Origin of the sequence: Bradyrhizobium sp. DOA9 (genome assembly GCF_000617845.2) — a bacterium.
GTDB lineage: Bacteria > Pseudomonadota > Alphaproteobacteria > Rhizobiales > Xanthobacteraceae > Bradyrhizobium.
In genome coordinates this window covers 1,708,538-1,763,357 of sequence record NZ_DF820425.1, presented here as the reverse complement: position 1 = coordinate 1,763,357, position 54,820 = coordinate 1,708,538, and the positions used below count along the sequence as shown (strand labels likewise).

Annotated in this window: 54 protein-coding genes and 1 riboswitch (1 of these 55 only partly in view); of the genes, 22 read left to right on the top strand and 32 right to left on the bottom strand. The window is 65.3% G+C overall.

All coding sequences use genetic code 11. The features are described 5' to 3' along the window. From BDOA9_RS08100 to BDOA9_RS08085, 4 genes are all read left to right on the top strand, one after another. Positions 1 to 58: the 3' end of a helix-turn-helix domain-containing protein gene (locus BDOA9_RS08100; protein WP_025033441.1), read on the top strand. Its footprint begins 782 nt before the window's first position; only the last 58 of its 840 coding nucleotides appear in the window; its start codon lies off the left edge, out of view; its stop codon occupies positions 56 to 58. Positions 59 to 115: 57 nt separating this feature from the next. After that, entirely contained in the window at positions 116 to 475 is a 360-nt protein-coding gene (locus BDOA9_RS08095) for a VOC family protein (protein WP_025033440.1), read from the top strand. 168 nt (positions 476 to 643) lie between these two features. Next, a complete protein-coding gene (locus BDOA9_RS08090) occupies positions 644 to 1,045 on the top strand; it encodes an SRPBCC family protein (protein WP_025033439.1) in 402 nt (133 codons plus the stop codon). Between the two features lie 114 nt (positions 1,046 to 1,159). Beyond that, the gene (locus tag BDOA9_RS08085; RefSeq protein WP_025033438.1) at positions 1,160 to 1,639 is read left to right on the top strand and encodes a hypothetical protein; all 480 of its coding nucleotides are present in this window, start codon (positions 1,160 to 1,162) and stop codon (positions 1,637 to 1,639) included. Here BDOA9_RS08085 and BDOA9_RS08080 read toward each other — a convergent pair. The 3 genes from BDOA9_RS08080 to BDOA9_RS08070 all read right to left on the bottom strand — a co-directional run bounded on the left by BDOA9_RS08080 (position 1,636) and on the right by BDOA9_RS08070 (position 5,709). Continuing rightward, positions 1,636 to 3,078, bottom strand: a complete 1,443-nt coding sequence (locus tag BDOA9_RS08080) for an MATE family efflux transporter (protein ID WP_025033437.1) — start codon at positions 3,076 to 3,078, stop codon at positions 1,636 to 1,638. The genes BDOA9_RS08085 and BDOA9_RS08080 overlap by 4 nt on opposite strands. 167 nt (positions 3,079 to 3,245) lie before the next feature. Next, the gene (locus BDOA9_RS08075) at positions 3,246 to 4,298 is read right to left on the bottom strand and encodes a hypothetical protein (RefSeq protein ID WP_025033436.1); all 1,053 of its coding nucleotides are present in this window, start codon (positions 4,296 to 4,298) and stop codon (positions 3,246 to 3,248) included. A 274-nt stretch (positions 4,299 to 4,572) separates the two neighbouring features. After that, entirely contained in the window at positions 4,573 to 5,709 is a 1,137-nt protein-coding gene (locus BDOA9_RS08070; protein WP_152033177.1) for a 2'-deoxycytidine 5'-triphosphate deaminase, read from the bottom strand. Positions 5,710 to 5,789: 80 nt separating this feature from the next. Further along, positions 5,790 to 5,869: riboswitch (SAM riboswitch) on the top strand. A gap of 74 nt (positions 5,870 to 5,943) precedes the next feature. Between BDOA9_RS08070 and BDOA9_RS08065 the strand changes: the two genes are divergently transcribed. Then, complete coding sequence (locus tag BDOA9_RS08065; RefSeq protein ID WP_025033434.1) at positions 5,944 to 7,131, top strand: O-succinylhomoserine sulfhydrylase; 1,188 nt, start codon at positions 5,944 to 5,946, stop codon at positions 7,129 to 7,131. Between the two features lie 118 nt (positions 7,132 to 7,249). Here the strand turns inward: BDOA9_RS08065 and BDOA9_RS08060 are convergent, their stop codons facing one another. The 3 genes from BDOA9_RS08060 to BDOA9_RS08050 are packed head-to-tail and all read right to left on the bottom strand — an operon-like array spanning position 7,250 to position 10,278. Continuing rightward, positions 7,250 to 8,239, bottom strand: a complete 990-nt coding sequence (locus tag BDOA9_RS08060) for an SGNH/GDSL hydrolase family protein (protein WP_025033433.1) — start codon at positions 8,237 to 8,239, stop codon at positions 7,250 to 7,252. A gap of 12 nt (positions 8,240 to 8,251) precedes the next feature. Beyond that, entirely contained in the window at positions 8,252 to 9,022 is a 771-nt protein-coding gene (locus tag BDOA9_RS08055) for an SGNH/GDSL hydrolase family protein (RefSeq protein WP_025033432.1), read from the bottom strand. Then, positions 9,022 to 10,278 (bottom strand): OpgC domain-containing protein, encoded by a 1,257-nt coding sequence (locus BDOA9_RS08050; protein ID WP_025033431.1) that lies wholly within the window; start codon positions 10,276 to 10,278, stop codon positions 9,022 to 9,024. Before BDOA9_RS08050 ends, BDOA9_RS08055 begins: the two co-directional genes overlap by 1 nt. 195 nt (positions 10,279 to 10,473) lie before the next feature. On the opposite strand from BDOA9_RS08050, the gene apaG reads away from it, so the two are divergent. Continuing rightward, positions 10,474 to 10,866, top strand: coding sequence for a Co2+/Mg2+ efflux protein ApaG (gene apaG / locus BDOA9_RS08045; protein ID WP_025033430.1), 393 nt, complete (start codon positions 10,474 to 10,476; stop codon positions 10,864 to 10,866). A gap of 163 nt (positions 10,867 to 11,029) precedes the next feature. On the opposite strand, the gene BDOA9_RS08040 is transcribed toward apaG, so the two are convergent. The 3 genes from BDOA9_RS08040 to BDOA9_RS08030 form a co-directional block, all read right to left on the bottom strand. Continuing rightward, the gene (locus BDOA9_RS08040; RefSeq protein ID WP_025033429.1) at positions 11,030 to 12,037 is read right to left on the bottom strand and encodes an Hsp33 family molecular chaperone; all 1,008 of its coding nucleotides are present in this window, start codon (positions 12,035 to 12,037) and stop codon (positions 11,030 to 11,032) included. Between the two features lie 167 nt (positions 12,038 to 12,204). Further along, on the bottom strand, positions 12,205 to 13,140 hold the full coding sequence (gene argF, locus BDOA9_RS08035; protein WP_025033428.1) for an ornithine carbamoyltransferase: 936 nt from the start codon (positions 13,138 to 13,140) through the stop codon (positions 12,205 to 12,207). Continuing rightward, entirely contained in the window at positions 13,140 to 14,348 is a 1,209-nt protein-coding gene (locus BDOA9_RS08030) for an aspartate aminotransferase family protein (protein ID WP_025033427.1), read from the bottom strand. Before BDOA9_RS08030 ends, argF begins: the two co-directional genes overlap by 1 nt. 458 nt (positions 14,349 to 14,806) lie before the next feature. Between BDOA9_RS08030 and BDOA9_RS08025 the strand changes: the two genes are divergently transcribed. Next, entirely contained in the window at positions 14,807 to 15,319 is a 513-nt protein-coding gene (locus tag BDOA9_RS08025; protein ID WP_025033426.1) for a GcrA family cell cycle regulator, read from the top strand. A 253-nt stretch (positions 15,320 to 15,572) separates the two neighbouring features. On the opposite strand, the gene phoB is transcribed toward BDOA9_RS08025, so the two are convergent. From phoB to BDOA9_RS07975, 10 genes are all read right to left on the bottom strand, one after another. Next, positions 15,573 to 16,280 carry a phosphate regulon transcriptional regulator PhoB gene (phoB, locus tag BDOA9_RS08020; protein WP_008143479.1) on the bottom strand — a complete coding sequence of 236 codons (708 nt, stop codon included), beginning with the start codon at positions 16,278 to 16,280 and terminating at the stop codon, positions 15,573 to 15,575. 14 nt (positions 16,281 to 16,294) lie between these two features. Continuing rightward, positions 16,295 to 17,011 carry a phosphate signaling complex protein PhoU gene (gene phoU / locus BDOA9_RS08015; protein WP_025033425.1) on the bottom strand — a complete coding sequence of 239 codons (717 nt, stop codon included), beginning with the start codon at positions 17,009 to 17,011 and terminating at the stop codon, positions 16,295 to 16,297. A gap of 11 nt (positions 17,012 to 17,022) precedes the next feature. Next, positions 17,023 to 17,844 (bottom strand): phosphate ABC transporter ATP-binding protein PstB, encoded by an 822-nt coding sequence (pstB, locus tag BDOA9_RS08010; RefSeq protein ID WP_025033424.1) that lies wholly within the window; start codon positions 17,842 to 17,844, stop codon positions 17,023 to 17,025. Next, positions 17,841 to 18,686 carry a phosphate ABC transporter permease PstA gene (gene pstA, locus BDOA9_RS08005; protein ID WP_025033423.1) on the bottom strand — a complete coding sequence of 282 codons (846 nt, stop codon included), beginning with the start codon at positions 18,684 to 18,686 and terminating at the stop codon, positions 17,841 to 17,843. The genes pstB and pstA overlap by 4 nt, the downstream gene beginning before the upstream one ends. 4 nt (positions 18,687 to 18,690) lie before the next feature. Next, positions 18,691 to 19,680 (bottom strand): phosphate ABC transporter permease subunit PstC, encoded by a 990-nt coding sequence (gene pstC / locus BDOA9_RS08000; protein ID WP_025033422.1) that lies wholly within the window; start codon positions 19,678 to 19,680, stop codon positions 18,691 to 18,693. 138 nt (positions 19,681 to 19,818) lie between these two features. Further along, complete coding sequence (pstS, locus tag BDOA9_RS07995) at positions 19,819 to 20,832, bottom strand: phosphate ABC transporter substrate-binding protein PstS (RefSeq protein WP_025033421.1); 1,014 nt, start codon at positions 20,830 to 20,832, stop codon at positions 19,819 to 19,821. 150 nt (positions 20,833 to 20,982) lie between these two features. Continuing rightward, the gene (locus BDOA9_RS07990; protein ID WP_025033420.1) at positions 20,983 to 22,275 is read right to left on the bottom strand and encodes an ATP-binding protein; all 1,293 of its coding nucleotides are present in this window, start codon (positions 22,273 to 22,275) and stop codon (positions 20,983 to 20,985) included. 46 nt (positions 22,276 to 22,321) lie between these two features. Next, entirely contained in the window at positions 22,322 to 23,377 is a 1,056-nt protein-coding gene (locus BDOA9_RS07985; RefSeq protein ID WP_025033419.1) for a lysylphosphatidylglycerol synthase domain-containing protein, read from the bottom strand. A 439-nt stretch (positions 23,378 to 23,816) separates the two neighbouring features. Further along, positions 23,817 to 24,119, bottom strand: a complete 303-nt coding sequence (locus tag BDOA9_RS07980; RefSeq protein WP_025033418.1) for a hypothetical protein — start codon at positions 24,117 to 24,119, stop codon at positions 23,817 to 23,819. 2 nt (positions 24,120 to 24,121) lie between these two features. Further along, positions 24,122 to 25,513, bottom strand: a complete 1,392-nt coding sequence (locus BDOA9_RS07975) for an OmpA family protein (protein ID WP_025033417.1) — start codon at positions 25,511 to 25,513, stop codon at positions 24,122 to 24,124. Positions 25,514 to 25,677: 164 nt separating this feature from the next. Between BDOA9_RS07975 and BDOA9_RS07970 the strand changes: the two genes are divergently transcribed. Beyond that, positions 25,678 to 26,736, top strand: coding sequence for a polysaccharide deacetylase family protein (locus tag BDOA9_RS07970; RefSeq protein ID WP_025033416.1), 1,059 nt, complete (start codon positions 25,678 to 25,680; stop codon positions 26,734 to 26,736). Between the two features lie 90 nt (positions 26,737 to 26,826). After that, positions 26,827 to 27,639, top strand: coding sequence for an SDR family oxidoreductase (locus tag BDOA9_RS07965; protein ID WP_025033415.1), 813 nt, complete (start codon positions 26,827 to 26,829; stop codon positions 27,637 to 27,639). 904 nt (positions 27,640 to 28,543) lie between these two features. On the opposite strand, the gene BDOA9_RS07955 is transcribed toward BDOA9_RS07965, so the two are convergent. The 5 genes from BDOA9_RS07955 to BDOA9_RS07935 form a co-directional block, all read right to left on the bottom strand. Next, on the bottom strand, positions 28,544 to 29,581 hold the full coding sequence (locus tag BDOA9_RS07955; protein WP_025033413.1) for an alpha/beta hydrolase: 1,038 nt from the start codon (positions 29,579 to 29,581) through the stop codon (positions 28,544 to 28,546). A gap of 116 nt (positions 29,582 to 29,697) precedes the next feature. Continuing rightward, complete coding sequence (gene boxB, locus BDOA9_RS07950) at positions 29,698 to 31,149, bottom strand: benzoyl-CoA 2,3-epoxidase subunit BoxB (RefSeq protein ID WP_025033412.1); 1,452 nt, start codon at positions 31,147 to 31,149, stop codon at positions 29,698 to 29,700. A 97-nt stretch (positions 31,150 to 31,246) separates the two neighbouring features. Continuing rightward, positions 31,247 to 32,935 carry a 2,3-epoxybenzoyl-CoA dihydrolase gene (gene boxC, locus BDOA9_RS07945; RefSeq protein ID WP_025033411.1) on the bottom strand — a complete coding sequence of 563 codons (1,689 nt, stop codon included), beginning with the start codon at positions 32,933 to 32,935 and terminating at the stop codon, positions 31,247 to 31,249. Positions 32,936 to 33,059: 124 nt separating this feature from the next. Beyond that, positions 33,060 to 33,872, bottom strand: coding sequence for an alpha/beta fold hydrolase (locus BDOA9_RS07940; RefSeq protein ID WP_025033410.1), 813 nt, complete (start codon positions 33,870 to 33,872; stop codon positions 33,060 to 33,062). A gap of 114 nt (positions 33,873 to 33,986) precedes the next feature. After that, the gene (locus tag BDOA9_RS07935) at positions 33,987 to 35,528 is read right to left on the bottom strand and encodes a benzoate-CoA ligase family protein (protein WP_025033409.1); all 1,542 of its coding nucleotides are present in this window, start codon (positions 35,526 to 35,528) and stop codon (positions 33,987 to 33,989) included. 121 nt (positions 35,529 to 35,649) lie between these two features. Here BDOA9_RS07935 and BDOA9_RS07930 point away from each other — a divergent pair, with 121 nt between their 5' ends. Then, entirely contained in the window at positions 35,650 to 36,558 is a 909-nt protein-coding gene (locus BDOA9_RS07930; RefSeq protein WP_025033408.1) for a helix-turn-helix transcriptional regulator, read from the top strand. 3 nt (positions 36,559 to 36,561) lie between these two features. Then, complete coding sequence (locus BDOA9_RS07925; protein WP_025033407.1) at positions 36,562 to 36,954, top strand: group II truncated hemoglobin; 393 nt, start codon at positions 36,562 to 36,564, stop codon at positions 36,952 to 36,954. A 6-nt stretch (positions 36,955 to 36,960) separates the two neighbouring features. On the opposite strand, the gene BDOA9_RS07920 is transcribed toward BDOA9_RS07925, so the two are convergent. Further along, positions 36,961 to 37,746, bottom strand: coding sequence for an IclR family transcriptional regulator domain-containing protein (locus BDOA9_RS07920; protein WP_025033406.1), 786 nt, complete (start codon positions 37,744 to 37,746; stop codon positions 36,961 to 36,963). Between the two features lie 115 nt (positions 37,747 to 37,861). Between BDOA9_RS07920 and BDOA9_RS07915 the strand changes: the two genes are divergently transcribed. The 3 genes from BDOA9_RS07915 to BDOA9_RS07905 all read left to right on the top strand — a co-directional run bounded on the left by BDOA9_RS07915 (position 37,862) and on the right by BDOA9_RS07905 (position 41,738). After that, positions 37,862 to 39,220, top strand: coding sequence for an aromatic ring-hydroxylating dioxygenase subunit alpha (locus BDOA9_RS07915; RefSeq protein ID WP_025033405.1), 1,359 nt, complete (start codon positions 37,862 to 37,864; stop codon positions 39,218 to 39,220). 154 nt (positions 39,221 to 39,374) lie between these two features. Then, positions 39,375 to 40,811: a glutamine synthetase family protein gene (locus tag BDOA9_RS07910; RefSeq protein WP_025033404.1), complete on the top strand. Its 1,437-nt coding sequence runs from the start codon at positions 39,375 to 39,377 to the stop codon at positions 40,809 to 40,811. Between the two features lie 582 nt (positions 40,812 to 41,393). Then, a complete protein-coding gene (locus BDOA9_RS07905) occupies positions 41,394 to 41,738 on the top strand; it encodes a hypothetical protein (RefSeq protein ID WP_025033403.1) in 345 nt (114 codons plus the stop codon). Positions 41,739 to 41,781: 43 nt separating this feature from the next. On the opposite strand, the gene BDOA9_RS07900 is transcribed toward BDOA9_RS07905, so the two are convergent. From BDOA9_RS07900 to BDOA9_RS07870, 7 genes are all read right to left on the bottom strand, one after another. Continuing rightward, positions 41,782 to 42,495, bottom strand: coding sequence for an ABC transporter ATP-binding protein (locus BDOA9_RS07900; protein ID WP_025033402.1), 714 nt, complete (start codon positions 42,493 to 42,495; stop codon positions 41,782 to 41,784). After that, the gene (locus BDOA9_RS07895; protein WP_025033401.1) at positions 42,488 to 43,255 is read right to left on the bottom strand and encodes an ABC transporter ATP-binding protein; all 768 of its coding nucleotides are present in this window, start codon (positions 43,253 to 43,255) and stop codon (positions 42,488 to 42,490) included. The genes BDOA9_RS07900 and BDOA9_RS07895 overlap by 8 nt, the downstream gene beginning before the upstream one ends. Next, positions 43,248 to 44,192, bottom strand: coding sequence for a branched-chain amino acid ABC transporter permease (locus BDOA9_RS07890; RefSeq protein ID WP_025033400.1), 945 nt, complete (start codon positions 44,190 to 44,192; stop codon positions 43,248 to 43,250). Before BDOA9_RS07890 ends, BDOA9_RS07895 begins: the two co-directional genes overlap by 8 nt. A 13-nt stretch (positions 44,193 to 44,205) precedes the next feature. Then, positions 44,206 to 45,123, bottom strand: a complete 918-nt coding sequence (locus BDOA9_RS07885; RefSeq protein ID WP_025033399.1) for a branched-chain amino acid ABC transporter permease — start codon at positions 45,121 to 45,123, stop codon at positions 44,206 to 44,208. Positions 45,124 to 45,685: 562 nt separating this feature from the next. Then, positions 45,686 to 45,904, bottom strand: a complete 219-nt coding sequence (locus BDOA9_RS07880) for a hypothetical protein (RefSeq protein ID WP_025033398.1) — start codon at positions 45,902 to 45,904, stop codon at positions 45,686 to 45,688. A gap of 1 nt (position 45,905) precedes the next feature. Continuing rightward, on the bottom strand, positions 45,906 to 46,565 hold the full coding sequence (locus BDOA9_RS07875) for an acyl-homoserine-lactone synthase (RefSeq protein WP_025033397.1): 660 nt from the start codon (positions 46,563 to 46,565) through the stop codon (positions 45,906 to 45,908). Positions 46,566 to 46,651: 86 nt separating this feature from the next. After that, complete coding sequence (locus BDOA9_RS07870) at positions 46,652 to 47,389, bottom strand: helix-turn-helix transcriptional regulator (RefSeq protein WP_025033396.1); 738 nt, start codon at positions 47,387 to 47,389, stop codon at positions 46,652 to 46,654. A 167-nt stretch (positions 47,390 to 47,556) separates the two neighbouring features. Here BDOA9_RS07870 and BDOA9_RS37735 point away from each other — a divergent pair, with 167 nt between their 5' ends. The 8 genes from BDOA9_RS37735 to BDOA9_RS07830 all read left to right on the top strand — a co-directional run. Next, a complete protein-coding gene (locus BDOA9_RS37735; protein ID WP_042335817.1) occupies positions 47,557 to 47,733 on the top strand; it encodes a hypothetical protein in 177 nt (58 codons plus the stop codon). A 402-nt stretch (positions 47,734 to 48,135) separates the two neighbouring features. After that, positions 48,136 to 49,074: a LysR family transcriptional regulator gene (locus BDOA9_RS07860; RefSeq protein WP_025033395.1), complete on the top strand. Its 939-nt coding sequence runs from the start codon at positions 48,136 to 48,138 to the stop codon at positions 49,072 to 49,074. A 132-nt stretch (positions 49,075 to 49,206) separates the two neighbouring features. Continuing rightward, entirely contained in the window at positions 49,207 to 50,082 is an 876-nt protein-coding gene (locus tag BDOA9_RS07855) for a shikimate dehydrogenase (RefSeq protein ID WP_025033394.1), read from the top strand. A 54-nt stretch (positions 50,083 to 50,136) separates the two neighbouring features. Next, positions 50,137 to 51,267 (top strand): ABC transporter substrate-binding protein, encoded by a 1,131-nt coding sequence (locus BDOA9_RS07850; RefSeq protein ID WP_025033393.1) that lies wholly within the window; start codon positions 50,137 to 50,139, stop codon positions 51,265 to 51,267. A gap of 281 nt (positions 51,268 to 51,548) precedes the next feature. Continuing rightward, the gene (locus tag BDOA9_RS07845) at positions 51,549 to 52,424 is read left to right on the top strand and encodes a branched-chain amino acid ABC transporter permease (RefSeq protein WP_025033392.1); all 876 of its coding nucleotides are present in this window, start codon (positions 51,549 to 51,551) and stop codon (positions 52,422 to 52,424) included. Next, positions 52,421 to 53,419 (top strand): branched-chain amino acid ABC transporter permease, encoded by a 999-nt coding sequence (locus tag BDOA9_RS07840; protein WP_025033391.1) that lies wholly within the window; start codon positions 52,421 to 52,423, stop codon positions 53,417 to 53,419. The genes BDOA9_RS07845 and BDOA9_RS07840 overlap by 4 nt, the downstream gene beginning before the upstream one ends. Further along, positions 53,416 to 54,159: an ABC transporter ATP-binding protein gene (locus BDOA9_RS07835; RefSeq protein ID WP_025033390.1), complete on the top strand. Its 744-nt coding sequence runs from the start codon at positions 53,416 to 53,418 to the stop codon at positions 54,157 to 54,159. The genes BDOA9_RS07840 and BDOA9_RS07835 overlap by 4 nt, the downstream gene beginning before the upstream one ends. Positions 54,160 to 54,169: 10 nt before the next feature. Further along, a partial coding sequence (locus tag BDOA9_RS07830) for a branched-chain amino acid ABC transporter ATP-binding protein (protein WP_025033389.1) occupies positions 54,170 to 54,820 on the top strand: 651 nt, incomplete at its 3' end.

Here is a 54,820-nt window from a genome sequence, read left to right as displayed (position 1 = left end):
CCGCCAGGCGTCGAAGGGGGAGCGCAAGATTCTCCAAGAGCAGCTTGCCCTCAACTGACTAGTTTCGTCTCCGGCGCGTGCCACTCGCGGCACGCATTTCGCAATGGAGACGAACATGTACGACCACATTGGACTACGCGTTGCCGACCTCGACGCCGCCACGCGCTTCTACAGCGCGGTGCTGGCGCCACTCGGCTTTGTCCTGTGCTCGAGTGGCGACGGTTATGCCGGCTTCGGGCCGAAGGGCGAGCCGGCGCTGTGGCTGCACCTGAACAAGGGCCGCAAGGCCGACGGCGTCCACATCGCCTTCCGCGCCAAAGACCATGACGCGGTCAAGGCGTTTCACAGCGAAGGCCTCAAGTGCGGCGGCCGCGACAATGGCGGCGCCGGCCCGCGCAGGGATTACAGCCCGACCTATTACGCGGCGTTCCTGATCGACCCTGACGGCAACAATGTCGAGGCGGTTTGTAGCTGAGCTCTCTCCTTCGTCATTGCGAGGAGCTCGCGACAAAATTGCGTAGCAATTTTGCGCCGATGCGACGAAGCAATCCAGACTGTCTCTGCAGAGGGATTTCTGGATTGCTTCGCTGCGCTCGCAATGACGGAATCGGTGGCACCACTTATCGCAATCAAGGACACCTTCATGGCCTCCATCCACAACGACATCCCCCTCCCCGCCTCCGCGCATGACGTCTGGGACGCGGTGCGTGATTTCGGCGCGCTGCATCGGCGGCTGGTGCCGGGCTTCGTCACGGCGTGCACGCTCGACGGCGATGCGCGCATCGTCACCTTCGCCAACGGCTCGGCGGCGCGCGAGGTGCTGGTCGATTGCGACGATGCGCGGCGGCGCCTCGTCTATGCCATCAACAATGAACGGTTGAAGCATTACAGCGCCTCCGTGCAGGTCATCGCCGAGGGCGAGACGAGCTGCCGCCTCGTCTGGATCATCGACATGCTGCCGAACGAGCTCGCGCCTTACGTTCAGGGGCAAACCAGGGAGGCGGTGGCCGCCATGCACAAGGCGTTTCCGCCGGCGGCGGCCTGATCATTCACTGTGAGCTTTCTCACAGAAGCCTGTCCTCGCCGGCCGTAACCATGCCCCTCGTGCGTCCGGTCGGCTCCGCTCTCCCGGCGGCGCCACGCACGCGAGGAGCATGCCATGAGAGGTGCGGACAAGGTGATCTGCCAGGCAGCCGCGGTGCTGCTGCTGTTTTCGATCTCGAGCGTGCCGGCAAAGGCACAATTCCTCGGCGGCGGAGGAGCCGGCGGCGAGGACATGATGACCCAGATGGCGCCGATGCTGGAGATGATGAAGGCGAAGATGGGCAAGCGCCGCTTCGCCATGCTGATGCAGACAATGGGCCCGATGATGAGCCGCATGATGGAGAACGGCGGCGGGCTCGGCGGCATGATGGGCGGCGGCAGCAATTTCGGCGGCGGATTCGGAGCACCGAGCTACGGCGGCTACGCGCCGATGGGTGGCGGCACCATGCCGGTCGGGATCGGCAGCATGGGCGGCGGCGACATCATGGGCATGCTCGGCGGCAGCGGCGGCAGCGACATGATGGCGATGATCCCGCAATTGATGCGGCTCGCCAATACCGGCGGTAGCGGCCATCGCCGCCACAAGCGCCGCTAGTTGCCAGCCGAAAGCGCCGGCCTGACCGCAGGCTTCGTCTCGCGCGGTCCCCAGCGGGTCAGCACGACGCTCGAGCACGACAAGAGGCCGAGCACGACCATCGAGCTCGCGGCCAGCCAGAAGAAGCTCTGCGCGCTGGCGCCGTGCGTCGAAAGCCACCAGCCGACACCGGCGATGTAGATCAGCCGCGCCGTCTGCGCCAGCACCGGGCCGATCACCTTGGCCGCGCCTTGCGAGGAGAAATACATCGTCGTCGCAAGGCCGAAGAAGGCGTAGAACGGCCCGACCGTCGAGAGATATTGATGGCTCGCCGCGCGCACTTCCACGCTGTCGGTGAACATGTTGACCCAGAGATCGGGGAAGATCGCGACGAGACACGCCGGTGCGCCGACCGCCACGAAAGCGGCAACGCTAGCGGTCCAGGCGATGCGCCGGGCCCGCGCGATGCGGCCGGCGCCGATCGCCATCCCGACCATCGGCACGCAGGCAATGCCGAACGAGAACGCGATCGAGGTCAGCAAAAATTCCAGCCGCGCGCCGACGCCATACCCGGCGAGGATCGCGGTGCCGAACTGCGCCAGCATGTGGGTGAAGATCGAGATCGTCAGCACCGATTGCAGCGGCGAGAAGCAGGCGATGGCGCCGACCTTCAGGATGTCGAAGAACATCGCCCATTGAATACGCAGGCCGCGCAGCTTCAGCGTGATCCGCGCGCGGCCGGAGAACAAGTACCAGCTCATGATGCCGATGTTCATGACGTAGGCGATCAGCGCGCCGGCAGCGACGCCGCGCATGCCGAGCTGCGGCACCGGCCCGAGCCCGAGGCCGAGCGTGCCGCCGAGCACGATCTGCCAAGCCGCGGAATTGAGGATCAGGAACGACGGCAACTTCATGTTGCCGGTGCCGCGCAAGATCCCCGCCATGGTGTTGAGCAGCCAGGGCAGCACGGCGCCGCCGAAGAACACCTGCGTGTAGGCGATCGCATGCGTCAGCACGTCGCCGCGGCCGCCGAGCATTTCGAGCAGTTTTGGCCCGAAGATCAGCATGCCCAGCATGAAGACGAGGCCGAAGCTGATGCCGATCAGCATCGCGTGCACGGCAAGGATGCCGGCACGCTCGCGGTTCCCGGCGCCGAGCGCACGCGCGATGGCCGAGGCCACCGCGCCGCCCATGGCGCCGCCGGACATCGTCATGGTCAGAATGATCGTCGGAAACACCAGCGCCATCGCCGCCAGCGCCTCGACGCCGAGCCGGCCGACATAGGAGGTCTCGGCGATGACGACGCAGATGCCGGCCGACAGACCGATCACGTTCGGCCAGGCGAGCGAGAGCAGCGTGCGCAGGATCGGCCCATCGGTCAGCGCGCTTCTGATCGGCGGCGGAGGCGGCGGCAGCGGGCGCTCTTGCTCATCGACCGGGATTTCGGCGATGTCGGACATGTCCTCTCCCGGGGGCGCAGGCGCCATTGCGGCGCGGCAATCATTTGGTGTGCCGATAGCTTCGTTCGCGCGAATGGCGCGGCTGAGGCGTGTTAGCACGGCGCGCGACGCTTCCGCCTGCGCCTGATGCAGGCGTGCCCTGCGGCAGCGCATTTCAAGCGGTGGAATTACCCGATCGTCCACACCAGCGGCGGGCGCCCGCCTGGAGCGGTGCGCATCTGCACGCCGATGTGCCGGCCGCAGCCTGCAGCGAGGCCTTCGAACAATCCCTCCAGCACCTTGGCGCACGCGCGAGAATAGTCGGCGACGTCGTCCATCAGCCTCCAGCTTTGCTGGCGGATCTCGAACGTGCCTTCGGATTGCGTCATCGCGGCCGCATCATCCTGCGCGGCGAGCAGCGCATTCAGGAACGATGCGAATTCTCGCGCGCCGCCGCGATTCATCGCCAGCGCGGCCGCGACCTCGTCGAAATATTGCATGCCGATCAGCCTGCCGGTGAGGTGCAGCAGATAGCCCGCATCCTCCGGGCCGAACAGCTGCACCATCACGGGCGCGGCGGTGCGGACATATTCCATCGCGTAATTGCGATAGGCCTTTTCCAGCCGCGGTCTCGGCCAGCTCGCGACTGGCAATGCCGGCGCCGTCTTTGCATCGAACAGCGGCGCTTCCAGGTGCCGCGCGAACACGAGGCGCTGGTCGAGTTCGAGCGGATGGTCGTAGAGATAATAATAGCCTTCGAGCCCGTCCTGGCCGTCGACGCTCTGCTTGGTGCAGACGAAGCCGAGCCTGAGATCGCCGAGGGCAACGCCGTTGTTGGCGTGCCAGCCGCGCAGCATCGCGCGCGAGACCTCGCCCGGCACGCCGCAGATCGCGGTGCCCCTCCAGATCCAGCGCGGCGGCGGATAGCGGATCCAGGCCTTGGTGTCGCTCTCGTACATGTATTCGACGTGCACGCCGCCGATCCAGTTGGAGAGATAGTGATATTGCGCGGCGGCGACCGCCGGCGGCAGATGATCGATCTCAAGCTTTTTGAGCCCCGGCAGGAAACGCTCCTGCTGCTGGCGACGAAACACGCGGAAGACGAATTCTGCGGCATCCGCCGTGCCACGGCGCGTAACGACGCTGAGGATGAGGCCGGTGAAGTAGGCATGGTAGAGATCGGCGATCGCGCGCCAGCGCTGCCATTGAACTTCCTGCGCGAGGTCTGGTGCGGCCGTCATGTTCGCTCCCGGCTTGTTGTTTTGCGGGAGTGTGTCATCGCGGACCGGGTGACGCAACCGGACGCGATCTCGGTGTCATCGTCCGCCTTGTGCGCAGTTGCGCACTGGGGCGGGCGATCCAGTACTCCGGGGAAGTTTGTGATTGAGCCGAAAAGGCCGCGGCGTACTGGATTCCCCGCCTGCCGCCTACGCTAGAGCTTCGGCGCCCCAGGACCTCAACCCCGGCGAAGCCTTGGCGTAGCCCGGTCGCGGGGAATGACAGCGGAGTGTGTAGCTACACCCGGAAATGCTTGCTCAGCTTCAACCCCTGCGCCTGGTAGTTCGAGCCGATGCGCTGGCCGTACATCGCGTCGGGACGGGCCAGCATCTTCTCGTAGACGAGGCGGCCGACGATCTGGCCGTGCTCGAGGATGAACGGCACCTCGCGCGAGCGCACCTCCAGCACGGCGCGCGATCCCAGCCCGCCCGCGCCGGCATAGCCGAAGCCGGGATCGAAGAAGCCGGCATAGTGCACGCGGAATTCGCCGACCAGGGGATCGAACGGCACCATCTCCGCGGCGTAGTCGGGCGGCACCTGCACCGCTTCCTTGGAGGCGAGGATATAGAACTCGCCGGGGTCGAGGATCAGGCTGCCGTCGGCCCGCGCCGAGATCGGCTCCCAGAAATCCTCCACCGCGTAGCCGGCGCGGCGATCGACATCGACGACGCCGGTGTGGCGCTTGGCGCGGTAGCCGACGAAGCCGTTCGCCCTCTCGCCGGAGAGATCGACCGAGACGGCAACGCCGCCGGACAGATCCGCATCGTCGATGTCGACGAGACGCTCGCTGGCGTGCAGCGCATCGAGCTCGTCGGCATTGAGGATGGCATCGCCGGTGCGGAAGCGGACCTGGCTGAGACGCGAGCCCTCGCGCACCAGCACCGGAAACGTCTTCGGGCTGATCTCGGCATAGAGCGGGCCGTGATAGCCGGCGCCGATCATGTCGAAGCGGCGGGTGCCGTCGGCGATGACGCGGGTGAAGACGTCGAGCCGGCCGGTCGAGCTCTTCGGATTGGCGGCCGCGACGATCTCCGGCGGTAGCGCCAGGCTCTCCAGCAGCGGCACGATGTAGACGCAGTTGGTCTCCAGCACCGCGCCGTCGGCGAGGCTGAACTCGTGCAGCTTCAACTCGTCGATGCGCTCGGCGACGGTGGCGCCGGGACCGGGGAGGAAGCTGGCACGGACGCGATAGGCGATGTCGCCGAGGCGCAGATCGAGGCTCGCCGGCTGGATCTGGCTCTCGACGAAGTCGTAGGCGGGCAGGATGAGACCTTCTTCCGCCATCGCCGCGATCATGCGGTCGGGCAGGATACCATTGGCGTCGGCGGCGACCGGGAACGTCAACCGGGGGTCCTCATAAGGGGTCGAATGCATCCGGCCATGCCGGAAATACAGGTCTTTTACGGCTATCCGATGGACGCCTTGACGGAAAGGGCATTGCGGAATATGAGCATCACTTATCCCGTGGTGATTTGAGCCGGCCGGCTTGCAGCCACGTTAAATAAGTCGCTAAACAGGCCGGGGACCTCTGTGATCCCGGCCCGTGGAGATATCCAGGCCGGTTTTTTTGTGACCGTTTTCGCCGACGGTCATGTCGGAGAGGGTCCTATGTCGAAGTCGTCCGCTGCCTACCGCCCCGAAACCCGCCTGGTCCATTCCGGCACCCTGCGCTCGCAATATGGCGAGACGTCGGAGGCGCTGTTCCTGACGCAAGGCTATGTCTACGCCAGCGCGGAGGAGTGCGAGGCGCGGTTCAAGGGCGAGGACCCCGGCTTCATCTATTCGCGCTATTCCAACCCGACCATTGCGATGTTCGAGCGCCGCATGATCGAGCTCGAAGGCGCCGAGGCCGCGCGCTCGGCGGCGACCGGCATGGCGGCGGTGACGACCGCGATCCTGGCGCCGCTCAAGGCCGGCGATCACGTCGTGGCCTCGCGCGCGCTGTTCGGCTCGTGCCTCTACGTCGTGCAGGACCTGTTGCCGCGCTACGGCATCGAGACCACGCTGGTCGACGGGCTCGATCTCGACCAGTGGCAGCGCGCGCTCCGCCCCAACACCAAGACATTCTTCCTGGAGAGCCCGACCAACCCGACGCTGGATGTGCTCGACATTCCCTCGATCGCCGAGATCGCGCACAAGGGCGGCGCGCGGCTCGTCGTCGACAACGTGTTTGCGACGCCGATCTGGCAGAGCCCGCTCGCGCTCGGGGCCGACGTCGTCGTCTACTCCGCGACCAAGCACATCGACGGCCAGGGCCGTTGTCTCGGCGGCATCATCCTGTCCTCGGAAGCCTTCATCGCCGAGCACATCCACAATTTCATGCGCCAGACCGGCCCGTCGATCTCGCCGTTCAATGCCTGGGTCCTGCTCAAGGGCCTGGAGACGCTGGGCGTGCGGGTGCGCGCGCAGACCGACAATGCCGCGCGCATCGCCGAGGTGCTGGCGAGCCATCCCAAGATTTCGCGACTGGTCTATCCCGGCCGCGCCGATCATCCGCAGGCGGCGCTGGTGAAGAAGCAGATGCGCGGCGGCTCGACGCTGGTCGGCTTCGAGGTCAAGGGCGGCAAGGCGGCGGCGTTCCGCGTGCTCAACGAATTGAAGCTTGCCAAGATCTCCAACAATCTCGGCGACGCCAAGAGCCTCGTCACCCATCCGGCGACCACGACGCATCAGCGCCTCAAGCCGGAAGACCGCGCCGCGCTCGGCATCAGCGAGGGCTTCATCCGCTTCTCGGCGGGGCTGGAGCACGCGGACGACCTGATCGAGGATCTCACCGCGGCGCTGGAGAAGGCGTAGCGGAAGCGAGGTCTCGTAGGGTGGGCAAAGCGAAGCGTGCCCACGTCTTCTTCCTTCGTGTCACTGAGCGATGGTGGGCACGGCGCTTTGCGCCTTTGCCCACCCTACGGCAGCGTGCTCACATCGGCCGATACGTTCTCACATCGGCGGGCACGTTCACCCCGAGCTTAATCTGCCCCACCGAGCGGATGATGTCGTCGCCGAGCAGCTGGGCGAAGCAGGCATAGCCCCAATCGTTCATGTGCAGGCCGTCGGCGATGACGAAGCTCTCGACCGGGATCGACTGGTTCTCGTGCCAGTCGCGCATCACTTCGAAGCGCGGGAAAATGCCGACGTGACGAAGCTCGGCGACGTTGCCGAGCAGCTTGATCATCTTGCCGGCGCTCTCCTTGCGCTGGTTGACGGCCGGCGAATATTGCGGATCGACCAGCACGATGTCGGTGCCGCCGGCGGCCTGGATGCGGCTGATGCCGTCCTCGACCAGCTTGGCGGTGTCAGCGGGATCGAGGTTGCGCAGCACGGCGTTGGTGCCGACCTGCCAGATCACGAGATCCGGATGCACGTCGATGACCTGCGTCTGCAGGCGCCTCATCATTTCGGGGGCATCCTCGCCGCCGACGCCGGCATTGACGACGGTAATGTCGGCGGTCGGGTAGTGCCGGCGCAGCTGTGCGGCGAGACGATTGGGGTAATTGAACTCCGGCGAGCTCGCGCCGAACCCCTGGGTCGACGACGAGCCGAACGCAACGATGACGACGGGCTGGCCGGCGGCGAGCTTGCCTGCGACATGGGGCAGCGAGCCCATCGCCTTCGAGCCGCCCTTCGGCGGCAGGCAGGGAACGCGGCTGAAGATGTCGGCGGCGGACTTCGCGACCTCCTTCACCTTGTCGATGGCGCGCGAGGTGACGCCACGCTGCTCGGGCGACCTCGCGGCGACGGTGGTCTGGGACGGCGCGGCGGGCGCGGGATCAGGCGACTGGGCGGGTGCGGGGGTCGCCGGCGGTGCGGCCGGCGCCTGCGCATGCGCGGCCGGCGTCAGCAACAACAGTGCTGCTGCTGCAGGCACGGCCAGCCATGACGTCAGGCAAAAAGGGCGGAGAGAACTCATTAACGCTAGACCTCAATTTTGCTGCTGGGCCGGCTCCAGATGAGCAGCGTCGATCACGAACTGTGCCAACGCCCGGCCAAGGCAATCATGGACCTGCTTCGCCAGCTCAGGCCCGCGGGACGGGCTGAACAGGTCGAACTGGCCCTGCTCGTTCCACTGCCGCATGATCGCGAAACGATCGAACAGCGGGATGTCGTGCTCCTGCGCCACGACGCGCATATTATCGAGAAAAGGCTGCGCCGAGATCATGGTCTCGGTGCGCGGGCTGTATTGCAAATTCATCAAGACGACGTCTGCCCCTGCCTTTTGCAGCGCAACAACCCCGTCGGTCACCGCGCCACGAAATTCGTCGGGATCGATGGATCGGATAGCATCCACGGTCCCGGTCTGCCAGATGACCAAGGTAGGCGTTTTTGCTTCCATCAGTTTAACGAAGGTGGACGCGGTCTCCTCTGCCGTTTTCTTGCTCTGTATTTCTACGGAGACGTGCACGACTTCGGACGGCGGCAGCTTCTCCTTGAGGATCGCCTCCATGCGCGCCGGATAGGAGCTGCCCTCCGACGACGGAATCGTGGTCGAGCGGCTGCCGATGACCAGGATCTCGAGCGGCTTGCCGGCCTTGATCGCCTCGGCGACCTTGGGCAGCTGGCTTTCGCTGGTCAGCAGATAGGGCGGCAATTCGCAGGCCGCGGGCACAGGGGACGCGGCATCGCCCGCGCGCGCCGTGGGCGCGGCGAGGTTACCGCATAGCAGGACCAGGCTCAGGAGAACCTTCGCCTTCATCAGCCCCCTCCCGCCAGATCGGCGTTGCCGACGGCGTTTTTGGTTTTCGCACCGCTCTTGTCAGCCACACGCTTGTACCACGAAATGACCCAGGCAACCCCCCACATGATCAGGATTCCGGAGAGGCTAATCAACGCATGCATGACCGGCCCGCCGGAGATTTCGGCGAGGACGAAATGGCCGGCGAAGGCCAGGAAGACGCCGAGGCAGAAGATCTCGAGCGAGTGCTGACCACATAGAATCAATGGTCGCAGCCAACGCGATTTCAAGCCCGGCCAGTCCCGGGGCAGGAAGCGCACAGTCAGCGCGGCCAGCGCCAGGAAGTGCGTGAAGCGCAGCACGTCGAGATCGGTCTTGTCGATCGGATACATCCACTGCTCGATCCGCTTCGGCATGAACTGGGAGAGCTGCGGCACGTACCAGGTCAACGTCACGTAGAACGCCGCGACGAGATAGGCGATGGAGATCCACATCGTCACCCGCGAAGCCAGGATGCGCGACATGCGACGCGCACCTCCGAGCGCACACCAGGCACCGAACACGAACAGCAATTGCCAGGCGAACGGATTGAAGGCCCAGAAGCCGTTCGGATAGGCCGAGAGATAGAGATCGTACTCCCAGGTCACCGCGTAGAGCACGACCGAGAGGCCGAGCGTGACGTCGGGCCGCCATTTCATCGACCACAGGATCAGCGGCAGGGCCAGCATCAGCACGATGTAGAGCGGCAGCACGTCCATGTTGACGGGACGGAAGCGCAGCAGCAGCGCCTGCACGATGACGACGTCGGGCTGCTTGAGGAAGTCCATGATGCCCATCTCTTCGGTGTAGAGCGGGTTCTCGAACCTGGTCGCCACATAGGAGATCTCGGCGAGGAAGATCGTGAACAGGAAGACGTGGGCGACGTAGATCTGCCAGACCCGGCGCAGGATGCGCGCGGTGGCGATGAGAACGCCGCTCTCCAGCATCGCCCGGCCATAGACGAAGGCCGCCGTGTAGCCGGAGATGAAGATGAAGATCTCGGTGGCGTCGCTGAGGCCGTAATTGCGGATCGTGAACCAGGTGAGAAGGCTGGGCGGCAGATGGTCGATGAAGATCAGCCACAGCGCGAGTCCGCGGAACAGATCGAGCCGGAGCTCGCGCTCGCCGATGGCGGGCAGCGTGATGGCCGGCGCTGCGGCGCGCAGCTTGGTCCCTGCGGGCTTTGCGCCCGCGGTTCCTGCGATGGTCGATCCCGTCACTTGGTCGGCAATGGTCATCGGGCCTGGAAACCGTTCCGCAAATCGCGACGTTGGAGCAGTGTAATGGTCCGGCTGTCGTCTCGCAAAGCGGCCGGATCACATATGGTTGTCTCCCTCGGCGGTGTGCTTTTCCTCCAATTCTGGCGGGACGATGTCGCCAAAGCCGCCCCCGGGGGTTTGGTTCCCGGGACGGATTTCGGTATGATGGCAGCCATGTACCGCGCCGTGACCCGCCAGATCGAAGTGACCGTCGAGCCGAACTTTGTGCCGGAGCAGTCGTCGGCCGACCGCTCGCGCTACTTCTGGTCCTACACCATCGTCATCACCAATTCGGGCGAGGAGACCGTGCAGCTCAAGACGCGGCACTGGATCATCACAGATGCCTCCGGCCGCCAGCAGGAGGTGAAGGGCGAGGGCGTGGTCGGCGAGCAGCCGATCCTCGCCCCCGGCGAACGCTTCGAATACACCTCCGGCGTGCCGCTCTCGACCGCCTCCGGCTTCATGACCGGCCGCTACCAGATGGTCAGCGAAACCGGCGAGCGCTTCGAGATCGACGTGCCGACGTTTTCGCTGGACAGCCCGGATAGCAAGCGGGTGTTGAATTAAGAGGCGGTGCCGTAGGGTGGGCAAAGGCGCAAAGCGCCGTGCCCACGATCTCTTGCGAATTCAGAGACGGATGGTGGGCACGCTCCGCTTTGCCCACCCTACGATAGCTGCGTCCGGGCGCGAGAGCGGCGTGTGGTGTAAGCACGCTCAATGAAGGACAGGCTTACGCGTCCTCCGCGCCGGCCTCGTGCGGCGTGAACTGGTACACCGACGAGCAGAACTCGCAGGTGACGACGACCTGGTCGTCCTTGACCATGGCGGCGCGGTCGTCGGGCGAGAAGCTCTTGAGCATCGCGGCGACCGCATCGCGCGAGCAGGAGCACCGCGCCTCGAGCGCCTGAGGATTGAACACGCGCACGCCGCGCTCGTGGAAGAGGCGGTAGAGCAGCCGCTCGCCGGAGAGCTCGGGATCGATCAGCTCGACGTCTTCGACAGTCTCGATCAGCGAGCGCGCCTCGACCCAGGCATCGTCTTCAGCGACATTGTGCACCTCGGTGCCGTCGGGCGCATCGCCGGGATGCAAGTCCGCCTGCCGCGCGCGCTCCGGCGCCTTGGGCAGAAACTGCATCAGCATGCCGCCGGCGCGCCAGCGATGCTTGCCGCCGTCGCTCGAGCGCCATTCCTCGCCGACCGCGAGGCGCACGCGGGTCGGGATCTGCTCGGACCGCAGGAAATATTCGTGGGCGGCGTCTTCCAGGCTGCCGCCGTCGAGCGCGACAAGGCCCTGGTAGCGGCTCATGTCGGGGCCCTGGTCGATGGTCATGGCGAGATGGCCGCGGCCGAGCAGCGTGCCGGAATCCTTCGCCGTGCCCAGGCGCGAGGCGTCAAAGCGCGCATAGGCGCGCAGGCGATCCGGAGCCTTGTAGTCGACCACCAGGAACGACACCGGACCATCGGTCTGGGCCTGCAGAATGAAGCGGCCCTCGAACTTCAGCGCCGAGCCGAGCAGCGTCGTCAGCACGATGGCCTCGCCGAGCAGCTTGCCGACCGGTGCGGGGTAATCGTGCTTGGTGAGGATGTCATCGAGCGCAGGCCCAAGCCGCACCAGGCGCCCGCGCACGTCGAGCGCGTCGACCTCGTAAGGCAGCACGGCGTCGTCGATCGGAACCGATGATGGCGCGCGAACCGGGCCTTCAGGCCCGGTATTCATGTCAGGAGACTGGGAAACCATGGCGCTTTATCTGGGGTCGGAGGGCGGAAATGGAAGGGGAACGCCCGCATTCCGTCGTCATAACGAGGGGCTCGCGTAGCCCGTATGGAGCGCAGCGTAATCCGGGAAGGTCGTCCCGCGCGTCGAGAACCCGGATTTCGCTGCGCTCCATCCAGGCTACAAGAAGGCTACTTCACCGCGTCGAAGCACCAGGCCAGAATTCCCTTCTGCGCATGCAGGCGGTTTTCGGCTTCGTCGAACACGACCGATTGCGGGCCGTCGATCACCTCGTCGGTGACCTCCTCGCCGCGATGGGCCGGCAGGCAATGCATGAACAAGGCGTCCGCCTTGGCCAGCGACATCAGCTTGGCATTGACCTGGTAGGGCTTGAGCACGTTGTGGCGGTGCTCGCCCTCCTTGTCGCCCATCGACACCCAGGTGTCGGTGACGACGCAATCGGCGCCGCGCACGGCGGTCTCGGGATCGGTGCCGAGGACGATCGGCGCGCCCGTCGCCTTGATCCAGTCGCGCATGGCCTTTTTCGGTGCGAGCTCCGGCGGCGTCGCGACATTGAGCTGGAACTTGAAGCGCTCGGCGGCATGGGCCCAGGACGCCAGCACGTTGTTGTCGTCGCCGGTCCAGGCCACCGTCTTGCCCTCGATCGGGCCGCGATGCTCCTCATAGGTCATGAGGTCGGCCATCACCTGGCAGGGATGCGAACGCCGCGTCAGGCCGTTGATGACGGGCACGGTGGCGTTGGCAGCAAGCTCCAGCAGCGCATCGTGGTTGAGGATGCGGATCATGATGGCATCGACATAGCGCGACAGCACGCGCGCGGTGTCGGCGATGGTCTCGCCGCGCCCGAGCTGCATCTCGGCGCCGGTGAGCATGATCGCCTCGCCGCCGAGCTGGCGCATGCCGACGTCGAACGAGACGCGGGTGCGGGTCGAGGGACGCTCGAAGATCATCGCCAGCGTCTTGCCTTCGAGCGGCCTGACCGGCTGCTGCGCCTTCTGCTTCGCCTTCATGGCGGAAGAGGCGGCGAGCATGCTCTTGAGCTCCGAGAGCGGCAGCTCGTTGATGTCCAGGAAGTGCTTGGGAGGTTTGTTGGGCGTCGTGCTCATCAGCTTGCCGCCCGCTTGGTCTGGCTGGACGAGATCGCAGCGCAGGCGCGCTCGAGCCTGATGACGCTGTCCTCGATCTCTGCTTCGGTGACGATCAGGGGCGGCAGGAAGCGCACGACATTGTCGCCGGCCCCGACAGTGAGCAGCTTTTCGGCGCGCAGCGCCGCGACGAGATCGCCCGAGGGCACCACGGCCTTGATACCGATCAGGAGGCCCTCGCCGCGCACCTCGCTGACGACATCGGGATGACGATCGATCACGGAGGCGAGCTTCTGCTTGAGCAGCAGCGACATCTTCTGCACATGGTCGAAGAAGCCGGGCTTGAGCATGACGTCGAGCACGGCGTTGGCCGCCGCGATCGCCAGCGGATTGCCGCCGAAGGTCGAGCCGTGCGAGCCGGGCCCCATGCCGGCGGCCGCGTCGGCCGTCGCCAGCACCGCGCCGATCGGGAAGCCGCCGCCGAGCGCCTTGGCGAGCGACATCACGTCCGGCGTGACGCCGGTGCGCTTGTAGGCAAAGAGCTCGCCGGTGCGGCCCATGCCGGTCTGCACCTCGTCGAAGGCGAGCAACAGGCCGCGCTCGTTGCAGAGCTCGCGCAGCGCCCTCAGGAAGGCGTGAGGTGCAGCACGAACGCCACCCTCGCCCTGGATCGGCTCGATGAGAATGCCGGCGGTGTGCGGTCCGATCGCCTTCTTCACGGCATCGAGGTCGCCATGCGGCACCTGATCGAAGCCGTCCATCGGCGGGCCGAAGCCCTCGAGATATTTCGCAGACCCGGTGGCGGCGAGCGTCGCCAGCGTGCGGCCGTGGAAGGCACCCTCGAACGTGATCATGCGGTAACGTTCCGGATGTCCCTTCGAGAAATGATGGTGGCGCACCAGCTTGATCACGCCTTCCAGCGCCTCGGCGCCGGAATTGCAGAAGAACACGAAGTCCGCAAAGCTCTCGTTGCAGAGGCGGCTTGCGAGCTTCTCGCCATCAGGGCTCTGGAACAGGTTCGACATGTGCCAGAGCTTGGTCGCCTGCTCCTGCAACGCCGTGACCAGCGCGGGATGGACATGGCCAAGCGCATTCACCGCCACGCCCGAGGTGAAATCGAGATAGCGATCGCCGTTGGTCGCGATCAGCCAGCAGCCTTCGCCGCGCTCGAAACCGAGGTCGGCCCTGGCGAAAACGGGGAGCAAATGCGGCGCTGGGCTGTTAGTCATGACGTCACTTGAATGTTGCGGACGGTGTGAGGCACGCATTGGGCAACGCACCATCGACCGGCCCCGGAAAACGAAACGTGCCGCCTTTTAAGGGCGGCACGTGGCACTATCTTATGCCTGGCAAGACGGGTGTCAATGCCGCCCGGAAAGCCTCGCGAAACGCTGAATCCGTAGTCTTGCGGTGCCGATTTCGCGGGTTTTTCACCACGGAACATGTGGAAGCGAGTCGGCGGACTCTTGCGCGGGAGTCACGCCATATTGTAGCGTTTGGACTGTCAGATACGACATCTCGTGCAGCAGTTCTGATCCCAAAGTCCTCATGTACCGGCGTAAACGTTCGGGCGTCTTGAGCGCGCCCGGCGAGCCTTAAGGGATTCTGGCGGCACGGGTTTTTCAAGGCTTAAGCATTCGCTGCGAAGCCGCCAGGATGGCAGACGCGCAGCGAGGGAAAGGGTGCAATGACGGTTTTGACCTGGTCCGATGATCGCGTCGAGCAGCTGAAGAAGCTCTGGGAGGCCGGACTTTCGGCCAGCCAGATCGCGGCGGAGCTCGGCAATGTGACCCGCAATGCCGTGATCGGCAAGGTGCACCGGCTCGGCCTGTCCGGCCGCGCCAAGAGCCCTTCATCGGCAGCGCCGCGGCCGCGCAAGGCCCGGCCCGCGCAGCACATGATGCGGGTGACCCGCCCCGTTGCGCGCGGCAACACGGCACTGGCGCAAGCCTTCGAGGTCGAGGTGGAAGCCGAGCCGGTTACCTATGACAACGTGGTGCCGATGAGCCAGCGGCTGTCGCTGCTGGAATTGAACGAGGCGACCTGCCATTGGCCGGTCGGCGATCCCTCGAGCCCGGATTTCTTCTTCTGCGGCGGCAAGGCGCTCTCCGGCCTGCCCTACTGCGCCCAGCATTCGCGCGTGGCCTATCAGCCCGCAGCGGACCGCCGCCGCGCACCGGCGAAGCCGAGCACGCGGTGAGTTTGTCGATCTAATTGTTGCAGACGTTTCACGACGGCCGCTCCAATCACTCGGTGTCGTCCCCGCCTAGTGCGCGATTGCGCACGGGGGGCGGGGATCCATAGCCACAGCGCGCAGCTGTCGCGCGAGATGGCTACTCCGAGTCTTCGCCAAACCTCGCCCCGTGGCTATGAATCCCGGGCTCACGCTGCGCGCGTCCGGGGATGACAGCGGAGATTGAAGCCGCAGCTGCGAACCAGCGGCCCGCCCGAATTTACGTCTGCTCGGCCTTTGCAAACCGATCGTCCAGCGCGTAGCCGGCGCCGCGGACGGTGCGGATCGGGTCCTGCTCGCGGCCGAGATTGAGCAGCTTGCGCAGGCGGCCGATATGGACGTCGACGGTGCGCTCGTCGATGTAGATGTCGCGGCCCCAGACGCTGTCGAGCAGCTGTTCGCGCGAGAACACGCGGCCGGGATGCTCCAGGAAGAACTCCAGGAGACGATACTCGGTCGGGCCGAGATCGATCGGCCGGCCCGAGCGCGCCACGCGACGCTTGTCGCGGTCGAGCTCGATGTCGCCATAGGCGAGCACGGTGGCGAGCCGCTCGGGGCTGGCGCGCCTGAGGAGGCCCTTCACGCGCGCGAGCAGCTCCGGCACCGAGAACGGCTTGACGATGTAATCGTCGGCGCCGGTCGCGAGGCCCCGCACCCGCTCGCTTTCCTCGCCGCGCGCGGTGAGCATGATGATCGGCAGTTGCTTGGTCTCGGGGCGGGTCCGAAGCCGGCGGCACAGCTCGATGCCCGACAGGCCCGGCAGCATCCAGTCGAGCACGATCAGATCGGGAATGTGCTCCTTGAGGCGGGTGTCGGCGTCGTCGCCGCGCATCACCGTCTCGACGTCATAGCCGTCGCCTTCGAGGTTGTAGCGAAGAAGCTCGGTGAGAGCCTCCTCGTCCTCAACCACCATAATGCGTGCGCCCATGTTGTCGTCGCTCCTTAGGTATTCGGCACCGTGGTGGCGAAGGTCGTCATGTCGCCCTTCGGCCGCTTGTCGGTGATCGCCTGGCCCTCGATCATGTAGAACACGGTCTCGGCGATGTTGGTTGCGTGGTCGCCGATCCGCTCGATGTTCTTGGCGCAGAACATCAGGTGGATGCAGAACGAGATGTTGCGCGGATCCTCCATCATGTAGGTGAGGAGCTCGCGGAACAGCGAGGTGCAGATGGCGTCGACTTCCTCGTCGCCCTTCCACACCGCCATCGCCGCCGGCAAATCGTGCGCGGCATAGGCATCCAGCACGCTCTTGACCTGCTGCTGCACGAGGTCGGTCATGTGCTCCAGGCCGCGGAACAGCTTGAGCGGATGGAAATCCGTCTCCAGCGCCGCGACGCGCTTGCCCATGTTCTTGGCGAGGTCGCCGATGCGTTCGAGATCGGTCGCAACCCGCATGGCTCCGACGATCTCGCGCAGGTCGACGGCCATCGGCTGGCGGCGGGCGATGGTGAGCACGGCGCGCTCCTCGATGCGCTTCTGCAGCGCGTCGAGATCGGCGTCGGTGGTGACGACGCGCTGGCCGAGCGCCACGTCGCGGCGGATCAGCGCATCGACGGAATCGACGATCATGCGTTCGGCGATGCCGCCCATTTCGGCGACGAGGCGCGTGAGCTCCTGGAGGTCGCTGTCGAAGGCCTTTACGGTATGTTCAGAACCCATGTCCCGTCTCCTCAGCCGAACCGGCCGGTGATGTAATCCTGCGTGCGCCGGTCGGTCGGCGACGTGAAGATCTTGCTGGTGTCGTCGAACTCGATCAACTCGCCGAGATACATGAAGGCGGTCTTGTCGGAGACGCGCGCCGCCTGCTGCATGTTGTGGGTGACGATCGCGATCGTGTAGTTCTCAGACAGCTCCTGGATCAGCTCCTCGACCTTGGCGGTCGAGATCGGGTCGAGCGCCGAGCAGGGCTCGTCGAACAGGATCACCTCGGGCCGCACCGCGACGGTGCGGGCGATGCAGAGGCGCTGCTGCTGGCCGCCGGAAAGCGACAGGCCGGAGGCGTTGAGCTTGTCCTTGACCTCGTTCCACAGTGCGCCGCCGCGCAGCGCCTTCTCGACCCGGCCGTCCATCTCCGATTTCGAGATCTTCTCGTAGAGGCGGATGCCGAAGGCGATGTTCTCGTAGATCGTCATCGGGAACGGCGTCGGCTTCTGGAACACCATGCCGACCCGGGCTCGCAGCAGGTTGAGATCGAGCTTGGGGTCGAGGATGTTGGTCTGGTCGAGCAGCAGCTGGCCGGTGGCACGCTGGCCCGGATAGAGGTCATACATCCGGTTGAAGATACGCAGCAGGGTGGACTTGCCGCAGCCCGACGGGCCGATGAACGCCGTGACACGATTGGTGCCGAGCGCCAGATTGATGTTCTTCAGCGCGTGGTGCTCACCGTAGTAGAAATTCAGGTTGCGCGCGGTGACCTTGGCGGGCGCCTCGGGCAACGGCTGCGAGCCGGGATGAACGGTCGGCGCGCTGACGGAAACGGACATTTCACTCATTTTGCAGTCCTCTCGGCGCCGATGATGCGCGCGCCAATGTTCAGGGCAAGCACGGTCAGGGTGATCAGCAGCGCGCCGCTCCAGGCGAGCTGCTTCCAATAGGCGTAGGGGCTCTGCACGAAATTGTTGATGGTCACCGGCAGGTTGGCCATCGTCTTGTCCAGGCCGAGGCTGAAGAACTGGTTCGAGAGCGCTGTGAACAGCAGCGGCGCCGTTTCGCCGGCGACGCGGGCGGTGGCGAGCAGCACGCCGGTGATCAGGCCGGAACGCGCCGCACGATAGGCGATGCGCTTGATCACCAGCGAGCGCGGCAGGCCGAGCGCGCTGGCGGCTTCACGCAGCGGGTTCGGCACCAGCAGCAGCATGTCCTCCGTGGTGCGCACGACGACCGGGATCACGATGACGGCGAGCGCCAGCGCGCCTGCGATCGCCGAGAAGCCGCGCATCGGCACTACGACCGCGCCGTAGATGAACAGGCCGATGATGATCGAGGGAGCCGACAGGAGAATGTCGTTGATGAAGCGGATCACCGAGGTCAGCTTGTCGTTGCGGCCGTATTCGGCGAGATAGGTGCCGGCGAACAGGCCTAGCGGCGCGCCGATGCCGACACCGATCGCGGTCATGATCAGCGAGCCGACGATGGCGTTGCGCAATCCGCCCTCATTCGATCCGGGCGGCGGCGTGTCGGCGGTGAAGACCTGGAGGCTGAGCCCGGCCAGGCCGTTGTAGAACAGCGTGACCAGGATCAGCGCGAGCCAGGTGACGCCGAAGGCGGCGGCTGCGATGCAGAGACCGCGAATGATGATGTCTCCGCGGCGGCGGCGTGCATAGATCGGGTTCATGGCTTCACTTCCCGGCCTTGGTTTCGAGGCGCATCAGCATCAACCGCGCGGCTGCGAGCACGAAGAACGTCAGCACGAACAAGAGCAGACCGAGAAGGATCAGGCCGGACTGGTGCAGGCCGTCGCTCTCTGCGAACTCGGAGGCGATCGCCGCCGAAATCGTGGTGCCCGGGGCGAAGATGGATGAAGAGATACGGAACGAATTGCCGATGATGAAGGTCACCGCCATGGTCTCGCCGAGCGCGCGGCCCAGCGCCAGCATGACGCCTCCGATGATGCCGACCCGGGTGTAGGGGATCACCACGCTGCGGACGACCTCCCAGGTGGTGCAGCCGACGCCATAGGCGGCTTCCTTCAAAACCGGCGGCACCGTCTTGAACACGTCGACCGAGATCGAGGTGATGAAGGGCAGCACCATGATGGCGAGGATCAGTGCGGCGTTGAACAGGCTGAGATAGGACGGGGGGCCTGCGAAGATCGCGCCCAGCACGGGAACGCCGTCGAACACGCTGATCATGAAGGGCTGGAAGGTGTTGGCCAGAAACGGGCCCAGCACGAAGAAGCCCCACATGCCGTAGATGATCGAGGGAATGCCGGCGAGCAGTTCGACCGCCATGCCGATCGGGCGGCGCAGCCATTGCGGGCAGAGCTCGGTGAGGAAGATCGCGATGCCGAGACCGACGGGAATGGCGATCAGCATCGCGATGAAGGAGGTGACGAGCGTGCCGTAGATCGGCCCGAGCGCGCCGAGCACGGGCGGATCGGCCGACGGCGCCCAGCGCTGCGTCCACAGGAAAGAGATGCCGAATTCCTTGATCGCCGGGAACGCTCCGACGATCAGCGAGATGATGATGCCGCCCAGGATCAGCAGCACCGAGATCGCGGACAGTCGCGTGATCCAATAGAAGGTGACGTCGCCGAGCTTGAACGCGCTCAAGGCCTTGGCGCGATCATACGGTCCGGCAGCATCAATCACATTGCTCTCGACAGCCATCTCAGCCACGCCGATCCCCTGTGCCCGTTATTCATATACGCTTGTTGTTGGTGGCGCGCCCCGGATACGGCAGGAGGCCGATCCGGAGCGGAGATCTTGGAGCATCCCGGAACCGGGTCCGGGACACGAGAGCTCAACTCAGCTCTTGATATCGGCAGCCCAGGTCTTCTCGATCTGCTGGACGACGCTGTCCGGCATCGGGATGTAGTCGAGCTCCTCGGCCATCTTGCCGCCGTTCTTGAAGGCCCAGCGGAAGAACTTGATGGCTTCCTGCGAGGCAGCCTTGTCGGTGGCGGACTTGTGCATGAGGATGAAGGTCGCCGCCGTGATCGGCCATGACTTGTCGCCGGGCTGGTCGGTCAGGATGACGTAATAGCCGGGCGCCTTGGACCAGTCGGCGTTGGAAGCGGCCGCCTGGAAGGCCTCGACGGTCGGCTGCACCGGCTTGCCGGCCTTGTTGACGAGACCGGCGTAGGTCAACTTGTTCTGCTTGGCATAGGCGTACTCGACATAGCCGATCGAGTTCTTGGTCTGGCTGATGTTGCCGGACACGCCTTCATTGCCCTTGGCGCCGACGCCGACCGGCCACTCGACCGCGGTGCCCTCGCCGACCTTGCTCTTCCAATCGGCGCTGGCCTTGGAGAGGTAGTTGGTGAAGTTGAAGGTGGTGCCCGAACCGTCCGAACGGCGGACCACGGTGATGGCGTCCGACGGCAGCTTCACGTTCGGATTGAGCTTCTTGATCGCGGCGTCGTCCCATTTGGTGATCTTGCCGAGATAGATGCTGGCCAGCGTCTCGCCGTCGAAGACCAGCTCGCCCGGCTTCACACCCTCGAGGTTGACGACGGGGACGATGGCACCCATCACCATAGGCCACTGGACGAGGCCGTCCTTCTCGAGCTGCTCGGCCTTGAGCGGCGCGTCGCTGGCGCCGAAGGTCACGGTCTTGGCCTGGATCTGCTTGATGCCGCCGCCGGAGCCGATCGACTGATAGTTCAGACCGTTGCCGGTCTCCTTTTTGTAGGCGTCGGCCCACTTCGAATAGATCGGGAACGGGAACGTCGCGCCGGCGCCGGTGATGTCGGCCGCAAAGGCTGCCGTCGTCGATGCGGCGACCAAGCCGGCAGCGACCATGGTTTTGAGGAAATTCATGCTGGTCTCCATACAGGGGAGCGAAGCGCCATCCGCGCCCGATCGCGCTCCCCGCGCCGCACCCTTTAGGAGCGGTCGGCTGTGCTTTTACGAAGGTTTCGTGACAGCTGGATGACACCCTCAAGCAATTGAAAATGCTTGATTTTCAGATCAGGCCGGGGGCTTGGCCTGGGGAAAACAGGCGGTGAACGTAGCGCCCTGCCTCGGTACGCTTTCGATCAAAAGGCGGCCGCGATGACGGTTAAGAATATGTTTCACCAGCGATAAACCGAGCCCGGTGCCGCCTTGCGAGCGGCTGTCGCCGACGTCGACCCGGTAGAAGCGCTCGGTCAGCCGCGGCAGGTGCTCCGGCGCGATGCCCGGGCCGAAATCGCGGACCATGACCCGGATTTCCTGAGTACCGTCAGCGGCGGCGCTCGCGGTCAGCGACACGATGACGCGTCCGCCGGAGGCGCCGTATTTGAGCGCGTTCTCGATCAGGTTCTCGAACAGGCGGAGCAGCTCCTCGCGGTCCCCGGCGATCATCACCGGCGGCTCCGGCAGGTGGATGTCCACCTCGACCTGGCGCTCGCGCGCCAGCGGCTCGAGCCCGTCGGCGACCTGGCGGATGATCGGGACGAGATCGACCAGGGTGTCGGGCCGGACATGGGCCGACAGTTCGACCCGCGACAGCGACAGGAGATCGTCGATCAGGCGCGCCATGCGCGTCGCCTGGTTGTGCATGATGCCGAGGAAGCGCTCGCGCGCCTTGGGATCGTCCTTGGCCTGGCCCTGGAGCGTATCGATGAAGCCCGACAGCGCCGCCAGCGGCGTGCGCAGCTCGTGGCTGGCATTGGCGACGAAATCGGCGCGCATCTCCTCGACCCGGCGCAGCGGCGTCTGGTCGTGGAAGGTCATCAGCATGCATTTGTCGGTGCCGCCGAAGCTGGTCGGCACCGGGACCGGCGTGATGATCAGCTCCATCCAGCGGTCGACCGGAACATGATCGAGATAGGTCGCGCGCCGCGGCTCGGTGGTCGCGATGGCCTCGCGCAGCGCCGTGATGATCTCCGGCGAGCGCAGCGCGAACTGGGCGAGCTCGTTCCGGCGCAGCGCCGGCGCGAGCTGGGCGGCCGCGGCATTGAGGTGGATGACCCGACCGGCGCGGTCGAGCAGCACCGCCGGATCCGGCATGCCGGCGACCACCGCGGCCACCGCCGCGCTCTCGACCGGGTTGATGCGCCTGACATCGTCGCGGGAGGCAGCGGAATCGTGCAGCCGCCACGGGATCAAGGCAGCCGCCGCAATGCACAGGAACACGATTGCGGCGTGCAGCACCGACAATTCGCCGAGCGAGACCACGACGGACAGCGCCAGCGCCGCGGCGATCAGGATGATGGTCGAGTGCCGCAGCCGATCGGACCAGGGCTGGGCGGATGGAGAAGAGGGGGCGTCAATCGCCATCGGGGCGGGCTTCTCCTGGGGCTGTCTTTCAAGGACCTGACACCGGTCAGGCGCCGCTGTCGCTGCGCTCTCTCACATAAGCGGCTTCAGGCGCCGGGCCGGGGTCCAGCTTGAGCGCCGCCTGTTGCAAGCGCTTCGATCGGGCGCCGATGATAACTTCTCGAAACGTCAGCAAGATTACAGATAAGACGAACGGAGCCAGATAATAGAGGACGCGGAACAGGAGCATGCCGCCGAGCAGCTCCTCGCGGTCCATCTGCCAGAGGCCGACCAGCATGGCGGCGTCGAACACCCCCAGGCCTCCGGGCGAATGGCTGGCGAAGCCGAGCAGGGTCGCCGAGACGAAGATCACCGCGACCACGACGAAGCCGAGATTGGGCTCGTCCGGGACCAGCACATACATCGCCAGCGCGCAGAAACCGAGATCGACGATGCCGATCGCGATCTGGAGCAGCGTCAGCGGGCCGCCCGGCAGCACCACGGTCCAGGGGCCGCGGCCGACCACCCGCGGCTGGGTCCAGACCCAGACCACGTAGCCGATCAGCGCCGCGATGATCATCAGCGCCAGCGTCCGGTTCAGCCAGGCCGGCAGCTGGTCGATCGAGGCTGCCGCCTCCGGGTGGTAGGCGATGCCGAGGCCGAGCACGGCGGCATTGCCCAGCCAGAAAGTCAGGCCGGCGAGAAAGCAGATTTTCGCGACGTCGATCGCGTTCAGCCCGTAGGCCGAATAGATGCGGTAGCGCACCGCGCCGCCGGTGAAGACGGACGCGCCGACATTGTGGCCGATCGAATAGCTGGTGAAGGCCGCGAGCGCGTTGATGCGATAGGGCACATGGGCATGGCCGATCGCGCGTGTGGCGAAGAGGTCGTAGAAGGTCAGCGTGAAATAGCCCGCAGTGACGAACAGCGCCGCCATCGCAATCTGGCTCGGCTCGGTGCTCTTGATCGCTTCGAGGACCTCGTTGAAATCGATGCCGCGCAGCATGTGGTAGAGCACGTAGCAAGCGATGCCGATGACCGCGATGCTGATCACAACTCCAAGCTTATGCAGGATTTGCTTCTGGCGCAGAAACGTCGTCGCCCTGCGGATGGCTTCCAGCATCTAGACCTCGAACAACGCTTCAGCGGCCAGGGTGGCCGGCGGACAGGCGGACGCGCAGGCATTCAACGAACCCTCGCCCCCGGCGCCGGCATCGCGCATGCCCCCTGCCCCTCCACTAGCGCGTTTTCGGCCGAAGTGGAATTCGCCAGTTCGAACAAAAACACGTGCCTTCAATATTTTAGGCAGGGGTGCGGCTCCCGGTGCAGGGTTTGGCGCTTTCGGCGGCAAGGCTTGACGCGAATCTCCAGGGCGATCCTGCGCAGGGGCCATGAAGTTTTGATGATTTCGGCCGCACAATGTTCCGTCACGCCTTAAGCCGATTTCAATCTATGGGGCCGGCCTGCCTGTTGAAAGAGGGGGCAATCCCGGCATCGTTGCCGTGCGCCGAACGGCCGCGGCCGACGCGTACCCGTCCCTCGCGTGAGGGTGCACGGCAACATCACACAGCGGCCGGCGGCGCGGTACGCGCGACCACCCGATGGCGCAGCCAGGCGCCGATGGTGCAGCCGACGAGATAGCAGGCGAACATGATCAGGCCGAGATCGAGCCAATAGCCGAAGCGACCGGGGACCACGTGGGCGAGCGAGGCCGCGAGCAGGCCGGCGGCAAGCACTGCAAACCAGCGCGCGGCCACCTTCGAGGTGCCGTTGCCGCGCTGGACCACCGAGATCCAGCCCATGCAGAAGCCCAGCAGCAGCGAGCCGATCAGCCAGCCCAGATGGAACGAGACGAGATAGGGCATCGTCACCTCACCAGAAATTCGATGCGGCGGTTCTGCGCCTTGCCTTCATCGGTGTCGTTGCCGGCGACCGGCTGCGTGCTGCCATGGCCGACCGCGGTGAAGCGGCTGGCGGGAAGGCCCGCTTTGACCAGATAGTCGATCACCGCCTGCGCGCGCTTTTCCGAGAGGGCCTGGTTGAAGGCATCCTCGCCGTCGCCGTCGGTATGTCCGACGACCTCGACGTTGGTGGTGGGGCAGCGCAGCGCGGTCTCGATGAGACGATCGAGGATGCCGACCGAGTCAGGATCGATGTCCGCGCGCTTGTTGGCGAAGCGGATCTTGCTCTTGGTCAGGAGCTCCGAGAACAATTGCTGGCACACGGTGCCGTCGACCGGGCCTGCGGCGGGCTTCACCGTGATCTCCGGCTTGTACTGCCAGTTCTTCGGGAAATCCTTGCCGAGACCTGCACGGATCTCGTTGGCGGCACCCTCGTAGAGCGCATCGCCCGAGAGCTTCACCTCGCGGTCGGAGACGACGAGCGTGCCGGTCGACAGCCGCGACAGCGCTCCGAGCGCGGCGATAACAGCCGTGTTGAAGGAGCCGGGCGCACCGATGCTGGCCTTGAGATTGTCGACGGCCTTTTCGGTGAACTTCCGCGAGGCGCTGGTGGCGATCGCGGCGTGGACGTTGTTGTCCGGAACGTAGCCGGTCAGCGTCACCGTCGCAGCCACCGGATCCTTGTAGGCCTGGAAGATGTAGGGCGGCGCCTTGATCTCGTTGGCGGCGATCGAAAAGCCCTCGGGCAGGTTCTTCAGCGCAGCCGCGATCGCCTCACGGCCGCCGAGCTCGCGCGCCATGCCCGACAGGTTGACCTTGGTGTCGGTGATCGTGATCTTGCCGTCCTTCAGCTTGCCGATCTGATCCAGCAGCAGCATCGCGGCGGCCTCGAACCGCGGTGGCGCCCCGCGCGCCAGCCCCATCCGGTCGGCGACCTCGACGCCGCCGACTTCCTTGCGGGCCGCCTCGGTCAGCCTGGCCTTCATCGACGGCAGCGGCGCGGAGCCGGACAGCGTCACCCGCACCACGTCGCGCTCGGCGTTCCAGACGAAGGGCTTGGCCTCGGGAACGAGGCGGGTCCGGTCGTCGACCAGCCGCACGCCGGGCACGGTTTCGACCGCCATCACCGCGTCGCGGCGCCCCTCCTCGGAGAAGGCATCCGCGGCCAGGCTGACGTCGCGGCCATCGACCGTGATCCGGGTCTTGTCCAGGACGGTATCCTTCAGCGCAGCCGAGCTGCGGGCCGACAGATCGGCCTCGACCGGTAAGGTGTTATTCCAGGCCGCAAATCCCCACATGACGGCCAGGGGGATCAGCCCCGGCCACCATTTGCTGGCCCACGAGAAAAGCTTCTGCATTCGACGACCCGAACTCTGGAAACGGAGACAAAACAAACCCTTGGCAGGCTGTCAAACCGGAAATGGTGCTGTTCCGGAGGCCCTGGAGAAACAATTGGAATAACTTTTTCTTCAAGGGTTCTTCCGTAAGTTGAGGGCGGAATGCCAAAGTCCCCCACCCGGTCATGAAACAACTACGTAACAACGTCATCCGCGCCGGGCTGGGAGCACTCTATTTCAGCGGGGCGCACCACCTGTTGCGCCCGCTTTTGTCGGGCGTCGGCGCCATTTTCATGCTGCACCACGTGCGGCCGGCGCGCGAGGCCGCGTTCCAGCCGAACCGGCATCTCGAGGTCACCCCCGAATTTCTGCGCGCCACGCTGTGCCATTTGCGCTCGCGCGACATCGACATCGTCAGCATGGACGAGCTGCATGAGCGGCTGGTGCAGGGTCGGTTCGACCGTCGCTTCGCCGCTTTCACCTTGGACGACGGTTATCGCGACAATCTCGACCATGCCCTGCCGGTGCTGCGCGAATTTGACGCGCCGCTGGCGGTCTATGTCGCCAGCGATTTCGCCGACGGCACCGGGCGATTGTGGTGGACGGCGCTGGAGGCCGTGATCGCCAAGACCGAGCAGATCGACGTCAAGATCGGCAATTCCGCGCTCCGCCTCGATGCGACCAGTGTCGCGGCGAAGCAGGCGGCATTCGACCGTCTGCACGACTGGCTGCGCGCGCTGCCGGGCGAGCACGATCTTGCACGGGAGATCGGGGCGCTGTGCACGACCTACGGCGTCGAGATGGAAGCTTTGTGCCGCAGCCTCTGCCTGTCCTGGACCGAGCTCAAGTCCTTTGCCGCCGATCCGCTGGTCACGATCGGCGCGCACAGCGTCAGCCATTGCAATCTCGCCAAGCAGGCGGAAGACGTCGCCGCGCAGGAGATGGCCGCGAGCCGCGCGCGGATCGAGCAGGCGCTGCAGCGCCCCGTGCTGCACCTCGCCTATCCCTATGGCGACCGCGACGCCGCGGGGGCGCGCGAATTCGCCCTTGCCGCAGCCGCCGGCTTCAAGACCGCGGTGACGACACGGCCCGGCATGCTGTTCGCAGAGAACGCCGGCCACATGACCGCGCTGCCCCGCGTCTCGCTCAACGGCAATTATCAGGACGCGCGGATCCTGCCGGTGCTGACCTCGGGCGCGGCGACCGCGATGTGGAACGGCTTCCGCCGCATCGCGGCGGCGTAGCTGCTGCTCCGCAGCCGCCCTGGACAAGCGCGCCTTCCTTGACTCCCCTCCCCGCTCCGCCCACAACCGGCGGCAACAAGGGAGGAAGGCATGTTCAACGATCTGTTCTCGCTCAAGGGCCGCATCGCGCTGGTGACCGGCGGCTCACGCGGCATCGGCAAGATGATCGCCGCGGGATTTCTTCATGCCGGCGCGGCGAAGGTCTACATCACCGCGCGCAAGGCCGGACCGTGCGAGGAGACCGCCAAGGCGCTCAGCGCGCAATATGACGGCGAATGCATCGCGCTGCCGATCGACATCTCCACGGTTGCCGGCTGCGAGCTGCTGGCGAGCGAATTCAGGAAGCGCGAGTCCCGGCTCGACATCCTCGTCAACAATGCGGGCGCGGCCTGGGGCGCGGAGTTCGACGAATTTCCGGAGAGCGGCTGGGACAAGGTGATGAACCTCAACGTCAAGGCGCCGTTCTTCCTGACCAAGGCGCTGGCGCCGACGTTGCGGGCCTCGGCAAGCGCGGAACGGCCGGCGAAGGTGATCAACATCGCCTCGATCGACGGCATCTTCGTCAATCCCGGCGAGACCTATTCCTATGCCGCGAGCAAGGCCGGGCTGATCCATTTGACGCGGCGCATGGCGGTGAAGCTCATCCCGGACCACATCGTGGTCACCGCGATCGCGCCGGGCCCGTTCAGATCCGACATGAACCGCGCCGCGCGCGACCATGCCGACGAGGTGGCAACGCGCGTCCCCGTGGGCCGCATCGGCACCGACGAGGACATGGCGGGCGCTGCGATCTATCTCGCCTCCCGCGCGGGCGATTACGTGGTGGGGGCGACCATCGCGGTGGATGGCGGCATCGTCTATGCGAACCCCGGAATCAAGGGCAGCGGGTGGGATAGCGATTGATGCGGCGGGGCCCCGAACCAAAACGTCGAAAACAACCCCATGCACAGTAGACTGCGCCTTGATCGATAAGGGGTTTTTCGAGCGACGCGGAGATGATGATTGCAGCTGCGATTGGGTTGACACGTCGGGCAAAACATTTGTCGAACTGGGCGTGGAGTCGAAATCCATCAGTACGATGGAGGCGCAGTGACATACGGCGACTTAATCTCATTCCAGGCCAGGCCGACAGACGCCAGAGTAGAGCAACCCGCCATAGTCGAAGAAAAACGGTCTCCTGAGATCCTGAATGGCCCCGTGTATCTGTAGAAACCCGACATTCACAAACTCTCGGTCGGGCAGCGAGGAATACAGGACCTTGGATGACGATCCGCGGGGGCTCGTGCCGGGATCGATGACAGAAGTCTTCGGCCAACCCTTCGACCTAAAGGGCCGTGGACCGATCATGTCTCCCGACACAATGTCGACCTGAAAACGATCACCGATCTTGCCTCCGGCACCGCCACCCGAATTGGATTGCAGAACTCCGTTCTCGCCAAGTTTGTGGATGCTGACGACGTCACATGAGTAAGGCTGAGCTGTCTGGGCCGCTACCGGAACCGGCAACAAGGCAATCGCTCCTGTGGCAAATACGAACCAGCACATTAGGACCTTCGGCCACTTCCATGGCTTCGCTGATGCCGAAAGTCGCGGCGGCAGCATTGCGCATCTCGTCGAGCGACTGTTCACTCGGGACCTCCAGCTCATGCTGTTAGTGTTGGCGGCGCCTGGACCTCTCGATAGTGTCGCGTAGCTGTGCTCGGGTTCAACCGGCGCGATAGCCGTCTCTGGAATATTGAATCGCCCGGTCAACGCCGGACGATGACGGCGAGCGTGTAGCGCGGCTATCGCATCTCGCGGACCGCCGTTACGACTCCATCTTCGCATTTGCGAGGCCACCTGCCTTGGCGACGGTACCCGGCACGACGGCGTTCAACCAATGCGCAATTCGGCGCGGCACGTCCGAGCTGGTGACGAGCTGAAAGTGATCGATCGCCGGGATGATCTCGACGCTCGCATGGCGCAGCGGCTCGAACACTTCGCGATAGCCTTCCGAGCGGAAGATCGAGTCCCGCGCCGCTGCCAACACCAGCACGGGACAAGCGATGCTGCGGATGTCATTACGCCAGTCCGACCGCGGCGTGACCGATGCAAACAGCCGCCAGCTGTACAACGCAGTTTCGGTTCCGTCGCGAGCCGCCGGCGGCACGGCGAAGCGCAACACAGGCAGCCGGTCGAACAGATGGATGCCGAAACGCTGCAGCATCGCGATGCCGGCAAATCGGGGAACGAACGGCGTTGCCCAGCCGCCGGAATTCGGACGCGCCCCGGGTGACTTGCGATGGATGTAGGGGGCGATCAGCACCATCCCGGCGGGCTTGGGCTGCTCGCGCCCGGCAGCATAGCGGATGGCGAGGCCTGCCCCGATCGAGTGGCCGCCGAGCAGAAAGCGACCGTACGATCCCTCGTCCCTCAGCATCGTGATGAGATCGCCGATATCCTGTTCCTGCCGATCGATCGCGTCGACATCGCCGCGACGTCCCGGCTTGGAGCCGTGACCGCGCATATCAGGCGTGACGACCGTGAGCCCCGTCGAGGCGGCGACGTCGCTTGCAAGGCCGGCCAGATAACGCCCGTCGCTGCTCGATCCGTGCAGGAAGATCAGGACATCGCAGCCGCTGCCGGGATAAAGGCGGTACGGGCGAATGGCACCGTCGCGGGCGGTGAAATGACGGGGCGCCGCCGGCTCGGCGAGCGAACCGCCGGCGACAAGACTGTCCAATTCGAGCGTGGCCCTCTCGGGCACATCCGTCGGCGCGGGCGGCGGCCAAGCGATCAGGACCAGTGCAATCGCAACATAGACGGCGATCGAAATCAGTGCGGTCTCAACGACCAGGCCCCACATGCGCAACCCTCCGGCGGAAACGCCGGATGAATTGTCTTATGGCGGCGAGCCCGGGGCATTGAGACCGATCAAGCGCGCGTGGCAATCCCTCGCGCGCTCTGGTCTGCCGCCTCCGCTCAGCTCTCGATCTTCACGTACTCGAAATCGCCGGGCTTGTTGTCGATGCCGACCTTGGGCGGCGAGATCCAGGAGGCGAACTGGCCGATCTCGGTGACGGGCTGCATCAGGGAGGTGATGAAGTCGCCGTCGCTGGCCGAGGGCAGCCATTCGTCCTTGCGCTTGGCCCAGGTGGCATCGTCGATCAGGATGCCGTCGGGCGTCGCGTGCACGTCCTTGAACTCGCCGATGTGCCGGTGGAAGGCGACGTTCGGCAGCTTGAGCTGGAAGTCGTAGCCCGCGGTGGAGATCACCTTGTTCCAGCGCAAGAGGCCCTTGACGCAATCCTGGCTGTAATCGTCGCGCAGGCGCATGTTGAGCGCGGTCAGCGCCGGCTCGTCGACCAGCTTGACCTCGCCGTTGATCAGCTTGAGCACCGGATAGGTGGAGTTCTTGAGCTGGTGATCGTCCTCGATCTGGGTCTCGTGATAGCGGCCCTTGATGCCGGCGTTGAAGGCGTTGGCCGCGTTGGTCGAGACTTCCGAGCCGAACAGGTCGAGCGACAGCGTGTAGTGCAGGTTCAGCTTCTTCTGGATGGTCGGCAGGTCGATCACCCCGAGCGCGCGGACCTTTGCGATGTCGGTGGGATCGGTGATGCCGGCCGCGCGCATCGCCTCGCAGGTGCGCTGCACGACGCGGGTGATGCCGGTCTCGCCGACGAACATGTGGTGCGCTTCCTCGGTCAGCATGAAGCGGCAGGTGCGCGACAGCGGATCGAAGCCCGATTGCGCGAGGCTGTGCAGCTGCATCTTGCCGTCGCGGTCGGTGAAATAGGTGAACATGAAGAACGACAGCCAGTCCGGCGTCGCCTCGTTGAAGGCGCCGAGCATGCGCGGCGCGTCGGCATCGCCGGAACGGCGGCGCAGGAGATCGTCGGCCTCCTCGCGGCCGTCGCGGCCGAAATATTTCTGCAGCAGATAGACCATCGCCCAGAGATGGCGGCCTTCCTCGACGTTGACCTGGAACAGGTTGCGCATGTCGTAGAGCGAGGGCGCGGTCTTGCCGAGATGGCGCTGCTGCTCGACCGAGGCGGGCTCGGTGTCGCCCTGGATCACGATCAGGCGGCGCAGCATGGCGCGATGCTCGCCCGGGACTTCCTGCCAGGCCGGCTCGCCGTAGTGCTCGCCGAACGGCACGACGCGGTTCTCTTCCTGCGGCGCAAGCAGAATGCCCCAGCGATATTCGGGCATGCGGACATAGTCGAACTTGGCCCAGCCACGCGGATCGACCGAGTAGGCGGTGCGCAGATAGACCAACGATTCCTGGAAGCCTTCCGGCCCCATGTCGCTCCACCAATCCATGTAGCCGGGGTGCCAGCCTTCCAGCGCTTTCAGCACCTGGCGGTCTTCGGCGAGATTGACGTTGTTCGGAATCTTGGTCGAGTAGTCGACGTTCATGATGTTCATGTTCATGGGGACCTCCCGTGTGGGACTGGTTGAAGTACGCGAGTAGCGAATGGCGAGTAGCGAATGGATATCCCTATTCGCTATTCGCCACTCCCCATTCGCCCTAAACCCGCGTCATATCGAATTTCGGCTTCTGGCCGCTGCCGTAGCGGCGCAGCGCGCCTTCCTCTCCGACCGCGTTCGGGCGCTGGAAGATCCAGTTCTGCCAGGCGGTGAGGCGGGCGAAGATCTTCGATTCCATCGTCTCGGGGCCGACGAAGCGCAGGCTCGCTTCCATGCCGGTGAGGCTGTCGGGCGAGAAGCTGGCGCGCTCCTCCAGGAACACGCGGACCTCGTCGTCCCAATCGATGTCGTCGAGCGCGAAGGTGACGAGGCCGAGCTCTTCGGCCTGCTCGGCGTCGAGGCTGGTGCCGAGCGTCGCTTCTGCACGCTCCAGGTCGGACGGATCGGCCTGGAAGCGCGACTCCAGCCGCGTCAGGCCGTGGCTCATCGGGTACGGGCCGAAATTCATCGCCGACAGCTCGATCGACGGCGGCGGACGATTGTCGCCCTGGCGGGTGCCGATCAGCATGTAGGAGCGGTCGGCGGCGAAGACGAGCTCGGCCAGCGTGCCGGCAAAACAGGAGCCGGGCTCGACCAGCGCCACCAACGTGCGCGAGGTGACGTCGACGCGCTTGAGCACGCGCTTCCAGTAATGCCTGATCTCGTTGACCAGCCAATGCGCCTTGTTGGCTTCGAGGAAGGCATCGCTGGCGAGCACATGGGCGCGGTCGCCATGGCTCTTGAACACCAGCATCGCGATCTCGAGCTCGTTGATGCGTAAGTGCAGGATGGCGTCGTCGAGCTCGCGCGCCACTTGCAGCGGCCAGAACGAGGCGCCTTGCGCCATCATGCCGTCGATGTCGGCGGGCGGCGCGGCCTCCGGCGCCTTGATCGAGATGGTGGCGATGCGGGCGGTGCGATCGATGTCGACGGTGACGAAGCCGTAGCGGATGCTGGTCTCGTCGATCAAGCGCTTGAGCGGCGTCAGCGCGATACCCTTGCCGCTGCCCTTGCGTTTCGAAGCGGCCGCGAACTCCTTGGCGCGCTCGGCGATCCTGGTCTCGAGCTTGGAGTTCGGCGCGATCTCGTCGACGAGGCGCCATTGCACGGCGCGCTTGCCCTTCACGCCCTCCTCGATGGTGCAGAAGACATCGGCGTGATCGCGCCGCACCTTGCGCTTGTCGACCACGCGCGTGAGGCCGCCGGTGCCGGGCAGCACCGCGAGCAGCGGCACCTCGGGCAGCGCCACGGCGGACGAGCCGTCGTCGGCGAGGATGATGTGATCGGTTGCGAGCGCCAGCTCATAGCCGCCGCCGGCGGCGGAGCCGTTCACGACGGTGATGAAGCGCTGGCCGGAATTCTCCGACGAATCTTCCATGCCGTTGCGGGTCTCGTTGGTGAACTTGCAGAAGTTCACCTTGTGGGCGTGCGTCGACCCCGCCAGCATGCGGATGTTGGCGCCGGCGCAGAACACACGGTTCTTGGCCGAGCGCAGCACCACGACCTTCACTTGCGGATGCTCGAAGCGCAGGCGCTGGATCGCGTCGGCGAGCTCGATGTCGACGCCGAGATCGTAGGAATTGAGCTTGAGCTGGTAGCCCTCGAACAGGCCGCCATTCTCGTCGACGTCCATGGTCAGCGTCGCGACGTCGCCCTCGACCGCGAGCTTCCAATGCTTGTAGCGGGACGGTTCGGTCTGGAAATCGATGAATGTCGCGCCGCCTGCGAGGCGCCGATCTTCCCCGGCCATGAGCCACCCTTGACGTTCGTTATGCATTTGGAGCGTTAGATGCACAATAGTGCATCTAACTAGGTTAGTCCAGTCTGAATCTCGGATTCATATGCACTTTGCTTCATCTAAGCGCGCAGGCGCCTCATGCGGCCTGGAGCCCCGGATCGTCCCGCAGGGCGGCCTTTGCGAACGGCGTGATGGCATCGAGGGTGGGCCCGGGGGCCTCGCGATGCGGGGAATGCGCCGCGCCGGCGATGATCTTCAGGTCGACCGGGCAGTAGCATTCCTCCTGCGCGATCTCGGCCTGGCGCAGCGTGCCGTATTGATCGTCTGCGCCCTGCACGATCATGACGGGCACGCGGATATAGGCGAGGTATTCGGAGATATCCCAATCGCGGAATTTCGGATCGAGCCAGGCGCCGTTCCAGCCATGGAAGGCATTGTCGACGTCCTTGTGCCAGCGCGCGAGCTTTGACCTGAGGTCCGTGGTCTCGAACGTGGTCTTGATCGCGGCGATCGATGTGATCGAGATGTCCTCGACGATGAAATGCGGCGCGATCAGCACGAGGCCGTTGAGGCGATGATCCTGATGCGCACCGGCATAGATGGTGGCGATCGAGGCGCCGTCGGAATGGCCGAGCAGAAGACCACGCTTGAAGCCGATCATGTCGAGCAGCTTCGGCAGCACACCCAGGGCCTCGTGATGCATGTAGTCGAGCGGCCGCGGCAGCGCGACCGGGCTGGACTGGCCGTAGCCTGCGCGCGAGTAGACGAAGATGCCGGCGCCCGTGGCCTGCTGCAGCTTCTCCGGGAAGTCGCCCCAGAGGCCGACCGAGCCGAGGCCTTCATGCAGCATCACGATGGTGGGCGCGTCCGGGACTGGCGGCGCGAGCCATTTGTATTCGAGGCTGGCGCCGCCGATGTCGAGGAAGCCGGTGGGGGTGAGGTTGGTCATGATGTCACTCTTCTCTCTCCGTCGTCATGCCCGGGCTCGACCCGGGCATCCACGCCTTTTCCAGACGCGGATGCACGTGGATGGCCGGGTCAAGCCCGGCCATGACGGCTGCTGTTAATGCGCCCCTTCCCGCAACTTGAATCGCTGGATCTTTCCGGTCGCGGTCTTCGGCAGCGAGTCCACCACGTCGATCCAGCGCGGATATTTCCAGGGGCCGATCTTCTGTTTGACGTGCTCCTTGAGCATCTCCTGCAAATCCGTCGTCTTGGCCCCGGGGCGCAGCACGACGAAGGCCTTGGGCTTCAACAGTCCTTCCGGATCGGCCTCGGGCACGACGGCAGCTTCCAGCACCGCCGGATGCGTGATCAGCGCGCTCTCCACCTCGAATGGCGAGACCCAGATGCCGGAGACCTTGAACATGTCGTCGGCGCGGCCGCAGAAGGTGTAGCGGCCCTCGGCGTCGCGGATGTATTTGTCGCCGGTGCGGGTCCACGGCCCCTCGAAGGTGCGGCGGCTCTTGTGACGCTGGTTCCAGTAGCCCTCGCCGGCCGAGGGCGCATCGACCAGCAGCTCGCCGACCTCGCCGTCGGCGACGTCCTGCCCGGCTTCGTTGACGAGCCGCACCGCATAGCCCGGCACCGGCTTGCCGGAGGAGCCGTACTTGATGTCGCCCGGTGCGTTCGACAGGAAGATGTGCAACAGCTCGGTCGAGCCGACGCCGTCGAGAATGTCGACACCGAAGCGCTTCTTCCAGCTGTGGCCGACGGATTCCGGCAGCGCCTCGCCGGCGGAGGTGCAGATGCGCAAAGCCTTGCCGCAGCGCTCGCTCTTCATCGTCTCGTCGTTGAGCATCGACGCGAACAGGGTCGGCACGCCGTAGAAGATCGAGGGGTTGTAGCGGTTCATCAGGTCGAACATGCGCGCCGGCGTCGGCCGCTCGCTGTTGAGGATGACGCTGGCGCCGACCGACATCGGGAAGGTCAGCGCATTGCCGAGGCCATAGGCGAAGAACAATTTCGCCGCGGACAGACACACATCGCTCTCGCGGATGCCGAGCACTTGGCTGGCATAGGTGTCGGCGGTCGCCTGCAGATTGGAATGGATGTGGCGCACGCCCTTGGGCATGCCGGTCGAGCCGGACGAATAGAGCCAGAACGCCGGCTCGTCCGGATGCGTCGCGGCGGTGGTGAACTGGTCGCTCTCGCCGGCGAGCTCCTCAGTGAGCTGCTTGTGGCCGTTCTGCTTGGCGCCGGAGACGACGACATGCTCGAGGTCCGGCATGCGGCCGACGACGTCCTTGATGACGGGATAGAGCGCTTCGGACACGAACAGCACGCGCGCGCGGCAGTCGGCGAGGATGTAGGCGTATTGGTCCGCGGTCAGCAGCGTGTTCAGCGGCACCGGCACGATGCCGGCACGGATCGCGCCCAGGAACACGATCGGGAAATCGACCGTGTCCAGCATGATCATCGCCACGCGCTCCTCGCGGCGGACCCCTAATCGGCGCAGCATGTTGGCGGCGCGCCTTGTCTGTTGCTGGAGCTCGCCATAGGTGAGCCGCGAGACGGTGTCGTCGAAGGCGAGCTTGCTGCCGCGGCCCGCCTCGACGTTACGGTCGAGCAGCCAGGTCACCGCGTTGTAGGATCCCTCGCTCACGGACATCTCCCCCGAATTTAGAATTATAATTCATAGAAAGACACCACGGCGGCTTGCTGTCAATGCCAGCAGGCACTATGTTTCATTAAAACGCGCCGCAGGACATCTGTAAAGAAGGCTCATGACCGAAAGTCCCGACGCCGAATCCGGCTTCCTCGAACAGCTCGGCCAGCGTGTCCGCACCATGCGCGCGCTGCGCGGCATGTCGCGCAAAGTGCTCGCCAAGGTGTCGGGAATCTCGGAGCGCTACATCGCGCAGCTCGAGAGCGGCAAGGGCAATGTCTCGATCGTGCTGCTGCGCCGCGTCTCCGACGCGATGGGCGCGCATCTCGAAGATCTGTTGCCCAGCGCCGATCCCACCCCGGACTGGCAGATGTTCCGCGATCTCCTGCGCAAGGCGACCCCCAGCCAGATCGCGCAGGCAAAAGATCTGCTCACCGGCGGCAGCGCCTCCGCGCCGCGACGCGCGCCATTCTGCGGCATCGCGCTGATCGGCCTGCGCGGCGCCGGCAAGTCGACGCTTGGGCGGATGCTGGCGAAGAAGATCGGCTGGAGCTTCGTCGAGCTCAACAAGGAGGTCGAGCAGCAGAACGGGCTCTCGGTCGCCGAGATCATCGCGCTGTACGGCCAGGAGGGCTTTCGCCGTATGGAGCAGGCGGCGCTGCAACAGCTGCTCGCGCGCAACGAGCTGATGGTGCTGGCAACCGGCGGCGGCATCGTCTCCGAGCCCCTGACCTTCGACCAAGTCCTGAGCTCGTTCTACACGATCTGGCTGAAGGCCGAGCCCGAGGAGCACATGGCGCGCGTGCGCCGCCAGGGCGATCTGCGGCCGATGGCCGACGATCGCTCGGCGATGACGGAGCTGCGCAACATCCTGCGCAGCCGCGAGCCGCTGTATTCGCGCGCGACCGCGGTGGTGGATACCGCGGGGCTGTCGGTCGATGCCGCCGCCGCGCGGCTGGTCGATGCGGTGCGACCGGTGCTGCAGAACGAAGCCCGCAGCTTCGGCCTGCGCAGCGTGGCGCTGTAGAGAATGACCGACACCACCACCGCAATCTCCATGTTCGAGCGGATCGGCGGCAGCGCCACGATCGAAGCCCTCGTCGACCGCTTCTACGACCGCATGGACACGCTGCCGGAGGCAAAGATCATCCGCGCCATGCATGCGGACGACCTCGGCCTGATCAGGGACGTGCTGAAGCGCTATCTCACCGAATGGACCGGCGGCCCAAAGCTCTATACCCCCGAGAAAGGCCATCCGCGGCTGCGCCAGCGCCATTTCGGCTTCGCCATTGGCGATGCCGAGCGTGACGCCTGGATGCTGTGCATGCGCGGTGCGATGGAGGAGACGATCACGGATAGCGCCGCGCGGCAGGATCTCGACAAGGCGATATCGGGCCTCGCCGACTGGATGCGCAACCGGTAGACGGCGTTACAACAGCTGCGAACGCACTGATTCCGCGCCGTCCCGCAACAGCGGCAGGAAGCGGTCGATCAGCTCCTGCGCGGGCACCCGATCGACATGCGCGCCCATGTTGATGGCGGCGACGATCACGCCGTCGTAGCGGCGGACGGGGACCGAGATCGAGCGGAAATGCGGCTCGGCCTCGCGGTCGACCAGCGAATAGCCCTTCGCCCGGTCGGCTGTGATGCGCGCGAGCAGCGCCTTGGGATCGGTCACCGTCTGCGGTGTCAGCGCCTCCCGCTTCATCGTCTTCAGCCGGGCACCAAGATCGGCATCGTCGAGCTGGCCCAGCATGGCGCGGCCGACCGAGGTGCAGAAGGACGGCAGGCGGTAGCCGATCTCGAGGCCGCCGGAGAACATGCGCGCCGGAGTGCTGCGGGCGATGAACACGACCTCGTCGCGGTCGAGCACGGCGAGCGAGGAGATTTCATTCGCGGCCGTCGCGACGCGATCGAGCACCGGTTGCAGCACCGTGACGAGCTGGTTGGATCGCAAATAGGACGCCGCCAGCGTCAGCACATGCGGCGTCAGCGAGAACAGCTTGCCGTCGCCGCTGACGAAGCCGCCACGCTGCAGCGTGAACAGCATGCGCCGCGTGGTGGCGCGCGGCAGATCGGCAGCGCGGGCGAGATCGCTCAGCGTCATCGGGCCGGCATTGGTGCCGAAGCACTGCAGCAGGCGCAGCCCGCGGTCGAGCGCCTCGACGAAATCCGTCGCCCGCTCGTCAGTCTCACTCCGCTTCAGCTTGGGCATGGGCTCGGGGACAATCCTGCAAAATAGTACTTGCTGCTGCTCCAACTCATGTCATAATTCGCCCATTCGTTCAATAGGCGAACAAACCGCTTCTCCAGAAAAGGACGCGACCGCCATGATGAGCCAGGAGCAGAACGACCTGATCACCCGCACCGGGCCGAAGGATCCGTGCGGGAAGCTGATGCGGAGCTACTGGCAGCCGGCGGCGCTGGTGGACGAGCTGGAGGGCGCGCGGCCGATCCGGCCGGTCAAGCTGCTCGGCGAGAACCTGGTGCTGTTCCGCGACGAGACCGGGCGCTATGGACTGATCGACCGCCACTGCGCCCATCGCGGCGCCGACCTCGCCTTCGGCCGGCTCGAGCATGGCGGTCTGCGCTGCGCCTTCCACGGCTGGCTGTTCGACGCCACCGGCCAGTGCATCGAGACGCCGGCCGAGCCGAAGGATTCGAAGCTCTGCCAGAACATCAAGCAGCGCTCCTATCCCGTGGTGGAGAAGAGCGGCATCCTCTGGGCCTATCTCGGCGAGGGCGCCCCGCCCGCGTTCCCGGAGATCGACTGCTTCATCGCGCCCGGCACGCACACCTTCGCATTCAAGGGCCACATGGCCTGCAACTGGCTGCAGGCGCTCGAGGTCGGCATCGATCCCGCGCACGCCTCCTATCTGCACCGCTTCTTCGAGGACGAGGACACGTCGACGGCTTACGGCAAGCAGTTTCGCGGCGCTTCGGCGGGAAGCGACCTGCCGATGACGAAGATCCTGCGCGAATACGATCGCCCGATCATCAACGTCGAGCACACCGAATACGGCTTGCGCCTGATTGCGCTGCGCGAGATCGACGAGGAGCGCACCCATGTGCGCGTCACCAACCAGCTGTTCCCGCACGGCTTCGTCATCCCCATGAGCACGGAGATGACGATCACGCAATGGCACGTGCCGGTCGACGACGAGAACTGCTATTGGTACGCGATCTTCACCAGCTATTCGAATCCGGTCGACAAACAGAAGATGCGCGACCAGCGCCTCGAGCTCTACGAGCTGCCGGACTACATCTCGCGCAAGAACAGAGCCAACGATTACGGTTTCGATCCGCACGAGCAGCAGACCGCGACCTATACCGGCATGGGCAACGACATCAACGTCCACGACCAGTGGGCGGTGGAATCGATGGGCGCGATCCAGGACCGCACCAAGGAGCATCTCGGCCAATCCGACAAGGCGATCGTGCAGTATCGTCGCCTGTTGCGGCAGGAGATCGAGAAGGTCCAGGGCGGCGAGAAGCCGATGCTGCATCTCGACGAAGCCAATGCGCGCAGCATTCAGGGCCCGGCGACCATGGACGGCATCGGCCCGACGCGGGGCTGGGAGACCTATTGGATGGAGGTCGACGTCAAGCGCCGCCGCGGCGCGCCGTGGACCGCTCCGGTGCCGAAGGAGATCGCGGACAACGTGCACCGGTTGACGGCGGCGGAGTGAGGATGAAACTCTCTCCACCGTCATTGCGAGCGCAGCGAAGCAATCCAGACTGTCTCCGCGGCGGGATTCTGGATTGCTTCGCTTCGCTCGCAATGACGGAGTGTGTTGCAGGCATCGTGCGCCCGTCGAGCATTGAGACTGAGGAGCAACCGAAGTGACTTTCGTCGCGCGCCATGGGTTGTGGTCGGATGAGCAGAGGGACGCAGCCCAGCGCATGCGCCGCATCGCCGAGGAGAAGAGCCTCGAGGTGATCCGCCTCGCCTTCCCCGACCAGCACGGCATCCTGCGCGGCAAGACCATCGTCGCCTCCGAGGCGATCGCCTCGCTGGAGAGCGGCTGCTCCATCACCACCACCATGCTGGCCAAGGATACCTCGCATCGCACGGTATTCCCGGTGTTCACCGCCGGCGGCGGCTTCGGCATGAAGGAGATGGAAGGCGCGGCCGACGTGCTGATGGTGCCTGATCCCACCACGTTTCGCGTGCTGCCGTGGGCGCCGATGACGGGCTGGGTGTTGTGCGACCTTTATTTCAACGATGGCCGCCCGGTGCCGTTCGCGACGCGCGGGCTGTACAAGCGCGTTCTCGACGAGCTCGGCGCGCGCGGCCACGATTTCGTCGCGGGGCTCGAGGTCGAATTCCACATCTTCAGGCTCGACGATCCGCATATGCGCAGCGAGGACGCAGGCCAGCCCGGCACGCCGCCCTCGGTCAGCCTGCTCAGCCACGGCTATCAATATCTCACCGAGCAACGCTTCGATCAGATGGAGCCCGTGCTCGAGATCCTTCGCCGCGACATCGTCGCGCTGGGGCTGCCCCTGCGCTCGGTCGAGGTCGAGTTCGGGCCGAGCCAGTGCGAGTTCACCTTCGCGCCGAGGAAGGGGCTGGAGCCCGCCGACAACATGGTGCTGTTCCGCAGCGCCGTGAAGCAGATCGCGCGCCGCCACGGCTATCACGCCACCTTCATGTGCCGGCCGAAGCTGCCGAACGTGTTCGCCAGCGGCTGGCACCTGCACCAGTCGATCGTCTCGCGCGCCAGCGGCGACAACCAGTTCATGGCGAAAGACGGCGGCGAGCCGCTCAGCGCGTTCGGCAGGTCCTACCTCGCCGGCCTGCTCGACCACGCCCGCGCCTCGACATTGTTCACCACGCCCACCATCAACGGCTACAAGCGCTACCGCTCCTATTCGCTGGCGCCGGACCGCGCGATCTGGGGCCGCGACAACAGGGGCGTGATGATCCGCGTGCTCGGCGGCGCCGGTGATGCCGCAACGCGCCTGGAGAACCGCATCGGCGAGCCCGCGGCCAATCCCTATCTCTACATGGCCTCGCAGATCCTCTCAGGCCTCGACGGCGTCGATCGCAAGCTCGATCCCGGCCCCTCGGCCGACACGCCCTACGAGACCAAGGCGCCGCCATTGCCGAAAAGCCTGCGCGATGCGGTCGCGGCGCTCAAGGACGATCCGTTCTTCCGCGAGAAGCTCGGGGCTGAGTTCGTCGACTACTACACCCACATCAAGAACGCCGAGATCGATCGCTTCCTGTCGGAAGTGACCGACTGGGAGCATCGCGAATATTTCGAGGTGTTTTAAGGAAGTCCGGCGCGACCCGGCGGCTCACTTCAGCCGAATCGTGTCGACCCGACGGCACGGGACGCAATGATAAGCGTGTTCCGGAGGCAGCGTGACTATTCCAGGTAGTGTCGCCAGGAACGTCATTGGCCGCCTGCATTTTGAGCAGATGAGGATCGGCGGATCGTCTTCGCGATCGGAACTCATACGATAACCGGGTCTGAAGGCCGCCCGCACGATACTGCCGCGCTGCGCACGCTTCATCTCGGGACAACTACCGGCCTCTATCGGAATCCGGTCCGGCCCTGATCGGCACGCGGCTTCACGCCGGCGTGAGGCGACTTCGTCCGGACTGTTCCGACGACATCGCGCCGGCCCCGGATGAAGCCATTTTCCTCATCCGGCGAAAAACGCCGGAAAGCCGGCCGGCGTATAACGGCTTTCCATGATCAACAACGGAGTTCGGTCATGTGGGGTCAATTGTTCAGCCTGATCTACCGCTTGTCCTGTCGGACCACCCTGGTCGAGATCGGCGTGCACCGCCTCGCGCGTTGAGCCCGTTGGAATTGGGTAAGATCGATTGACCAGATGACGGGGATGACCATGCGCAAGCTGATCCTGATCGCCGCGATGTCGGTGCTCGCAAGCCAGGCCCATGCCGGCGGCTCGCGGAGCCTCAGCCTGGCGGCCAGCAATGCGAGCCAGCCGGCGGAACAGCCGGCCGCGGCGGCCACCGCTCCGGCGCAAACGACCCCAAGCCCGCCACCGGCGAATGTGCAGACGGCGACGACCGCCCCCGCCGCATCGACAGCGCCGGCCGCAGCTCCGGCGCAATCAAGCACCGCGCCGGCGGCAAAGACGACCGAAACCGCCAAGCCGAAACGCCGGCAGCCCTCCACCGAGGCGCGCGTGATCCGCGAGCTGCATCGGCACGGGATCTATTGGTGAGAGATCGCGTCGATCTCGTCCGTCATTGCGGCTGGAGTGGGGCTCAGATCCCGAGATATTTGTGCTGCAGGTCCGGCGCGGCCATCAGCTGGTCGGAGGTGCCGCTCCACACCGTCTTGCCGCGCTCGATGATGTAGTGGCGATCGCAGATGCGGGCGAGATGGTCGACGTTCTTGTCGACGACCAGGATCGACTGGCCCCGGCTCTTGAGCAGCGACAGGCAATTCCAGATCTCCTCACGGATCAGCGGCGCGAGGCCCTCGGTCGCCTCGTCCAGGATCAGGAGCTTTGGATTCGTCATCAATGCGCGGCCGATCGCGAGCATCTGCTGCTCGCCGCCGGAGAGCTGGTTGCCCATGTTGGACGCACGCTCGGCAAGGCGCGGGAACAGCACGTAGATCGCGGCGAGCGTCCAGGGATTATCGCTGCCGAAGCGATCGGCCGCGGCCGCGACCAGGTTTTCGCGCACGGTGAGGTTCGGGAAGATCTGGCGTCCCTCCGGAACGAGACCGACGCCCAGCTTGGCAATCCTGTAGGACGGAAGCTGCCGCACCTCCGCCCCCGCGAAGCGGATGCTGCCCGCGCGTGCCGGCGTCAGGCCCATGATGGAGCGGATGGTGGTGGTCTTGCCCATGCCGTTGCGGCCCATCAGCGAGACCATCTCGCCGGGCTTGATCGACAGCGACAGGCCGAACAGCACCTGGGACAGGCCGTAGCAGGTCTCGATGCCGTCGACCTCGAGCAGCGTGTCAGCCATGATGCGTCACCACATGCTGATCGCCGAGATAGGCGCGTTTGACGTCCTCGTTGGCCCGGATCGCGGCCGGATCGCCGGAGGCGATGACGCGGCCATAGACCAGCACCGTGATGCGGTCGGCCAGCGCGAACACCGCCGGCATGTCGTGCTCGACCAGCACGATCGAGACCTCTTTGCGCAGCTCCTGGAGCAGTTGCACCATGCGCTGGGATTCGGTCACGCCGAGGCCCGCCATCGGCTCGTCGAGCAGCAGCAGCTTCGGCTTGCTCGCGAGCGCCACCGCAAGCTCGATCTGGCGACGCTCGCCATGGCTGAGCCTGGACACCACGACATCGGCGCGATGCAACAGGCCGACGCGGTCGAGCGCGGCGTGGGCGGCATCGCGCAGGCCCTTCTCCTTGCGCGCATTGGCGAAGAAGCGGAACGAGGTGCCGGCATGCGCCTGCGCCGCCAGCGCGACATTGTCGGCGGCGGTGAAGTCCAGCAGCAGCGAGGTGATCTGGAACGAGCGTGCAAGACCGAGCGCGCAGCGGCGATAGGCCGGCAGATAGGTGATGTCGCGGCCGGCCAGCGAGACGCTGCCGGAATGCGGCGCGAGATGCCCGGTGAGCTGGCTGATCAGCGTGGTCTTGCCGGCGCCGTTCGGCCCGATGATGGCGTGCAGCTCGCCGGATGCGACGTCGAGCGAGACATTGTCGGTCGCGATGATGCCGCCGAAGCGGCGCACCAGCTTTTCGACGCGGAGCAAGGGTTCAGCCACGGCCAGCCCTCCCGAGCACGCCCATGATGCCGCCACGGCCGAACAGGACGATGAGCAGCAGCAGCGGCCCCATGATCAGCGCCCAATATTCGGTGATCTGCGACAGGAACTCCTCCAGCAGCAGGAACACCACCGCACCCATCACCGGGCCGAACAACGTGCCCATGCCGCCCAGGATCACCATCACCATGAGGTCGCCGGAACGGGTCCAGTACATCACCGCCGGGCTGACGAAATCGGTGTTGTTGGCGAGCAGCGCGCCGGCGAGGCCGCACATCGTGCCCGATATGACGAAGCAGACCAGCTGGTAGCGCTTGGCCGGAAAGCCGATCGCCTGCATGCGCTGCTCGTTGGAGCGCAGGCCCTGCACCACGAGGCCGAAGCGCGAATTGACGATGCGCCAGATCAGGAAGATCACGCCGAACAGGCAGGCGAGGCAGAGATAGTAGAACTGCACGCGATTGCCGAGATTGATTAGGCCGGAGAAGTCGCTGCGATTGTAGATCGTGAGGCCGTCGTCGCCGCCGTAACGCGCCAGCCCCGAGGCGACGTAATAGGCCATCTGGGCGAAGGCCAGCGTGATCATGATGAAGTAGACCCCGCGGGTTCGAAGCGAGAGCGCGCCGATCACGAGCGCATAGATCGCAGAGGCCGCGAGCGCGACCGGAAACTGGATGAAGCCGGAACCGACGCCTTCCTGCGCGAGCATGCCGACGGCATAGCCGCCGATGCCGAGATAGGCGGCATGGCCGAAGCTCATCATGCCGCCGAACCCCATGATCAGGTTGAGGCTCGCAGCAGCCAGCGCCAGGATGATGATCCGGGTGAACAGCGTCAGGATGAAGATGTTGCCGGACAGCTGCGAATAGAGCGGCAGCAGCACGAGCCCCGCCAGCATCAGGGCCGTGACGGCCTTGCTCACGCTCAAACCCTTCATCGACGCAAGCTCTTCATCGACGGTTGGCCGGAAACAGCCCCTCCGGCCGCACCACCAGCACGATCGCCATCAGCAGATAGATCAGCATGGAGGACAGCGCGGGTGCGGCGGTGGACGCGGCGGCGCCGCTCAGCACCTGGCGGAGCAGGTTCGGCAGGAAGGCGCGGCCGAGCGTGTCGATCATGCCGACGAAGATCGCGGCGAGGAAGGCGCCGCGGATCGAGCCGATGCCGCCGATCACGATGATGACGAAGGCGAGGATCAGGATGTTCTCGCCCATGCCGATCTGCACGGTCAGGATCGGCGCCTGCATCAGTCCGGCAAGGCCCGCGAGCGCGGCGCCCAGGCCGAACACCAGCGTGTAGAGCAGCTTGATGTTGATGCCGAGCGCGCCGATCATCTCGCGGTTGGACGCGCCGGCGCGGATCAGCATGCCGATGCGCGTGCGCATCACGCCGAGATAGAGCAGCAGCGCGACCAGCAGCGCCACCGCGATGATGGCGAGGCGATAGGCGGGATAGTGGATGCCGGGCAGGATCGGCACCGGCACCGTGAGCCAGGCCGGCAGCGGCAGCGCAAGGCCCGCCGGGCCCCAGATCAGCCGCACGGCTTCATTGAAGAACAGGATCAGGCCGAAGGTCGCGAGCACGTGGTCGAGATGGTCGCGGCCGTAGAGATGCCGCAGCGCGCTCACCTCCAGCACGATGCCGAGCACCAGCGTTGCCCCGAGCGCCATCAGCGCGCCAGCTAAGAAGCTGCCGGTCCACGCCGCGAAGGTCGCCGCGAAATAGGCGCCCATCATGTAGAGCGAGCCGTGCGCGAGGTTGACGAGATCCATGATCCCGAACACCAGCGTCAGGCCCGCGGCGAGCAGGAACAGCAGCAGGCCGAACTGCAGCCCATTCAAGAATTGTTCGACGACGAGCAGCATCAAGACTCTTTCAGGCGCGCGCAGCGTCGCGCCGATGTTCGAACACAGTCGCCATCAGTGAAAGAGCTCCCCCTGCCTCTTCAAGGCCGAAAAATGGGTAATGGCAGTATCGTTCCGAGGCAAGAGCGATTCGACACCAGACATGCACTTTGTTGCATCTCGGCACATGCGGTTGCACCCGGCAGCTACAATCTCGAAAACATTTTAGGCTTAAAACAATTCGGAGCAATAGAGGATTTTGGGCATCCTGCGCCTCTTCGTGCAGCAAAGGGGACGTCGATATGCGCCTTGCAACGCAAAAAGGCTGCCGCACGGCATGAGGCGACCTGCCGCAGCCAAACGATCACCCTCCCCGTTGCCAGGCGATCTCATAGGACGTGCCAGTTGGAGCATCCGACAGATAACGGCGTCATGGCCGGGCTTGTCCCGCCTGCGCGGCCGTAGCCGCTTCGGCGGGACAAGCCCGGGCATGACGACCGTTTGTGAAGGTTCAAATGCCATCACCCTCTCACCGGGCCGCGGTGAGAGGGTGCGATCGTCGTGGGATCGAGCAGCGCCAGGCCTAGTGCGGCGTCATCTGCTGGGGGAGTTCGTCCAGCTCGGCGACAACGCTGTTGGCCATCGATGCCTCCAGGGCCGCCATCCGAAACAGATAGGCGAGCGTCGTCAGCCCGGAATCGTCCGCCAACTGCGCCAGCTCCAGTGCCATGTCGGACATGTAGCCGAGATTCTCGTCTTGGATTTGCGCCATGATCTGGTTGTCCCGCATCAAGTCCGACATTTCAGGCGCTCTTTCGTTGCGCGGCAGCATGACCGCAGAGGTTGGCACGGGCGATGCAATCGATCCGAGGGCCGTCCTGCTGGACGATGCTCGCCATCCCGATACGGCCGCGCACGACATCGAGCGACTCCTGGCGCATCTCGATGGTTGCCGCCATGGTCCAGGAATTCTCCACCAGCGCCGGCAATCCGAGCGGCGTCACGATGAACCCGATGTCGTGGAACCGTGGCAACCACCACGTCTCCATGACGAGGCAGAGCCGCTCGATGCCCTGATCGAGGCAGAACTCCTGCGCGGCCGCCATCAATTGTAAATTGAACGCGCCGTCGCGGCGCTCGCGCGTGACGAAGAAGCGCGACCATTCCCAGACCAGCGGGTCCGCGGGGCAACCGCGCACCGCGGCGAGATGCGGGAAAACCTCGCTCATCATCGTCGGCCGGGTGGTCGGATACAGGCGGGAGCCGCCGAGCACCCGGCGGTTGTCGAGAGCCAGCAGGTAGACCGCGTCCTCGTTGTCGTAGCTGTCGATCTCGCGGCCATCGGGCTTGCGAAGCGCCTCCCATTTCCGCTCCTCGACGAAAATCTCGTGACGAATCCGGAAATGCTGTTCGAGAACGTCCTCGTACAGGTGCCGATTGACGCAAGAAATCACATGAATCATGAACTTCCCCCATGGCTTGAAATGAGGGAAGCCTCAGCGAAAAAGGCAAAACCGACTATTGGGAAATTTCCCAGTAGGCGGAGATTTCAGGGAGAGATGATTCTGTGGCGGATCGCGATGGCGACCGCATGCGTCCGGTTGACGGCGCCGAGCTTGCGCGCAGCAGTTGCAAGGTGCTCTTCGGCGGTGCGCTGCGTGATGTGCAGGATTTCGCCGATTTCCCAGGCGGACTTCCCCTGCGAGGCCCAGGCGATCACCTCGCGCTCGCGGGGGGTGAGACGCGTGGACGAATGCGGCACCGGTTCGAGCAGACGGCGGATGTGATCGAAGCCGTACATCCCGATCAGGTGCAGCGCCGGCTTGCTGCGCGCATTGAGATCGAGGTGGACGCCGCCGAGCGAGACGCCGGCCTCATAGCCAGTCAAGCCGTGGATCGGCACGACGAAGCCGCGCGACATGCGAAAATCGGCTGCGCGCCGCATCACCTCGACCGCACCGGGCTCCAGCTCCGGATCGTACGGCGCTTCGGACCATTCGAAAGGGTTCACCGTCTGCCGGCATTTGCGGATCACGGGATCGACCCGGTCGTAGCTCTTTTCGGTGTAGAGGCTGAACCACTCCGCCGGCCACTTCTTGGCGAGCACCATCTGGGAAAAGCGCTGCTCGGGATTCGGCAAGCCCGTCACGATGATATGTTCGAAACCGTAGCGACTGAACGCAGTTGCAAGCGCGTCCATGGCGTCCGAAACCTTCGTATAGGCTCCGAGCCCTTCGATGAAGTCGAGCGCCTCCCGGCCATAGTCAACGGCGTCTGCGGCGGACATCGATAAATTTCCTGACCTTCGCTCTTCCCGTATAGCACGTATTTGAGCGCGGCCTCAATTCGCTGTGGCCGTAGTTTCCCGGTGCCCATGCGCCCTGAAGATTTAACTACTTGTGGCAGAATTGACGCCACGATACACCTGAGAGCGTCCGAAGCGGGAAACCAACGATGGAAGACGAGGACATTGCCCTCAACAGCGTGCTCGGCCTGGAATTGAACCGCGTGTTTTTTGCCGTCCGCGAAACCGCGCACAAGCAGAAGATCATCGAGTTTGCGCGCGAGGTGCTGCGGAGCGAGCGTGCGGAGCTGGCCGGCAGCGTGTTGCCGGAAGAGCCGGCGAGCTAGAACGCCGTTGAAGCAGACAATGCAGCAGACCGCGCCACGCGGACGCCTCTCGATCTGACCGCGCGGATTTTAGTCGAAACAGGCTGAAGCGAAGTTACTCCGTCATCGTCCGCAACGAGCCTGTTGGCTCTTACCCTCCCCTGGAGGGGGAGGGTCGGCTCATATTGAGCGCAGCGAAATATGAGACGGGGTGGGGTGACGGTCCCTCCGCGACGAACAGTGCCCGAGTGGAGAGATCACCCCACCCCGCTCGCGCTGCGCGCGATCGACCCTCCCCCTCCAGGGGAGGGTAAGGCACCGCGCCTCTCCACATCGCACACACTTGCCGCTGGATGACATCGCATCTCTCGTGAGATGATCGGCGCCACGATCTCTTGTCGATGCCGGGAACATTCCAAGGCCATGATGACGCTGCGCCAGGTCGAAGTGATCCGGGCCGTGATGGTGACGGGCACCATCGGCGGTGCGGCGAAGCTGCTCAACGTCTCGGCGCCCGGCATCAGCCGCCTCGTCAAGTACACCGAGCGGTCGCTCGGCATCCGCTTCTTCCAGCGCCAGAACGGGCGCTACTTCCCGACACCGGAAGCCGAGAACATCTTCGAGCAGATCAACGGCGTCTACAAGAAGGTCGACGACCTCTCCGAGATCATCTCCAAGATCGGCCGCGGCGGCCTGTCGGAACTGCGCATCGGCTCGGTGCCGAGCATCTCGCAGGTGATGGTGCCGCGCGCGATCGAGCGCGTCCGCCGCCGCTATCCCGACCTCGGCATCGACATCAACATCCTCAAGCTCGAGGAAGCCATCGACTATTTGATGCTCGGCCGCGGCGAGTGCGTGGCAATGAGCTATCGGCTCGAGCATTCCGGGCTCGACTTCATGCCGCTCGCCTCGGGCGAGCTCTATTGCATCGTGCCGCCGGGCCACGAGCTCGCCGGCCGCAAGCAGGTCTCGGCCGCCGAGATCACGCGCTATCCGCTGATCGGCATCGATCCCAACGATCCCTATGGCCGCATCATGGCCGGGATCTTCGCGCGTCATCGGCTCGACTACAACATCACCATCCGCGCGCGCTTCGGCACCACGGTCTGCGCGCTGGTGAAGGCCGGGCTCGGCATCGCCATCATCGATCAGTTCACGGTCGCCCATGGCGGCTATCCCGGCATCGAGCTGTTGAAGATCGCCGAGCCGACGCGGTTCGACACCTATGTCGCGGTCAAGCGCGGCACGCCGCTGTCGCTGCATGCCGAATATTTCATCGAGGCCCTGCGCACCGAGATGCGCGCCGTCGAGCCGTCCCGCGGCAGTGGCAAGTCCGCCCCGGCCCGCGGGCGGAAGAAATAACATGATGTTAGGTTTGTCGGATGAAAGGGTAATTGTGTTAGGCGGGGGAAAGGCTATCGTCACAGCTGGAATTGCACGGATTTCCCCGCTAATGGCCGGGGCCGGACGCTCCCTTGGAGACGAACGCGAACCATGTCGAAACGCGGATACGCCGCCAGCAAGAAGCTTCTCACCGGCCTGATCGGCGCGCCGATCGCGCATTCCGCGTCTCCCGCGATGCACGAGCGCGCGGCCGAGGCGCTCGGCCTGCGCGGCCATTACCAGCTCATCGAGGTCGCCGGGGCCGATGCGGCCGGGCTGCGCCTGATGCTCGAAGGCGTCCGGCGGCTCGGCTTTGCCGGCGTCAACGTCACCTACCCCTACAAGGAAGCGGTGGTGCCGCTACTCGACGCACTGGCGCCGGGCGCAGCCGGCATGGGCGCGGTCAACACGGTCGTCGCCAGGGATGGCCGGCTGACCGGCCACAACACCGACACCACGGGCTTTGCACGGGCGGTGATGCCGTTGCTGGCGCCCGCCGGCAACGCCATCGCGCTGATCGGCGCCGGCGGCGTCGGCAAGGCCATCGCGTTTGCGCTGGCGAGCCTGAAAGTGGCCGACATCCGCGTTTTCGACAGCGAGCCGGCGCGCGCCGGGAAACTGGTCGCCCTGCTCGCCTCGCGCGGCGCTCGCGTCGCAGCCAACGTCGAGGAGGCGCTCGAGGGCGCAACCGGTCTCGTCAACGGCACGCCGGTCGGCATGCTGCCGAACCGCGACACGCCGGTGCCGGTGGGCCTGCTGAGGGCCGACCTCTGGGTCGCCGACGCCGTCTATTCGCCGCTGATCACGCCGCTGCTGGCCGCAGCGCGAGAGAAAGGCGCGAAGATCATGACCGGCCGCGACCTCGCGATCTACCAGGCCGCCGACGCCTTCGAACTGTTCACAGGCCTTGCCCCATCCACCGAGATCATGGGAGAGGCTTTCGACGCCGTGATGGCTGCGCGCAGCGCCGCCTATCAGGCTGCTTGAGGCGAAGCGGCCGGATACAAGGCCGCTTGCAATTTGAAACGGGAGGAGAGGACGATGAAATCAACGCTAGTGGTGGGCGCATTGCTCACCGTCATGACCGCAACGGGCGCTTTTGGCCAGGCGATCAAGCTCGCCAATGTCGCGGAGCTCTCGGGCGGCGGCGCCACCGTCGGCACCAATTGGAAGAACGGCATCGACCTCGCGATCGAGGAGATCAACGCCAAGGGCGGCGTGCTCGGCCGCAAGCTCGAGGTCAGCCACGCCGATTCGCAGTCCAACCCCGGGGTGGCGCGCGCCCAGGTGCAGAAGGCGCTCGACGCCGAGCCCTATGTGCTGCTCGGGCCCGGCTATTCCGGCTCCGTGAAGGTGACCGCGCCGCTCGCGGCCGAAGCCGGCATCGCGCAGATCATGGGCGGCGAAGCCGCCGAGCTGACGCAGACAGGAAACAAGTTCCTGTTCCGCACCTCCTTCGGCCAGCAATCCTCGATGCCGAAGGTCGCAAAGTACATCCATGACGAGATGAAGGCGAAGACCGTCGCGGTGGTCTGGGTCAACAACGATTTCGGCCGCGGTGGCCGCGACGTCGTGGTCAAGGAGCTGGACCGGCTCGGCTCCAAGGTGGTCGCCGACCTCTCCACCGAGGCGGGCCAGGCCGACTTCGCCGCCGACGTCGGCAAGATCAAGGCCGCCAATCCCGACGCCGTGTTCGTCTATCTGAACGAGGAAGAAAGCGCGCGCATCCTGAAGGAGCTGAAGCGCCAGGGCGTCACCGCGCCGCTGATGGGCGAGACCACGCTGATCGGCCAGAAGGTGATCGAGCTCGCCGGCGATGCCGCCAACGGCGCGCGCGGCCATGTCGGCCTCACCACCGATGCACCGGTCGACCTGATCAAGGCGTTCCGCGAGAAGTTCTCCAAGAAGTACAATTACGTCCCCGATCACAACGGCCTGAAGGGCTACCTCGCCGTCTACATGGTGAAGGCCACCACCGAGAAGATGGGCAAGGTCGATTCGAAGAAGTTCGCCGACACGCTGCACGGCCTCACCATCAAGGCCGCGGACGAGCCGGGCATCCTGATGGACGTCACCTTCAGCGACACCGGCGACATCGACCGCCAGAGCTTCCTGGTCGAGGTGGTCGAAGGCAAGCAGGTGGTGAAGCAGGTGCTGCCGAAGGTGAAGTGACTGTCTTCGCCTCTCCCTGAAAGCGGGAGGGCAATCGCATACGGGATCGATCCCCCCGCGGCCATCCTTCGAGACGCCCGCCATTGGCGGGCCCTCAGGATGAGGATCGAGTGCTCGGCTGTCGTTTCAGCGAGCACCGGTGCTGCTTAGCCTCATCCTGAGGAGACCGCTATGCGGTCGTCTCGAAGGACCGGGCGTGCGCTCAGGTCGCGCAAACGCCGCATGCGATCGCCCCACCATAGGCGGGGCCAGGGAGAGAGAAGAAGAGGGAAGAGGGGAAGATGTCCAACCTATTCGATCTACTGGTCGCGGGGCTCGCCACCGGCGCCATCTACGCGCTGGTCGCGCTCGGCTTCACGCTGCTGTGGCAGACCTCGCAGACCATCAATTTCGCGCAAGGCGAGTTCGTGATGCTGCCGGCGTTCCTGATGCTGGCGGCGATGCATGTCGGTGCGCCGTTCTGGCTTGCGATCATCCTCGGCATCCTGCTCTCGATGATCCTGCTCGGCCTCGCCTTCAAGCTGCTGCTGGTCGACCCGATGATGCGCCATGGCGTGCTGCCGCTGGCGATCGCGACCATGGCGCTCGCGATCGGCATCAAGGAGGCCGTCAAGCAATTCTACAGCGCGGAAGCTTCGCCTTTCCCCTCGATCGTGCCGACCGGCGAGGTCTCCATCCTCGGCCACGCCGTGTCGCTGCAGAGCATCGGCGTGCTCACCGTTGCCATCCTCGCCGTTCTCGGCCTGACCACGCTGCTGAACCGTACCTCGCTCGGCCACCAGATGCAGGCGGCGGCGCAGAACCCGACGGTGGCGCGGATCATCGGCGTGCCGGTGGAGCGCATGATCATGCTGACCTTCCTGATCAACGCCTTCCTGGTCGCGCTGGCCTCGCTGCTGATCACGCCGATCTACCTTGCGAAGTTCTCGTCCGGCGAGGTGCTGGGCCAGGCCGCCTTCATCGCCGCGATCGTCGGCGGCTTCAACCAGGTGCGCGGTGCGATCGCCGGCGGTCTCCTGATCGGCGTGCTCGACAACCTCGCGGCCGCCTATGTCTCGACGCAGTATCGCGCCGCCGTGCCGATGCTGTTCCTGATCGCCGTCATCCTGTTCCGGCCGCAGGGCTTGCTCGGCCGCGCCGAGGAGCGCACCGTATGAGCGGTTTCGCCAGACCCCTGAAGATCGCGCTCGGCCTTGCCGTGATCGCCGCGCTGATTATCGTCCCCATGAACTTCAACCGCTACGGCCTGTTCATCCTCAGCCAATGGGCGGTGATGAGCATCGCGGCGATGGGGCTCAATCTCACGCTCGGCTATGCCGGCCAGGTCTCGCTGGCGCAGGGCGCCTTCGTCGGCATCGGTGCCTATGCCGCCGCGATCATGACCACACATGGCTGGCCGCTGCCGGCGGCGATCCTGGTGGCGATCGTCCTGAGCTTTGCTATCGGCTGGGTGCTCGGCTATCCCGCGCTGCGCGTGCAGCACCATTACCTCGCCTTCGTCACCCTGGCCTTCTCCACCCTCGCCTTCCTGGTGTTCCGCAACGAAAGCTGGCTGACCGGCGGCATCTACGGCATCTCCAACATCCCGCGCCCGCACATCTTCGGCCTCGCGACCAACAAGCCGCTGCCGTTCTACTATGTCTGCCTCGGCTCGCTCGCGATCGTCTCGCTCGCGGTGTGGTGGCTGATCCGCTCGCCCTGGGGCCGCGCCTTCATGGCGCTGCGGGAAAATCCGCTGCGCGCGCAATCGCTCGGCATCGATACCCGGCGCTACACGCTGATGGCGTTCGCGATCGGCTCGGCGCTCGGCGGCGTCGCCGGCGCGCTCTACGCGCCGCTGACGCAATATATCGATCCGGTGCCGTTCAACCTGTCGCTCTCGCTCGACCTCCTGCTGATGGTGATCGTCGGCGGCGCCGGCTTCTATTTCGGCCCGTTCCTGGGCGCGATGATCGCGGTGCTGCTGCCGGAATGGCTGCGCTTCACGGAAGGCTATTATCTGATGCTCTACGCGGTCGCCGTGATGCTGCTGCTGATCTGGTCGCCGACCGGCATTCTCGGAATCCTCGATCGCTATCTCGCCGAGCGCCGCACCAAGGCGGCGTCCGCGCTGCGCGCCGTCGCCAAGTCGCGCCTGGAGACGGTGCAATGAGCGCGGTCCTCGAAGTCACCGACATCAGGAAGAGCTTTGGCGGCATCCACGCCGTCAACGGCGTCTCGTTCGACGTCCGCGAGGGCGAGATCCTCGGCCTGATCGGGCCGAACGGCTGCGGCAAGTCCACGCTGTTCAACTGCATCCTCGGCCAGCTCACGCCGACAGGCGGCGAGGTCAAGCTCGACGGCAAGCTTGTCACGGGCCTGCGGCCCGCCGAGCTCAACAAGCTCGGCGTCAGCCGCACCTTCCAGCTGCTGCAGGTGTTCCCGAAGCTCTCGGTGCGCGAGAACCTGATTCTCGCGGGCCAGGAGCACCAGGGCAACATGGCCTCGCGCCTGGTCGGCCGCTCCGATGCCGGGCTGACGGAGACCGCCAACCAGATGATCGGCTTCTTCAAGCTCGACCATCTCGCCGACGAGCCGGCCGGCGGCCTCTCCTATGGCCAACAGAAGCTGCTCGATGCCGCGATGGCCTTCATGGGCGGGCCGCGCCTGGTGCTGCTCGACGAGCCCGCCGGCGGCGTCAACCCGTCGATGCTGGCGGACCTCAAGGAACGCCTGGTCGCGATCAACCGCGAGAAGAACGCCACCTTCGTCGTGATCGAGCACAACATGGAGTTCGTGATGTCGCTGTGCTCGCGCGTGATGGTGATGGCGGAAGGCAAGGTGCTGGCGATGGGCCGGCCCGACGAGGTGCGGAAAAACCCCGCCGTGATCGAAGCCTATCTAGGTCATTGAGGAGGTCACCATGAGCGATCCGATCCTCTCGGTCCACAATCTCGTCGGCGGCTACGGCAAGATGACGATCCTGAACGGCACGACGTTTGCCGTGCCGCAGGCGACCATCACCACCATCATCGGCCCGAACGGCGCCGGCAAATCGACGGTGTTCAAGGCCATCTTCGGCCTGCTTAGGCTGCGCGAAGGCAAGATCAGCTTCGCCGGCCGCGACGTCACCAATTTGAGCCAGCGCGCGCTGCTCAATGCCGGCATCTGCTATGTGCCCCAGGGCCGCAACATCTTTCCGGAGCTGTCGGTGCGCCACAACATCGAGCTCGGCGGCGTCGCCGCCGACAAGGGCCTCGACCTGCCGAAGCGGATCGAGGCGGCGCTCGACCTGTTCCCGGCGCTGCGGCGCAAATCCGCGCAGCAGGCCTCGACGCTCTCAGGCGGCGAGCAGAAGCAGCTGGAGATCGCCCGCTCGCTGCTGCTCGAGCCGAAGCTGGTGCTGGTCGACGAGCCCTCGATCGGCCTGTCGCCGCTGATGGTGCAGCAGACCTTCGACATCCTCAAGAGCTTGCGCGACCGCGGCGTCACCATCCTGATGATCGAGCAGAACGCACGCTCGGCGCTGGAGATCTCCGATATCGGCATCGTGCTCGAGCTTGGCCAGACCCGC

What these genes read in the sequence shown, in the direction of transcription:
- BDOA9_RS08095 (WP_025033440.1), top strand. Translation starts at nt 116, where the DNA reads ATGTACGACCACATTGGACTACGCGTTGCCGACCTCGACGCCGCCACG.
- BDOA9_RS08090 (WP_025033439.1), top strand. Translation starts at nt 644, where the DNA reads ATGGCCTCCATCCACAACGACATCCCCCTCCCCGCCTCCGCGCATGAC.
- BDOA9_RS08085 (WP_025033438.1), top strand. Translation starts at nt 1,160, where the DNA reads ATGAGAGGTGCGGACAAGGTGATCTGCCAGGCAGCCGCGGTGCTGCTG.
- BDOA9_RS08080 (WP_025033437.1), bottom strand. Translation starts at nt 3,078, where the DNA reads ATGTCCGACATCGCCGAAATCCCGGTCGATGAGCAAGAGCGCCCGCTG.
- BDOA9_RS08075 (WP_025033436.1), bottom strand. Translation starts at nt 4,298, where the DNA reads ATGACGGCCGCACCAGACCTCGCGCAGGAAGTTCAATGGCAGCGCTGG.
- BDOA9_RS08070 (WP_152033177.1), bottom strand. Translation starts at nt 5,709, where the DNA reads ATGCATTCGACCCCTTATGAGGACCCCCGGTTGACGTTCCCGGTCGCC.
- BDOA9_RS08065 (WP_025033434.1), top strand. Translation starts at nt 5,944, where the DNA reads ATGTCGAAGTCGTCCGCTGCCTACCGCCCCGAAACCCGCCTGGTCCAT.
- BDOA9_RS08060 (WP_025033433.1), bottom strand. Translation starts at nt 8,239, where the DNA reads ATGAGTTCTCTCCGCCCTTTTTGCCTGACGTCATGGCTGGCCGTGCCT.
- BDOA9_RS08055 (WP_025033432.1), bottom strand. Translation starts at nt 9,022, where the DNA reads ATGAAGGCGAAGGTTCTCCTGAGCCTGGTCCTGCTATGCGGTAACCTC.
- BDOA9_RS08050 (WP_025033431.1), bottom strand. Translation starts at nt 10,278, where the DNA reads ATGACCATTGCCGACCAAGTGACGGGATCGACCATCGCAGGAACCGCG.
- apaG (WP_025033430.1), top strand. Translation starts at nt 10,474, where the DNA reads ATGTACCGCGCCGTGACCCGCCAGATCGAAGTGACCGTCGAGCCGAAC.
- BDOA9_RS08040 (WP_025033429.1), bottom strand. Translation starts at nt 12,037, where the DNA reads ATGGTTTCCCAGTCTCCTGACATGAATACCGGGCCTGAAGGCCCGGTT.
- argF (WP_025033428.1), bottom strand. Translation starts at nt 13,140, where the DNA reads ATGAGCACGACGCCCAACAAACCTCCCAAGCACTTCCTGGACATCAAC.
- BDOA9_RS08030 (WP_025033427.1), bottom strand. Translation starts at nt 14,348, where the DNA reads ATGACTAACAGCCCAGCGCCGCATTTGCTCCCCGTTTTCGCCAGGGCC.
- BDOA9_RS08025 (WP_025033426.1), top strand. Translation starts at nt 14,807, where the DNA reads ATGACGGTTTTGACCTGGTCCGATGATCGCGTCGAGCAGCTGAAGAAG.
- phoB (WP_008143479.1), bottom strand. Translation starts at nt 16,280, where the DNA reads ATGGGCGCACGCATTATGGTGGTTGAGGACGAGGAGGCTCTCACCGAG.
- phoU (WP_025033425.1), bottom strand. Translation starts at nt 17,011, where the DNA reads ATGGGTTCTGAACATACCGTAAAGGCCTTCGACAGCGACCTCCAGGAG.
- pstB (WP_025033424.1), bottom strand. Translation starts at nt 17,844, where the DNA reads ATGAGTGAAATGTCCGTTTCCGTCAGCGCGCCGACCGTTCATCCCGGC.
- pstA (WP_025033423.1), bottom strand. Translation starts at nt 18,686, where the DNA reads ATGAACCCGATCTATGCACGCCGCCGCCGCGGAGACATCATCATTCGC.
- pstC (WP_025033422.1), bottom strand. Translation starts at nt 19,680, where the DNA reads ATGGCTGTCGAGAGCAATGTGATTGATGCTGCCGGACCGTATGATCGC.
- pstS (WP_025033421.1), bottom strand. Translation starts at nt 20,832, where the DNA reads ATGAATTTCCTCAAAACCATGGTCGCTGCCGGCTTGGTCGCCGCATCG.
- BDOA9_RS07990 (WP_025033420.1), bottom strand. Translation starts at nt 22,275, where the DNA reads ATGGCGATTGACGCCCCCTCTTCTCCATCCGCCCAGCCCTGGTCCGAT.
- BDOA9_RS07985 (WP_025033419.1), bottom strand. Translation starts at nt 23,377, where the DNA reads ATGCTGGAAGCCATCCGCAGGGCGACGACGTTTCTGCGCCAGAAGCAA.
- BDOA9_RS07980 (WP_025033418.1), bottom strand. Translation starts at nt 24,119, where the DNA reads ATGCCCTATCTCGTCTCGTTCCATCTGGGCTGGCTGATCGGCTCGCTG.
- BDOA9_RS07975 (WP_025033417.1), bottom strand. Translation starts at nt 25,513, where the DNA reads ATGCAGAAGCTTTTCTCGTGGGCCAGCAAATGGTGGCCGGGGCTGATC.
- BDOA9_RS07970 (WP_025033416.1), top strand. Translation starts at nt 25,678, where the DNA reads ATGAAACAACTACGTAACAACGTCATCCGCGCCGGGCTGGGAGCACTC.
- BDOA9_RS07965 (WP_025033415.1), top strand. Translation starts at nt 26,827, where the DNA reads ATGTTCAACGATCTGTTCTCGCTCAAGGGCCGCATCGCGCTGGTGACC.
- BDOA9_RS07955 (WP_025033413.1), bottom strand. Translation starts at nt 29,581, where the DNA reads ATGTGGGGCCTGGTCGTTGAGACCGCACTGATTTCGATCGCCGTCTAT.
- boxB (WP_025033412.1), bottom strand. Translation starts at nt 31,149, where the DNA reads ATGAACATGAACATCATGAACGTCGACTACTCGACCAAGATTCCGAAC.
- boxC (WP_025033411.1), bottom strand. Translation starts at nt 32,935, where the DNA reads ATGGCCGGGGAAGATCGGCGCCTCGCAGGCGGCGCGACATTCATCGAT.
- BDOA9_RS07940 (WP_025033410.1), bottom strand. Translation starts at nt 33,872, where the DNA reads ATGACCAACCTCACCCCCACCGGCTTCCTCGACATCGGCGGCGCCAGC.
- BDOA9_RS07930 (WP_025033408.1), top strand. Translation starts at nt 35,650, where the DNA reads ATGACCGAAAGTCCCGACGCCGAATCCGGCTTCCTCGAACAGCTCGGC.
- BDOA9_RS07925 (WP_025033407.1), top strand. Translation starts at nt 36,562, where the DNA reads ATGACCGACACCACCACCGCAATCTCCATGTTCGAGCGGATCGGCGGC.
- BDOA9_RS07920 (WP_025033406.1), bottom strand. Translation starts at nt 37,746, where the DNA reads ATGCCCAAGCTGAAGCGGAGTGAGACTGACGAGCGGGCGACGGATTTC.
- BDOA9_RS07915 (WP_025033405.1), top strand. Translation starts at nt 37,862, where the DNA reads ATGATGAGCCAGGAGCAGAACGACCTGATCACCCGCACCGGGCCGAAG.
- BDOA9_RS07905 (WP_025033403.1), top strand. Translation starts at nt 41,394, where the DNA reads ATGCGCAAGCTGATCCTGATCGCCGCGATGTCGGTGCTCGCAAGCCAG.
- BDOA9_RS07900 (WP_025033402.1), bottom strand. Translation starts at nt 42,495, where the DNA reads ATGGCTGACACGCTGCTCGAGGTCGACGGCATCGAGACCTGCTACGGC.
- BDOA9_RS07890 (WP_025033400.1), bottom strand. Translation starts at nt 44,192, where the DNA reads ATGAAGGGTTTGAGCGTGAGCAAGGCCGTCACGGCCCTGATGCTGGCG.
- BDOA9_RS07885 (WP_025033399.1), bottom strand. Translation starts at nt 45,123, where the DNA reads ATGCTGCTCGTCGTCGAACAATTCTTGAATGGGCTGCAGTTCGGCCTG.
- BDOA9_RS07880 (WP_025033398.1), bottom strand. Translation starts at nt 45,904, where the DNA reads ATGTCGGACTTGATGCGGGACAACCAGATCATGGCGCAAATCCAAGAC.
- BDOA9_RS07875 (WP_025033397.1), bottom strand. Translation starts at nt 46,565, where the DNA reads ATGATTCATGTGATTTCTTGCGTCAATCGGCACCTGTACGAGGACGTT.
- BDOA9_RS07870 (WP_025033396.1), bottom strand. Translation starts at nt 47,389, where the DNA reads ATGTCCGCCGCAGACGCCGTTGACTATGGCCGGGAGGCGCTCGACTTC.
- BDOA9_RS37735 (WP_042335817.1), top strand. Translation starts at nt 47,557, where the DNA reads ATGGAAGACGAGGACATTGCCCTCAACAGCGTGCTCGGCCTGGAATTG.
- BDOA9_RS07860 (WP_025033395.1), top strand. Translation starts at nt 48,136, where the DNA reads ATGATGACGCTGCGCCAGGTCGAAGTGATCCGGGCCGTGATGGTGACG.
- BDOA9_RS07855 (WP_025033394.1), top strand. Translation starts at nt 49,207, where the DNA reads ATGTCGAAACGCGGATACGCCGCCAGCAAGAAGCTTCTCACCGGCCTG.
- BDOA9_RS07850 (WP_025033393.1), top strand. Translation starts at nt 50,137, where the DNA reads ATGAAATCAACGCTAGTGGTGGGCGCATTGCTCACCGTCATGACCGCA.
- BDOA9_RS07845 (WP_025033392.1), top strand. Translation starts at nt 51,549, where the DNA reads ATGTCCAACCTATTCGATCTACTGGTCGCGGGGCTCGCCACCGGCGCC.
- BDOA9_RS07840 (WP_025033391.1), top strand. Translation starts at nt 52,421, where the DNA reads ATGAGCGGTTTCGCCAGACCCCTGAAGATCGCGCTCGGCCTTGCCGTG.
- BDOA9_RS07835 (WP_025033390.1), top strand. Translation starts at nt 53,416, where the DNA reads ATGAGCGCGGTCCTCGAAGTCACCGACATCAGGAAGAGCTTTGGCGGC.